This is a genomic window from Delftia acidovorans SPH-1 (assembly GCF_000018665.1).
In the GTDB taxonomy this organism is placed as follows: domain Bacteria; phylum Pseudomonadota; class Gammaproteobacteria; order Burkholderiales; family Burkholderiaceae_C; genus Comamonas; species Comamonas acidovorans.
Genome location: NC_010002.1, coordinates 4243337 through 4299811, shown reverse-complemented (window position 1 = coordinate 4299811; position 56475 = coordinate 4243337). Strand labels below are relative to the sequence as shown.

Genomic DNA, 56475 nt, shown 5'->3' with positions numbered 1-56475 from the left:
ATGCCATTTCATAAAACTCGATGAGATGAGTTATTTGGAAAGACGGGATTGCTCATTCACCCATTCCCGGCTTTTGCCACGCACACACCAGGCGGGATTCTTTACCCAGTCTGTAAAATAAATAGTGGGGTGGTCTTCCAGAATATTGCAGCGTGTATAGCCTAATTTTGGCATGGCATAGTATTGCAAAGGAGTTATTACAAGAAGACAAGTAATCATGATAACTACTCCCGTGATTGTGGTAATCGTGAAAATACGCTCTGAGATTTTCAGAATACTTGATTTGCAAGGAATTGATTTTTGTACAAGAAAAATAATTCCTGTGATTGACATTATTGGGAAATACGCCACAAGCAAACTGGATGGTGTAATTCTTACGGATGGAGCGGAATTTTTTAGATCAATTATTGTGTTTAGAAATGAATATTTTATGCTCCATATTGATAGTGCTGAAACCAATAGAAGGGAAGGAATGCCATGGATTAAAGATCTTCTGAATTCAGTCAAGCTATTTTTCTCCATCTTGGTATGTATTAGCATCTTCGATTTATGGGGCATAGTTGATTTTCAGATGCTTTAGATGGATTGGTGAATTCAATTTTTGTTTTTTCAAGTTTTTCACTGAATTCTTCCATGCTAACATTGACGCGATATAGTCCCGAAGGTGTACTATTTGTTAACATTTTTAATGCACTAATTACATTTCTCTTAATTTCAAAAAATTTATCGGTTTCATTTAAGACTATTCCGCTCACAAACACGGCTAACGCCATGAAAGTCAAAGGCAAAATAGCAAGAGTTGTTGCGCTGGCAGCAAACGCTCCTCCTATGCTGATACCGACCATCGTCGCCAACCCAGCCTTGACCGCCTCCACTCCAATCCCTCCAACCAGGTCATGCATGGTCTTCTCGTCGTTGAAGATGAAATCCAATGTCTCCACGCCGATACCCACGACCAAGCTCAAGATGAAGCCCCCTCTGGCCACGCCCTGAAGGCCGCGCATGCCCAGGCCCATCTGGACCATGCGGGGATTGGTGGTGAGAAAGCGCGTGCCCTGCAGCAGATTGCCGCGAAACCCGGCTCGGCCCGTGATGATGATATAGGTGCCCTTGGGAGTCGCCTTGACATAGGTGCGCGCACCGGCAAGGCGCAATGCAATCAGCGTTCTGGTGAGCAGGTACGCGTCATTGGCCAACATGGAGGCGGGGATGGTCCAGGGTTTGCCGGCATTGGGGCTGGCCGTCTGCGTCCAATACCGGCCCAGGGCGCTTTGGGCCAGGATGGCGCGCAGGTTGGCCTCCAGGCGCGGGTCATTGCGCGACCTGTCTTGCAGGACGCCTAGGAACTCTTGCGGCGTGAGCACCACCACGTCCACCTGCTGACTGTCCATGGCACGGGTGATCTGCCTGTTGAAGGCCTTTTCATAGCTGATATACGGGCGGGTGAGATCTGTGGATGTTGCCATGGCCTGCAAGCGAATGGTTAATGGAATGAATAAGGAAATGGCGGTTTGCCAAATGCCAGAAAAATCACGAACGCAGGCCTCCCATCAGGCCTGTGATGAATCAGGCCCGATCAGGTATCGGAGTGGGAATCACGCGTTCGTAATCATCCCCAAGGCCAATGTCAATCAGTGGCCCGGGTATTCCTTTGGGGTAGACCTGCTATTTGATTTCTTGGGTATCTGGAAGTCAAGCAGAAAGGCAGGGGATTGATTATTTTCAGATTATTCCGAGATGCATGCCTTGCGTGCAGGCGATATGGGTCTTGGAATGGGGAAGAGGGCGGTGATAAAGCCCTGCCAGTCAGGGCTGCCATTTGCCCCGGTGGACGCAGGCCAGCTGGCACCGTCGTGCTGCCGGCCTTTGCGGCCACAGGCACGGCGCCGTGGCGATACGGACATGAAGACCTGGTACAAGGAAACCGCGCGCAGCGGGCTGGCGGTCCCTATCATCGAGTGCTGCGCGGGCACGGCGGCGCGGCCCCACCGCAACGGCCAGGGGCCATGATCCAGCCCGTTCACAACCTTGTACATCCATGACAGCCGGTGAAAGATTGAAGGCCTGGGCACGACGCATCAAGCGCGATGGCGTCACCCTGTGGTTTGCCTGCAAGAGCCCCAAGACGCCCTGGTACGCCAAGGCCCTGGGCGCCTTTGTGGTCGCCTACGCCCTGAGCCCCATCGATCTGATCCCCGACTTCATCCCCGTGCTGGGCTATGTGGATGACGTCCTGCTGCTGCCCGCGCTGATCTGGCTCACCGTGCGGCTGCTTCCCCCGGCCGTGTTGGCCGACAGCCGCCAGCAGGCCGAGGCCTGGATGCAGACCCAAGGCTGCAAGCCCCGAAGCCGTGCTGGAGTCGCCCTGGTGGTAGGCGTCTGGCTATGCGTTTGCGTGGGGGCCTTCCTTGCGTTCCGAGGGCGCTGGGGTCTTTGAGCGCGGCGCTTCGCCGGGCTGAGCTGCGGCGGGTGGGCAATACAAGGATGCGGGAGCTGCGCCTGAGCGCTGTATCATCTCGCCCAGGTGCTGAACACACCTTCACAGGCGGTCACGCCACACTCCCGAAAGCAGTTGGACGTACTCACAGGAGGCCTTATGGCTGCTTTCCTTGCGGGCGTATCAATGCCCGAACCCTCTCCCCATCCATGGCATGGCTCCGTGCTTCTGGCGCATGAGCATTCCTTTGTTTCAGCCGCCAAGCGTGCTCATTGAGGAGTTGCCATGCTGTACTTTCAACTTTCCGAGCCGGAGTACAACAGCCTGCGGCGCGTGCAGGATCAGTTGGGGCTGATTTCCAGTTTGATCATTGGCGCCTACCCGGGGCATGCCTTGGAACCGGTGACTCCTGGGCAATTGCTGGCGTTTATTCAGGCGCAGGAAGAGGCGCTTGAGGGGGTGATGGGGGGAGTGAGTGAGCGCGGTGTAGTGCGGGGGATGGATTGACTGGGTGCTGTGCTGGGAGGCCATGCATGATATGCGTGGCCTTTCTGGGTGGTTTGGGGCTGCTAGCGGGGTTTGGAGCATGTGGACCGTCAGTCTCTTGAGGACTGCTCTCGGCCAAAAGGAGCCCGTCGAAGGCATCCTGGAAATCAGGGGCGATTCACTGACCGTTTTGAGGTGCTCAAGACGATCTGCCGGTTGTTTCCAGTACCCGCTCTCCCAGATCATCTTGTGAGCCCTATTAAGTCACTTCGATTTCTTGATCAAATAGCTGCTGACCGAGGCGCACAGGCCAACTACGAGCTCTGCCTCTTCGAAAGACGGCTCACGCCCTTCCTGGATGTGCCGCCCGAACTCCGAGGCATACGCCCAGGTTTTGATGACAGCCTGATCCAATGGCGCTGGAATCAGAGTTCGGGAATCATTCATTATCTTCCCGAGGGTCGCTTGTTGGTCGCCAGTGACCTGCCGCGCGACGCACTCAAGCGAAGCCATGGCATGCTGTATCGCCCCCGTCGGGTCTGGAGACGGTCGGCGTGAAAGATCAGCAATCGCTTGGTGTAATTCCTTGCTCGCCGTGACGTGCCCATGTTGATGCTCAGTTTCTTTCGCCGAGGTCAAAACCTGTTCAAAGGATTCAGAGCCACGGATTTCGATGCGACCACCCAGCAGCTTCCACCCTATGCCGTGCTCAATGAAGAACTCGTTCAGCTCTGTAGTGAAGTGCTCGTACACGCCAGAGTCATAGTTATGGTTGCCGAGGTAATCATCGAGCTGCTCAATGACGTCATACACCTTGAACCACTTGCACTGCCCAAGCCGCTGAACGTTTTCCTCGTGGATGTTCGGCCTCTCACTCCAGTTCTGCTTGTCGGGCAAGACCTTCAATGTCTGGCAGATGATTTTGCGCAGATCTGATGGCTTGAGACCACATTCATAGCTCAATTGAATCAGATACTCCTGCAGCGCTTGCGGTGCGTCTTCCCGGATAGTGATTTCGGCTTCATCGACCTGCGAGAAACCGTTACGCCGTGAAAATGAGTCTTTCATCCTTATCCTCCGTCTCACCTAGTCCACTGGTAAATCGCCATAGCAATGTGGCTCGATAATGCCTGAAAACCCGGGCTTGGGATAGGTGACGAGAACCGACGCTTGACCTGGCCTGAGACTGCGCACTCACCCGCAGCTGTCCATTCAAGCCGCGAGCTTTGAGAAGCGGCCTCAGTTCTTGCCCGAGCTACGAGTGAAGGGTGTCGCCAGGGTGTGTGATTCAAAGCCCCCACTGGCCGCTTTGGGTTGTGAATTCAATCGATCGATGCAACACAATGACTGCACCTAGCGCAAGGAGTTGCGGTCTCCTGTGAAGGTCTGCTTTCCGGACGCTTCTGCGAGCGGCGAACGACCGCAACGGGTCGAAAGCAGACCATCTAAAAAATCAATTCCCATCCCCAACCCCAGCCATCTCCCGAGTCCCCCGACACCCCGCACCAAACGCCGAGCATCCCCAAAATGCCTTCCCAGCCGCAGGCCCTCGCTTGGCAACCCGCTGAACCATGGCTTTTCCGCATTGAGGGCAGCCGGGTATTGGAGAAGCAGCCGGTTGCACTGTGTCAAAAGCAGGCTCCGTCTTGACGGGCTCGACCACAGGCACAGGGCTCGCCAAAGGTGCAGAAGTCCGAGTCTTGATGGCTGAAGCCGCTCCTGTCTGGGCCTTTGCTTCCTTCAGCAATTTCATGAGCGCGGCGCCGTCCATGAGGTGGATATTCCTCCCTGCAGCAAACGCCACAGCTTCCTGAGTGAACCGGCCAGAAGTCACCACAAAGCCGGCAGCGGCCCCATCGGCCGCCATGACGCCATATAGCTCGCGCACCGTGGAAACGCCCACCTTGAAGGCTTTCCACTGCTTGCATTGCACCAGTGTCTTTTCGCCATCCTTCGAGAGGACCAGGTCCACGCCACCATCGGGCCCGCCGCCACCGGTTTCCTTGACGCTGTAGCCGCGCCGCCGAAATCCCTCACCCACCAGCGTTTCGAACTCCCGCCATGACATGTTCTGCAGCGCATCCGCGCTGGAGCTGGCCGAGGTGGTTTCGAACAATTGGCTGCGGCGGCGCTTGCGCACGGCGGAAATGGCCGCGCCGGCCAAGCAGATGAGGGGCAGGATGTATTGGCCCCCGATAGCCAGGCCTTGCCAGATGGCGGTGGTGGCCAATTGGCCGATTTGCTGCGGGCTTTGTGCTGCAGGCAGGGGACGGATGGCAATGGAGTGCAGCATCATGTAACTGGTGAGTGCCAATGCAATGCCGGCCCACCAGGGCAGCATGGCGATCAGATCCATGAGGTCTTCTGCCGTGCTGGTCTTTCGTTTTCTTGCCACTCCCGCTCCTCCATCGTTCAAATTGCCAAACATTTTGCAACATTTATGGGCTAGGCGAATTCCTGTGCCAATGAGTGCGGTGAAATCAAGAGAAATTGACACTGGTGGTATCTTCTGGCTGGCGATGAATGTGTGCAATGCGCTATTGATTGCGTAGCAGGTTGCGTATGCCTGGTCTACGAAATTCCTTGCCTTGTCATTTGGGGCAATGGATTGATCGTGCTCATTGCCATGGGTCGCGCAGGGGACAGGCGCCATTGGGTGTGAGAGAGCAGTCCGGCGGCTGTCCTTATCCCCAGTGCTGTATGAATTTGTGTCACTTGTTTGGGGGACATACAGGGCCATGGTGGCTACCTAGCATCCGGTCGACTGGAGCGCAAAAGCAGGGCGGGCGATGACTGCAGTGCGGTCATTTCTTCAACGCCGCCGCTTGTTTGCACACCGATTCGAGGCCGAATCCGGCCTTTCACCATCAGGAGCCTTCGCCATGTCCGACCCTGCAAATTCAACGAATGCATTCACACCGTCTGCCGATATCTACAAGGGAATCTCGGTTCTCAGTTCAGAGGACTGGATCGGGCTGACGACGTTCTTCGAGTCTGCAGTCACCGACAACCCGACCACCACGGAGCTGATGCGCGCCATGCTGGGCATGCAGAAGCAGGATGCTTTCAGGCCGGAGTTTTCCGAAGCGGTGGAGCTGTTCGTCACGCTCAAGGGTGTCGGCCAGAAGTTCAAGGCCGATGTGCAGGACAAGATGCTGACCCTTGCCGACGATATCGTTCAGTACAACGATGTGGCGGCAACCACCTATGAACGGCTGATCGAGCTGGTGGACCGATTCGATCTGGAGGGGGCACCCACCCCATCGGCGGAGCCGGCGGTGGAAGCCAAGTGGAAGGCCCTGGTCAAGGTTTGGGAAAGCGATACGCCCAGCGGGCGGTCGGAGCAGATCAAGCGCAATTTCAGCAGCGCGCTGGAGCAGTTGATTGAAGACGCCAATGCGCGATCGGTGCGTGCCTTCGCGCTGCAGAACTCCATTCTTGACAACGGCAACGGAATACTGATGCGCCTGAATGCCTGCAAGACCGCATTCAATGGACAAAAGCAGAAGTTCACGACCACGCTGGGCGCCGAGGGTGCTGCCAACCAGAAGCTGAAGGCCGCAGTGGAGAAGCTGGAGAACGACTTGAAGGCCCTGCGCCGCAAGGAAAAGGATGAAGTCATCGTGCTGTCCACTTCTCCGGCCTATCTGGCCATTCCGCTTTTCGGGCCGCTGATTCTGGCGGGGGTGGATATCGGTGTGGGTGCGGACCTTGCGGTCACGCGAAGGAAGATTGCCGAGAAGGTGGATGAGGTGAGAACCATCCAGGCCACGATGGCTACGAACGAGCGCTTCATCGGCTACTACAACCGAAGCAATGATCGCTTTGACAGCATCAGCAAGAGCATCGAAGACCTGGGTCCCAAGCTCAAGACGCTGGGCGAGGCATGGCGTGCGATTTCTGCCGATCTGGGCAACATACACAAGGTCTTGAGCACCACCGGCCGCAAGTCCCTGCAAGGGGAAAACTGGTTCAGCCTGACGGTGGTGCTGGGCACGGCCAAGAAGGGCTGGGCGCGTGTCGCCGGGCAGGCAGACCATTTCCGCCGTTTCGGCGGCACGCCGAAGAAGGCACAGAGCGTGGACCAACTGGTGGAGCTTGCCAGCAAGAAGGCAGCCTGAGTGGTCTGCTCCGGCCTTTGTCCAATCGCTGCACAGGTGCAGTGCCTTACCTGGAATCACCCGCCATGACTTCAGCAATGACTCCCGCGCTCACTGCCGCGATGACTCCCGTTGAATTGCGAACCCTGATCGATCGCTACCGAGCCGAGGGCCTGGTGCCGCCAGGGCCGCTGGTCTGCAGCGGTGGCCGCGCGCCGGACGGCAGCTTCAATCCCTTCGGCACCGTGGCCGATCTGGTGGTGGACCTGAAGGTGTTGCTGGACGAGGCCGACGCGGCTGGCCTGCAGGCGCTGGACATCCATGCCGATACCGTGGTGGTGCCCGAGGGGTTCGACAGGCGGCTTGACGGTGCGGTGCGGCGGCTGACGGTGGTTGCCCGCCGCATTGTTTCCGAAGGCACGACGGTGCTGCGCATGCTGCATGACGAGGACAACGAGCTCAGCAGGGTGCGCATTTTCGTGGAAACCGTGGAGGGCCGGTTCACACTGTACGGCGGCCCCACGCGCGACACCCCTTATGCGCTGGAGGCGGCCTGGGACACGGTGGCGCGGCCGCAGTTCAGCAATTTCCTGTGGCAGGACAACCGGGCTGTGGTGAAGCACACCCCCGTGCCGCCCGGCCTGCTGGAGCATGGCGAGCCGATGCACAGGGTGCTGGCCGCGCTGTTTGCCTTGAGCGCCGGCATGGCGGGCAGGCCCGGCCACAGCGCGGCCGAACTGGCGTTGTGCCATGAGGCGCTGGGCTGGATCACGCGCTGGTCAGGGGTCGAGTCCGGGTTTGGCGAGTTGATCCAGGCGGCGGGTTCGCTGCAGCGTCTGCTGCCGGTCATGGGCGTTGACGGGCTGGCCAGGCCGATTCCTGATCTGAGCGCCGGCAGCTATCTGTCGCTGGCCAAGGCCCGGCAGGAGGTGATGGCAGCCATGGAGGCCCACCTGCGCAGCCTGCGCGCCAGCGGCGAGCTGGCAGGTGCCGTGGGCAGCGTCGCGCAGGCTTTTGCCGACCGGGATACCTTGGACCTCAAGACGCTGGAGGCACGTTGCACCGAGCTGGAGCAGCGGCTGATTCAGCAGATCGAGGCCCTTGACCGCGCCGCACGCACGGTGCGCCAGGAGGAGCTTGAAGCGGAACTTGCCGCCATGCGGCTCAAGCTTGAAAGCGACGTTGCCCAGATCGTGCGCACCGTGAAGATGAGCCTGGAAATCGCCTTTGGCGTCATTGCGGTCGCGGGCAGCGTGGCGGCCCTGTGCGTGGGCGTGCCGCCCGACCCGAAGGCGCTGACCGAGACCGGTCAGAAAGGCGTGCTCGGCCTGAAGGATTTGTACGGGCAGGCCAAGACGCTTGGCGGCAGCATAGACGGCCCGCTCAAGGCGCTGAAGGCCCTGGGCCAGTCGTTTGCCATTCCGCTGCAATGGGCCAGGCACAACTCCAGCACGCTCAAGAATCTGGTGGATCCCGCCAAGGGCGCATTGAATGCGGTGCTGCCGGTGATCCGTGGGCCGCTGGGCGGGCTGGATGTCGAGGGGATTTCCCGGGAGCTGGGCGACACCATGCGTGCACTTGCGCTCATGCCGGATGCCAATGAAGCCAAGGCCGCCTGGACGGTGCTGGAAAACGATGCGGTCAACCGGCTGGATCTGGTGCTTGCCACGGAAGGCACCGAGGCGGCCGTGCGCAACGCTGCCAACACCCTCAAGACACAGGTGCAGAAGGTGGCCGTCTATGGCCGCCTGCTGGCAGAGCAAAGCGCATCCAAGAATGCCATTGCCCGTGAGCTTGCCACGCTCAAGCTGGAGTACGTTGCGGTGATCGGCAAGCGCAAGCGCCTGCAGGCGCTGGAGCAGCAGGCGCTGACAGAGCTGGAGCGCAGCGCGCGGCTGCAGGGGGAAATCACCCTCAGGGCAGAAAGTGCGCGCCGCGGCTTCTTCGTGGACTGCTTCGGGGTCCGCGCGGCACAGGCCTACGAGACCGGCAAGCAGCCAGGCCACCGTCTTTCGATGCCGGGCACGGCCGCTGCCATGGCAGATGCACACGCCACCCTGCTGGCAGACCACGCCAGCGCGCAGGCCGCCAATGCGAGGACCAAAGGTGATCTGCGGCGGGAATTGCGGGTCACTGACACCGCGCTGCTGCAGCAGCTGGCGCATGGGCAGCCCATCAGCCTGTCCATTGCCACCAGCCATCCGGCACTGGCCAGCTACCGCCGCATCCGCCTTTCGTCGGTGCAGGCCTGGCTGGAGTTTGCCGATGCCTCGGCCCAGCGCATCAATATCGACATGGTGACCGGCAGCTACTTTCACGACAGCACGGGCAACGGGGACGAGAGGCTTTTCTGCTCGCCCCTGAAGATCAACTTCACGTACGCCGGCGACCAGATCGAGTTCTCGCAGCATCTGGGAGACGTCTGCCCGACGCCGTTCACGACGTGGCTGATCGAAGTGTTGGAGCCCCGACAGATGCCGGCAGCGCCTCGGGCCCTGCGCCTGTTGATGGCCGGCACTGCTGCCAAATGACCCGGCTTCTGTGGCTGCCCGCCGCTGCCACGGCGCTGTGCTGCGGTGGCGCTCTGGCATCAAGCTGCCGCGTCGAAGCCGAGCCCGCGCGTGAGCCAGTCGCACGGCAGGTATGGACCGATATCGCCGAGTTCTCGTTCCTGACCGGGCTGGATCTTGACGATGCCAGCGGCCGCATGACGCTGGTAAGGAGCCTGGAGAGCATGCAGTCGTTCCCTTCGCTGAAGGCGGCATCGGCCGCTTGGGGCACGCTGCGTGCCCGTATCGACGGGCTGGCCGATACGGTGCAAAAGCTGGGGCAGGCCGTGGGGCGTTTGCAGCAGCTGTGCGACCAGCTGGATGCCGTTTCGCTGGCCCCCGACGCACCGCTGGACGAGGCCCGATGGAATGCGGGTGTCGCAGCCGTCGAGACGGAGATGGATGCGGCCATTGCGGCGGCTGCACCCGTCGTGGCGCAGCTGGAAAGTCATGCCTCGCTGCTTCGCGTGGCCGCCGCGCACCATGCCAGGCAGCCGCCACCGGCAAACGCGGTGGTCCGCCTTGGGCCTGCGCCGCAGGCGATGGCAACGGAATTCAGCACCCTGGCATTGCGCTGGCGGGCCGTGGCCTCCGACCTTGCAAATGCTCGCCGCATCTTGCAGGTAAGGCCGGTGCGCGGCTCGTCTGCGCCCTTGATCGCCATGACGGCCGCCATGCGGGAACTGGCACGGATCTCCGCCGAGGCGCATGCACTCTCGGCCCAGCGGCTCAGCGATGCGGATTTTCGGCGCTACGAGACGGGCGACTACCTGTACGACCAATGCCCCATGCTCAAGGACCGCCAATGGGTCGGGCTGCAAAACCTGTATTGGAGCGAAAGGCGCAACGCGGTAGCGCTGCTGCAGGGCACGGGCCTTGTGTCGCCCCCGGGGCTGTACAACGTCAAGCCATTGCAGATTTCCGTCCCGGCCATGATTGGGGGCGCCGACAGATGGAGGTTCATGCGCACCGGCAAGGGCTACTGGCTTGTCCAGAATGCGGCGTTCGGACCGGGCACCATGGCGCTCGATGTCACCAGCGTGGCCGGGAAATCGCATCTTGAACTGAAGATGACGGCGTCAGCGGGAGACTCCCCACGCTTCAGCGGTCAGCAATGGCGCTGTGCGCCCAGTGACCTGCCGGGTCAGTTCCATCTCTACAACCGCTTCCTGTCGGATGCCATCGTGCTGGACACGGCCAATGACAATGGCATTGCCGTCATGCTGCCGGCCACCAGCCGCTTCTCCGGCCAGTATTGGCGTGTGATCGAGCGGTAAGAGGTACTTGGGGGCAGGGCCCCCTTGATCTCAACCGCACTTGAGGTTGCATGCTCCGGGCTTCTCGTCGCCATGGCACTGCGCCATGGCCGGCGCAGACCCTGCAACCAAGAAGCATCCATGCCCCATCAAGATTCCCTTACGCTGGACGATCAGGTCCGGCCGACGACCACCAAGAGCTGGTCCATCCTGTCCTCCCCCTACCGCCTGACGACGATCGGCATCGTCTCGCTGGTGGCCTTGATTGCCTTTGAGGCCCTGGCCGTGGCCACCGCCATGCCGGCCGTGGCCCGCGCGCTCGATGGGGTGCCGCTGTATGCGGTTGCGTTTGGCGTGACCCTGGCCACCAGCGTAGTGGGCATGACGGTGGCGGGCGGCTGGTGCGACGCGCGCGGGCCGGCGGCGCCGCTGTGGTCTGGCATGGCGTGTTTTGTGGCGGGGTTGCTGCTGGCGGGCTTTGCGCCTTCCATGCCGGTGTTTCTGGCGGGGCGGCTGGTTCAGGGGCTGGGGGCCGGTGGCATGTCGGTGGCGCTGTATGTGCTGGTGGGCCGGCGGTATCCCGAGGCACTGCGGCGGCGCATTTTTGCGGCGTTTGCCACGGCCTGGGTGGTGCCCGCGCTGGTGGGGCCGGCGTTGAGCGGCCTGGTGGTGGAGCACCTGGGCTGGCGCTGGGTGTTCCTGGGCGTGCCCCTGCTGGCCTTGCCGGCCGGGGCGATGCTGCGCCCGGCGCTCCAGGGCCTGGGCGGCCATGGCCAGGGCATGCAGGGCGGTGTGCGGCGCGGGCTGTGGGCCCTGGGCGCGGCCACGGGCATCTGCCTTCTGTATGTGGGCGGGCAGAGGCAATCGGCGGGCGCCTTGGGGGCGGTGGCTGTGGCCGCGGCCTTGTCGCTGGTCTGCACCTGGAAGCTCTTGCCGGCCGGCACGCTGCGCGCCGGGCGCGGGCTGCCCAGCGTGATCGCCTTGCGCGGGCTGGTGTTTGCAGCGTTCTTCGGGGCCGAGGCGTTCCTGCCGCTGGTGCTGGCGCGCGAGCACGGGCTGTCAGCGCCCATGGCGGGGCTGGTGCTGAGCGCGGGTGCGCTGGGCTGGTGTTCCGCCTCCTGGTACCAGGGACACAGCCGCAACGGCTGGAGCCGTCACCGCTTCCTGCGAGTGGGCACCAGCGCGGTGCTGGCGGGCGTGCTGCTGACGGCATCGGTGGCCTGGCCGGCCGTGCCCGTGTGGGTGTCGGTGGTGGGCTGGATCGTGTCGGGGCTGGGCATGGGCCTGCTGTCGGCAAGCCTGTCGGTGCTCACGCTGTCCATGTCCGCACCCGGCGAGCAGGGCGCCAACAGCTCGGCCCTGCAGCTGTGCGAGGCCATTGCCGTGGCGGCCACCCTGGCCATTGGCGGATCGCTGTTCGCGGCCTTGCTGGAGACTTCGGCCCAGGCGGCCTATCTGGCGAATTTTGGGGTTGCGGCCGGGGCGGCGGTGCTGGCGGCGGTGATCGTGGGGCGAACGGATACGCGGCAGGTGTTTGTGGGGTGAGCTTTGCCGTTGGCGGTGCCTATGATCGATGGTCGCCTGCGCAGCACAGGCCGTAGATTTATGCCCATAACTCGCTGTCATCATGAAACACGACAAGAACCTTTCCCCCGTCGGCTGGTATGTGGTGTCCTACCTGCTTCGATTCGTGGAGCTGAACGATGAGCGTCGGGACGACGAACAAGACCGCTTTGTGTCTTGGGAGAACACGGTGCTTGTGCGCGCCAGCACATTGGACGAGGCCTATGAAAAAGGCTTGGCGTTCGCCGGTGAAAATGCGAAGCCCTACAAGGGTGGCCCGGATGGCGTGCCTGTCCAATGGGAGTTGCTGGGTATTACCGAGGTCCTGCCCATTTACGAAGAGCTGGCGGACGGTGCGGAGATTATGTGGACTGAGCGCGCTCCGCGAAAACTCAAGAATCTCCGGCAGTTGGTCAAGCCCAAGGGGGCATTCCAGCAGTAACGGTGGGGCGTGCGGGCAGCCTGCTACAGGAACCACCGCCCCCGATTGCTTCGGTGTAGGACGTGCTCTCAGGGGCGCGCGGGCCCCGGGACCACGCCTTGCCCCGTGGCGCCTGTGCTGTGATGGCGGCTTGTCCAACCAACGCACAGGAGAAACACATGTCCGAGAAAACCGCTTCCGTCCATTGGGAAGGTGCAGGCAAGACCGGCCAGGGCCGCATCAGCACGGAGACCGGCGCGCTCAAGGACCATCCCTATGGCTTCGGCAGCCGCTTCGGGGATGACCGCAAGGGAACGAATCCCGAGGAGATCGTGGGCGCCGCGCATGCGGCGTGTTTCACGATGGCCTTTGCCTTTGCCTGCGAGAAGGCGGGCATTGCCACCGAGATGCTGGACACCACGGCCAAGGTCCGGCTTGCCAAGGATGGCGAGGGCTTCAAGATCGACCGCATTGCCCTCACGCTGCAGGCCAAGGTGCGCGGCATCGACGATGCGCAGTTCCAGAAAATCGCCCAGGAGGCCAAGTCCCAGTGCCCGCTGTCCAAGGCGCTGGCAGGCGTGCCCGAGGTGACCTTGGTGGCCACGCTGCTGCATTGAGTTCGCTCAGGCGCTTGTGCCGGGCGGTGGGGCAGGGCAGGTGCAGCACTCTGGCTTGCCGGGCACTCAATCCTGGGCCGTGAAGCCTTTGCCGCAATCGCCGCAGATCAGGTTCAGCCCAGGTTTGCCCCAGACATTGACGGGCGCCGCGCAACCGCCGCAGCGGTACTTGACGCGCAGGGACTTGTTGACGGGCTGCACCATGGTCTCGCCGGTGGTGGAGCCCGGCACCGCCACCGAGGTGCCCACGGGCCGCACGGCTTCGGCCAGGGCGGGCACGGAGGACATGGGCGGCTGGGTGCCCTGCATGCCCTGGATCTGCGTGGCCATGCTCCACTGGCCCGTGACCACATGCTCGATGGCCGGGAAGCGGTCGTACCAGCTCAGTTGGAAGCGCGTGGTCAGCAACTGCTCGCAGGCCGCGAGGAAGGGGCCGCCCGCCATGGCGTAGTCGGCCATCATGTCGCCCGTGCGCCGGCCGCCCGGCCGGCCCGTGGACGAGGGCATGAGGCCCAGCGATTCCAGCTTGTCCGCCCATTCCTCGTTGTGATACCGCGCGCGGCCCGGCTTGCCGAAGTGGTGCTGCCACAGGTGCGTCATCTCATGCACCAGGGTCTGCAGCGTCTCGATGATGGGCACGGCCGCGAAGTAGGCGGGATTGAGCGCAATCTCGTCCGTGGTGCTGCCATCCAGCGACGCAAAGCGCGCCGCAGAGAAATAGCCGCAGGTGCGCTTTTCGCGCTGCAGCGTGATCAGGCAATGGGGCAGGGCATCGTCGAACAGGCGCTGGTTGAAGTGCTCGTAGGCCTGCTGCAGTTCGGAATAGGTTTCGCGCGTGGGGACTGCGCGCGCAGAGGAAAGGGAAGAGGCAAGGGAGGAGGCAGTGGCCGAGAGCATGGCTGGATTGTGCAATACAGCCATGCAGCCATTGGCGAGTTTCAGGGCGATCCGTCCTGCACGTTCAATGCCTGCCCAATCGCATAGAACTGCCCACCCGCCACGTAGTGCAGGCTGCGCAGCGCGGGGTCGGCGTCCTCGAAGTGCCAGTGGCCGTCGCTGAACACGCGGGTGTCGGACCAGGCGCCCACGATCTCGCCGATGAATAGGTCGTAGGCCTGCTGGTTGTGGGGCTCGGGGATGAGTCGGCAGGCCAGCCAGCCGGCGCAGCCGTCCACAAAGGGCAGGTCGAACCCTTCCATGCCGAACAGCTGAACGCCGCTGGTGGCGAGCTTGCCGGCATCGGTGGAAAGGGTGTGCGTGCCGACCTGGTGCGTGAGCTGCAACTGGGCGGCCGTAGGCACCTGGATCACGAACATGCCGCTGTGCTCGACCAGGGCGCGCGTGGCCGTGGCCTTGTCCAGCACCACGGTGAGCTTCGGGGGCGCAAAGTCCAGCGCGCAGCACCAGGCTGCGGCCATGACGTTGTCCACGCCGCCATGGCGGGCCGAGACCAGGACGGTGGGGCCGTGGTTGATCAGCCGGTAGGACTTGGCGAGATCGACCGGGGCGATATGCGGGTTCATGCGAGCTTTCTGAGAGGTTCTTGACTGTGCATGGTGTTCACTCGGCCAGCGCCTCGGAACCCACGATATGCACGCCGGGTCTGGCGTTGACAGCAGCCTCTATCAAAGCCTGGGCAATGCGGTGCGCGGGGTTGAGCCGCCAGCGCCGGGGCAGCAGCGGGCCCAGGTCGCCAAGAACGCCGACCATGAAGCGCTCACCCGCGCGGTGCTCGGTGCGCGGGCCGCTGATCAGGCCGGGGCGCACGAAGGTGAGGGAGGCAAAGCCTTGCGCCTGCAGGTCGCGCTCGAGCTCACCCTTGACGCGGTTGTAGAAGATGCGCGAGCCGGCGTCGGCGCCCATGGCCGAGTTCAGCACATAGGTGGCTGTGCCATGGCGCCGCGCCAGCTGTGCGGCCAGCAGCGGATAGTCATGGTCCACACGCCGAAAAGCAGGCCGGCTGCCGGCTGTCTTGATGGTGGTGCCCAGGGTGCAGACCAGGGCATCGGCCCGCCACCAGTCGGCGTCTTCGGGCAGGTGCTCGAAATCGACGAGGGGGGCGAGCAGCCTGGGATGCGCCGGCAGCGCCCGGCGTACCGGGGCCACGACGCGGGTGATGCGGCTGTCGGCCAGGGCCTGTTGCAGCACCTGGCTGCCCACCAGCCCCGTGGCGCCCACGATCAGCAGTTGCATGGCTTGGTCTTTCGATGGGTCATTCGATGAGGACGCAGGTCAGCCAGTGTGCCGCAGATCGCGGGGCGCCAGTCCTGTGCTCAGGCTGCCACAGGCCAGTCGATGTAGCCCTTTGCGCCGCCGCCGTAGTAGGCCTCGTGCGGGGCCACGGCCAGTTCCTTGCCGTGGCGCAGGCGTGCCACCAGGTCGGGGTTGGCGATGAAGGGGCGGCCGATGGCCACGGTGTCGATCAGGCCCTTGGCGCGGCGGTCCATGGCCAGTTCCAGGTCATAGCCGTTGTTGCCCATGTAGGCGCCGTCAAAGAGCTTGCGCAGCGCGTCCAGGTCCACGCCGGGCGGCAGTTCGCGCGAGCCGCCGGTGGCGCCTTCCACGACGTGCAGGTAGGCCAGGCCGAAGCGGTTGAGCTGGGGGATGAGGTAGCCGTAGAGGGCCATCACATCGCTGTCCAGCGGCGTGTTGCCGGCGTTGGGTGTGACGGGCGACAGGCGGATGCCCACGCGGTCGGCTCCCCAGACCTTGGCCACGGTGTCGGTGACTTCCAGCGTCAGGCGGGCGCGGTTTTCGATGCTGCCGCCATAGGCGTCGCTGCGGTGGTTGGTGGAGTCGCGCAGGAACTGGTCGAGCAGGTAGCCGTTGGCCGAGTGCACTTCCACGCCGTCAAAGCCTGCACGCTTGGCGCATTCGGCCGCGTGGCGGTATTGCTCGACGATGCCGGGGATTTCGCTGGTTTCCAGGGCGCGGGGCATGGACACCTCGGCTACGCCGTTGGGCGTGAAGGTGACGCCTTCGGCCTTGATGGCAGAGGGGGCGACAGGGGCCACGCCACCGGGCTGCAGGTCCACGTGCGAGTAGCGGCCCACGTGCCACAGCTGGGCCACGATCTTGCCGCCGGCCGCGTGCACGGCGTCGGTGACCTTCTTCCAGCCGGCGACCTGTTGCTCGGTCCAGATGCCGGGCGTGAGGTTGTAGCCCCGGCCCTGTGCGGAGATGTTGACGGCTTCGCTGATCAACAGGCCCGCGCTGGCGCGCTGGGCGTAGTAGGCGGCGTGCAGTTCGGTGGGCACGCCGTCGTCACCGGCGCGGCTGCGGGTCAGCGGGGCCATGACGAAGCGGTTGGCGAGCGACAGGCCGCCCAGTTGGGTGGGGGAGAACAGATCGGTGTGAAGGCTGTGGTCGGTCATGGTGTGCAGTGGTGGTGGTTGAACAAAAGGAAGAGGGATAGGTAAGAGGTGAAGGGTTTGAAGTTGACCAGTCGTCTATAAACAAGGCAAATAAAAAGCGGCGGCCCGGCCTGCTCAGCCCAGCAGCCGCTTCGTGGACACAAGGGCTGCGGCAAATGGCTCCTCATGCCGGCCCAGCTTGGACAGCAGGGAGGCGCCCAGCCACAGCTGGTACAGCGATTCGGCCAGCGCAGGCGCGTCCAGGTCGGATGTGATGGAGCCATCGGCCTGGCCGGCGCGCACGCAGTCGGTCAGCCGGGTGATGATGGCGTCGGTGCCGGTGCGCAGCACCGAGCGCATGTCGTCGGACAGGTCGCAGACCTCGGGGCCCAGCTTGACCACGAGGCACTGGCCTCCTGCATGGGCCGAGCACTGGTTCTGCGTCCAATGGCGGAAGTAGGTCATCAGCCGGGAGATGGCCGGATCGGGCGTCTCCATGAGCGCATCGATCTTGGCCAGGTACTCGTCGAAGTACTCCTGCAGCAGGGCCTGGCCGAACTCTTCCTTGGACTTGAAGTAGTAGTAGAAGGAGCCCTTGGGCACGCCCGCAGCCGCGACGACCTCGGCCAGGCCGACGGCCGTGTAGCCTTTCTGGGTCATCAACGCCTTGGCCACATCAAGGATGTGCTGGCGTGTTTCCTGTGCGGGTTTCTTCATGGGATCGAAGTCTAACGTAAAAACCGACCAGTCGTCTACAAACTTTGTTCCCGCGTCATTCCGGCGGTCGCAAGGCCTGCGCCGTGTCGGGCAAGTCACCCGGCCGGATGATGCGCGCAAGACCCATCCTGTCGCTCAGAAAGTCGATCAAGGCCCGGGCGGCGCCGGACTGGAAGCGGTTGGGCATGTACAGCATGAACATGCGGCCCTGGTTGATGCTGAACTCATAGTCCTGCATGGCCAGCACGACGCGGCCATCTTCCACTTGGCTGCGCACCATGTAGTCGGGCACCAGCCCCACGCCCAGGCCGCCGGTGATGCAGTCGCACAGGAAAGGGTAGCTGCGCGACATCAGCGTGGGCGTGATGTCCAGCTCCTCCAGCGGCTGGCCGTTCCGCGCGATCTGCAGGCGCACCTTGCCGCTTTCTCCGCCCGATGTGATGAGCGGCGTGCGCGACAGCTCGGACGGGGTCTCCGGCAGGCGGTGGCTGCGCAGCCAGTCGCTGGATGCGCACAGGCTGTAGCGCACCGGCCCCATGTCGCGCGCCACCAGCATGGGTGGCGGGTCGGACATGACGCGGATCGCGATGTCCACGCTGTCCTTGAGCAGGTTGTCTATGAAGTTTTCCAGGCGGATGTCCAGCACCACCTGCGGATGGGCGCGCTTGAACTCGATCAGCCACGGCGCCATGACCAGGTGGCCGTAGCCGGTGGGCACGCTCAGCCCGATCTTTCCCGAGATGTCGTCCGTGCTGCTTTGGGCCAGCTCGCGCACCAGTTCGGTCTCGTTGAGGATGTTGCGCGCATGGCGGTAGATGCGCTGGCCGACCTCGGTGGCCTCCACGCCCTGGGGCGTTCTGCGCAGCAGCGATGCGCCAAGGGACTTCTCCAGCCGGGCCAGGTGGTAGCTCACGTTGGCCCGCGACATGTTCAAGAACTTTGCCGCCTGGCTCAGGTTTCCGTGTTCGATGATCTGGACAAGGATGTTGAATGCCAGGAAATCCATGCGCTGCAGTCCAAGGGGGTGTCAATATTGTTTGACATGATGTCAACCGCCGCCGCCATTGTCAAAGAGGGTGCGCTGGGCAGAATGGGCCAGCCAGAACACATAAACATTCAAGGAGACAAGATGGCAGGCATCACAAAAAGACAGGCGTTGGCCAAGGGCATGGCGCTGGGCGCCATCGGCGTGGCTGCGTTCGCATCGCTGTGCGGCGCGGCGCAGGCCAATACCGATACCGGCGCCTGGCCCGACAGGCCGATTCGCCTGGTCGTTCCCTTCCCGCCGGGTGGGCCCACCGATGGCGCGGCGCGCGTCTACGCCGAGGCGCTGGCGCGCCAGCTGGGCCAGCCCGTGGTGATAGAGAACAAGCCCGGCGCATCGGGCGCGGTGGCGGCGGGCCAGTTCCGCACGGCTGCGCCTGACGGCTACACGCTGATGATGATGGTCACGCCCACCATCATGGCGCCGCATTTCTTCAAGAACGTCAAGTTCCACACGGCCACGGATTTCGCCCCGGTCACCAAGATCTACGACCTGCCCAATGTGATTGCGGTCAATGCGCAGTCGCTGCCCAAGGTGACGGACCTCAAATCGCTGTTCCAGTACGCCAAGGCGCAGCCCGCCACGCTGGACTACACCAGCTCCGGCGCGGGCAGCTCGGGCCACCTGAGCATGGAGCTGATGAAATCCGCCAAGCTGCACACCATGCAGCACGTGGCCTACAAGGGCAGTGCGCCCGCCATGAACGACACGCTGGGTGGCGTGGTGCCGGTGATCTATGCGGACATGGTGTCTGCGCTGCCCCATATCCGCAGTGGCCGGCTGAGGGCGTTGGCGGTGGGCACGCCGCAGCGCGTGAAGGCGCTGGACGGCGTGCAGACCATGGCCGAGCAGGGCTTTGGCGGCTATGAGGCATCGTCCTGGGGCGGCCTGGTGGCACCCAGGGACACGCCGCGCGCCATCATCGACAAACTCAGCGCCACCTCGCGCCAACTGCTGGCCACCGACGAGGTGCGCGACCGCTTCGAGAAGATCGGCGTGACGGCCGCCTACCTCAACCCCCAGGATACCGAGGCCCTGATCCGCAGCGACTACACCCGCTGGGGCGAGGTGGTGCGCACCAACGGCCTGGGCGCGGAGTGAATCCATGGCCATGAGTCCTATGCCTGCGCAATCCATGTTCCGGCCTCTGCGGGCCGTTTGCAGCCTGGCCGATGTCGAAGCCATCGAAAGCCGGCCCATGGCGCAGCTGATCACCGCGGCTTCGGTCTACGACCTCTTTTGCAACTCCGCGCGTGAGCACGGCCAGGGCAGGGCGCTGAGCTTTCTGCCCCAGGCCGGCAGCGTTCATGACGCCCGGCACCTGAGCTATGCCGAACTGCTGGGCAAGATCCACCAGACGGCCAACGCCCTGCATGCGCTGGGCATGGGCGCCAGCGACACGGTGGCCATCCTGCTGCCCGGCTGCATGGAGTACCACTTTGCGCTGTGGGGCGGCGAGGCGGCGGGCATCGTGCAGCCCATCAATCCGCTGCTGAGTGCCGAGAAGATCTCTGCCCTGATGCGGACCACGGGCGCGCGCTTTCTGATCGCCTGGGCGGACGAGGACGATGCCGGAATCCGCGAGAAAGTCACGGCGCTGGATGCGGACCTGGCGCATGTGCTCTGGGTCTCGCATGAAGGCCGGGTTCCCCAGGGGGATGGACAGCGCTGGCCCGCCTGCGATCTGCATGCCGCCCTGGCCGCCCAGCCCTCCGACCGGCTGGTGAGCGGGCGCCAGCCCCAGGCCGGCGACGTGGCGGCCTATTTCCATACCGGGGGCACCACGGGCGCGCCCAAGATTGCCGTGCAGACGCATGGCGCCCAGGTCTACACCGCCTGGGCCAGCGTGCAGATGCAGGGCCTGAACACGGCCGACCGCACCATCAACGGCTACCCGCTGTTCCATGTGGCCGGAGTGCTGCCGGGCTCGCTGGCCTGCTTCTCGGCCGGAGCCCACGTCATCATTCCGACCACCGGTCTGTTTCGCAACAAGGCCGTGATTGCCGGCTTCTGGCGCATGGCGGCACAGTGGAAGCCCACGCTGATGTCGGCCGTGCCCACGGTGCTGGCCGCGCTGGTGGAGGTGCCGCTGCAGGGGGCTGATGTGTCCTCCATCCGCTACTTCCGCACGGGCGCCGCGCCGCTGTCGCCCGAGGTGGCGGCGCGCTTCAAGGCGCACAGCGGTTTCCATGTGCACGAGAGCCTGGGCATGACCGAGATGACGGGCATCTCCACCATCACGCCGCCCGGCCTGCACGCGGCGGCGGGCCATGTGGGCCTGCGCCTGCCGTTTGCGCGCCTGGCCGTGCGCTGCATGGGGCCGGACGGCAGGCCATCAGGGCAGGAAGCCGCGCCCGGCGAAACCGGCATGGTGGTGTTCCAGTCGCCCAACCTGTTTTCCGGGTACCTGGGTGGCATTGAGCCGTCCAGCTACCTCACCGATGACGGCTGGCTGATCACGGGGGACCTGGGCTCGGTCGGCGACGATGGCCTGCTGCGGCTGCGCGGGCGTTCCAAGGACGTCATCATCCGCAGCGGCCACAACATCGATCCGCAGGTGATAGAGCAGGCGCTGGAGCGCCATCCCGCCGTCAAGGCCTGCGCCGCCGTGGGCGCACCCGATGCCTATGCGGGCGAGGTGCCTGTGGCCTTTGTCGCGCTCCAGCCCGGCGCTCATGCCGATGAGACCGAACTGCTGGCCTTTGCCGCAGCCGGCGTGGACGAAGCGCCTGCGCGCCCGCGCTATGTGCGCATCATCGATGCGCTGCCCACCACCAACGTGGGCAAGGTCTACAAGCCGCGCCTGCGCAGCATGGCTGCGGAAATCTACGCTCGCACCCTGGTGGCCCAGGCGCATGAGCGCATGGGCCTGCCGCTGCCGCCCGCGGCCAGCACCACGCATGCGGAAGGCGAGGGCTTTGTGCTGCGCCCGGCCAGGGCGGCTGACCGGAGCCCTTGGGAGCAGGCTGCCGAGGCGCTGGCCTTCACGGGCGAGCCGGTGCGCATCGAGGATGCCGCCTGAACGCTGGGCCGGACCCCATTGCAGCTACCTGGTGAACTGCGCCGGAGCGGTGCGCAATGCGCATAGAATGCAAACCATTCGCATTCAATAATCAATGCGGCGACATGCGGCCGCACCCCACTCCCCAAGCACGTTCATGCCGTCGGCCCGTTGTGGCGCCGATGGCTGTTTTTTTTGTCCTTTGAGGAAGCTGCAATGAAGAAACACTGGATTCTTGTCTCCGCACTCCTGGCCGCCAGCGGCGCCAGCCAGGCCCACCAGATCTGGCTGGAACAGCCGGCCGGCGAAACCGCCGTGATCCGCTTTGGCGAGTTTGGCGACAACCTGCGCGAGACATCGCCGGGCCTGCTCGACAAGTTCGGCAAGCCCGTGGCCACCCTGGTGTCTGCCCAGGGCGAGAAGGCGGCCGATGGCCGCAAGACCGGCACCGGCTTTGCGCTGCCCTTCAAGGCCGGCCAGGGCGACAGCATCGTGGCCGAGGATGCCGGCTACCCGCTGTACACCAGCAAGAAGGGCGAGCAGGAACTGCGCAACTGGTACCACCCGGCCGCGCGCCTGATCACCGGCTTTGCTGCCCAGGCCTCGCGCCTCACGCTGGATGTCGTGCCCTCGGGCAAGGCCGGCGAGTTCAAGGTCATCTACAAGGGCCAGCCGCTGCCCAAGGCCAAGGTCGTGCTGACCGTGCAATCGGGCTGGAGCAAGGAAGCCCACGCTGACGAGCAGGGCCTGGTGCAGTTCGACATGCCCTGGAAGGGCACCTACGTGGCCGAAGCCACGCACGACGAGCGCAGCGGCGGTGAGCGCACCGGCCCGAACGGCGCAGAAAAATACGACGGCGTGCACTATGTGACCTCGGTCACCTACGTCAAGCCCGAAGGCGTGGCGCCCATCGCTGCCGGCCCTGCGGCCAAGCCCAACAAGTAAGCGCTGCGGCCAAACACCTTGGCCCGAGACGCAGGCAGCCATGCCTGCCGGCCTCCATGCCTCATGCATGGAGGCTTTTTTATGGGCGCTGCAGTAGGAACACATGGGTGGGTGCGGGATTCATCGTATACGATTGAATATTTCGTAAAGAGAGGGGCGTGGGCTTCAACGCCGCGTTCTAGAGGAGGAAATCCATGTTCAAACGCATACTGTCCCGCGGCCTGGCGCCGCTCCTGGCGCTGTTGTTGGCTGGCTCGGCCAGCCTGGCCCATGCCGATGAAGGCCTGCTGCTGGCCGCTGGCGCCGGCTACCGCAAGCCCGTGCTGGAACTGCTGCAGGCCTTCAGCCAGGCCACGGACATTCGCGCCGAGGCCAGCTTTGGCAACATGAAGCAGATCGAGACCCAGGCCCGCCAGAACCCCGAGATCGCCGTGCTGATTGGCGACCGCGCCTTTGTCGAGCCCATGCAACTGGCCGAGCGCTACATCACGCTGGGCCAGGGCCAGCTGGTGCTGGTGGCCGCGCGCGGCCAGCGCCTGGAAAGCGTGCAGGACCTGGCCAGGCCCGAATTCAAGCGCATTGCCATCGCCGACCGCAGCAAGGCCGTGTACGGCAACGCGGCGCGCATCTGCCTGGAGCGCCTGGGCCTGGCGCAGACGCTGGGCGAACGCCTGGTCGAAGTGGCCACGGTGCCCCAGGTCAGCGCCTATGTGACCACCGGCGAGGTGGACGCAGGCTTTGTCAACAAGACCGAGGCCCTGGTCCTGAAAGACCGCGTGGGCGCCAGCGTGCCGGTGGCGGCCAGCTGCCATCCGCCCATCGAACTGAGCCTGGCCGTGCTCAAGGGCCGCGCCTCATCGCCGCAACTGCAGGCGCTGCTGGACTTCATCGCCACGCCGCAGGCCCGCCAGGTACTGGAGCGGCACGGCCTTTGATGGGCCACCTAATCCCTGCTGGCAACTGACAGTCCATGACCGACTCCGTTTGCGCCCAGGCGCCGCTGGCCCTGACCGCGCATGTCATTGCCTGGAGCCTGATGCTGCAATTGCTGGTGGGCGCAGGCCTGGGCTGGCTGCTGGCACGGCGCCGGTTTGCGGGGCGCCAGCTGGTCGATGCACTGGTCAGCCTGCCGCTGGTGTTTCCGCCCATCGTGCTGGGCTATGGCCTGCTGGTGCTGCTGGGCCGGCAAGGGCTGCTCACCCAACTGCTGCCCGATGTGCTGCGGCCCGACATCGTGTTTTCGCAAACGGGCCTGGTCATTGCGGCCTTCATTGCCGGGTTGCCGCTCATGGTCAAGCCCACGCAGGCCGCCTTTGCAGGCACTTCGCCACGCCTGCTGGAGGCGGCGGCCATGCTGGGGCACCGCCCCTGGTCGGTGTTCTGGCGCATCGGGCTGCCGCTGGCCCGGCGTGGCATTGCGGCCGGCCTGATCCTGTCGGGGGGCCGTGCGCTGGGCGAGGTCGGCCTGTCGCTCATGCTGGGCGGCAACATCATCGGCCGGACGGAAACCCTGTCACTGGCCATCTACAACAACGTGCTGGACGGCAATCTGGCCTGCGCCAATCAGCTCTCTCTGATGCTGGGCGTGCTGGCCATGGCGGCCTTCATGGTGCTCAGGCGGTTTGGCGCGCTGTGAGCAGCGGGCAGGGCCGGGCAGGGCGCAAGCTGGAAAGGACTCAGGGCAGGAAAGGCGAAGACAGCAGGCGCAAGCCGATGGAAAACCACCGCTCCTGCGTGCTGCTGCCTGCGCGGTTGCCGTAGGTGGCATCGATCTGCACATGTCCAGGCACCAGCCAGTAGCGCAGGCCCATCTGGTAGAAGGGCTTGCCCTGGTTCTGGCCGAATGTCTCGGCAATCAGCCAGGTGCTCTGGCTCAATTGGGCCTCGGTTGCCAGGCCCCAGGTCATGAGGTTGCGATGCGTCTGCGCCGTGCGCAGCCAGCCCACGTTGGTGTGGAAGAACAGCCGGTCATCGCGCATCGAGAACGTGACGGGCACATAGGCGTACAAATCTCCCCGGCCCTGGCCCTCGTCATTCGGATGCCGGGCATTGCCCACGGCCAGGCCCCAGCCCCAGCCATTGGGCTGCAGTTCCTTGAACAGGGTCTTGCCCTGGATCACCACATCCGTGGTCCGGCTGCTGCCGTCCTCTCGCGTGCGTGCCGCGCCCAGCGTCAGCTCCAGATTGCCCGTGAAATTGCAGGCCGGCTGCGCCCAGAACTCCGTGCTGTCCTTTTTGGACTTGACCCAGCTTTCCAGCTGGCAGGACTTGGCATCGACGATGCGGGCATCGTCCGTGATCATGGGCCGGGCTGCATGGGCCGGGCTGGTGCCGAGACAGGCTGCCAGGCCCAGGGCTGCCGCCGCCCAAAGGGAGTGGGGATTGCGCATGGCCCGCCATCCTAAAGCCGAAAAATGACGCCACCAGAACATTGCTGTGCCAGGCGCGCCACAACAACGGCTGTGCACGGATTTGCCCCATATGGCCCTGTCCATCGCCAAACTGGGTCAGGCACACATCCCCGGACGGATCGCGCTGGGGAACTGCGTCCCCGCACACATACAGCCGCTCCGTGCCTGCCTTCGCAACGTACTCCCACTCATGGTCCCAAGGCAGGCGATAGCCCGTGGCGGCCAAAAAGCGCTGCGCTTCCTCTTGCGTGACATAGGCGGGGAACGGCCCGTCCTCGCTGGAGAAATCAGGCCGCTCCAGCCCATCGCACAAATCCACATGCTCTTCAATCACCCACTCGAACGTAGGAAAGCGGCCCATCAGAAACGCGGGCACATGCACGGGATCCGCCTCCTTCGCTGCATGGACCACCGGCGCAATCAAGGACCAGTCCTCAGCAGGGATCGAATCGCGCAGCTTGTCCAACCGCTGCGCCCTTGCCCCGTAGGTGAAATCGCCGCCCAGGACCAGGGTCAGCGTGGTCTCATGCTGCGCATCGTAAAAGCAGGGAACCTCCCATGCCGCGCCCTCAGCAGGTTCCGTAGAGACGAATGGTTTGGCGAACTCGAAGCCGCGCGGCAGCCCCTCCAGAATGGCTTGGGCAATCTCTGCGCGGCGGGAGGGCAGTGTGGATTGCCAGGATTGGGGGCTGGCGAGTTCAGGGATGGTGTGCATGGTCGGGACAAAAATCACATGACTTCAAACAGATGAAATTTGATGCTGTGCGGATTTTTGCCGAAATCTCCAGGCAGTTCGCCACGCATGGTCAGATCGCACCTCTTGTCTTGCCTGAAAACATCCATCTCGTAGCCCCAGCCTCCGTAATTCAATCGATAGACCCTGATTGAGGAATTTTCATCGTCGGCACAAATTTCATCTTTTTCCAGAACGAGCTGGCTACCTATTGGAGGAGGTGCAAGCGAGGTGAAATCGTCTTTGCCGAGATGATTTTCCAATGCTTCAAAAGCCTCATCCATTTGCAGTGGGCTGATACCGAAGTGGGCTTCAAGGGTTTTCAGATCTTGGTGAAAGAATGCGGTCGCCAGCAAGCGGATGGATTTCTCTGCGGTCTCCAGATTGAGTGTATGAAGATTTGGGTCGTATTCATATGAATGGGTAGATGCCATGTCTGGATGTTAAATAAAGATTGTAGGATTATTGGTGGTAATTATTTCAATATATGACCCTTGGCTACCAATATTTGTTTTATTTTTCTAAGCTTCCTGTTACTCCTTCTCGCCAGTACTGCAGATATTTCAGTGAAGTCATTTTCAACAGCCTTGGTGGAGATTTTTCTGTTTTTCATATCATCGATTATTGCGGCATTGGTCTCAAATGTAAGCGCTAGAGGGTTCTCCTTAGGATATGAAAATCTACAAACGCATAGATCATTAATGATGAGTGCGCCATCGGAGTTTTTTTTGTCAAGGAACAATCTCATGTTGGCTGGCTTATTAATCATCTTAAGGATGGTGGATAACCTGAATCCATGGAAATCAAGGCCGCTGCTCCATATTTTCCCTTTGAACGTGTATATCTTGAAGTTGATTCCCTGATTTTTATTAACTATGGAATAATATTTCTCGAATAATTCATGGTCATTCGGATCTCCCTCTCTGGAAAACCCCTTGGATGCCAGGTCTTCTATGCTTTCTGGCACCGTTGCTGATGTTTCAACATTCAGACATATTTCTCCAAATAAATATTTGTTTAAAATAATTCTTATCTTTTGGTAATCGATTGTCATAATGGAAGGGTTATGTATCCAACTGTATGGGCTTCAATAATACATTTGCCTTTTGCAAAGGTATCGTGTGGCAGCAAAGAAATTCAGGCAATCGGCTCTGATTCTTAAGATGTTCAGTCCCGCAGTGAGATGCCACGACCAGTAGTCCAAGAGTGGGCCGTGGTGCGGCCCAGGCCCCTTGGCCCTGTTCGTCGGTGATCCAGTGGCGACCGATCTGGTCGCACTGGTACCAGTAGGTGCTGTGCTCTTCGCCCGCTCCCTGAATGGTGGCCAGCGGCACAAAGCTCCCCGGCTCGTAAATATAGAGCGCCTGTCTTGTACCTCGCTGGCTGTGCACCGTGAGGTCGCCATCCCAAAGGTAGTGGATACTGCAGAAGGCATCGCTTTTGGCGACACATCGGCCCGTGGGGTCGTAGGCGTAGCGGGTGGCCTGGGTGACGCCGTGGCGCGTGGTGTTCGTAGCGGCCGCACAGGTAGTCGCCACGGGCCACAAGCTGGCCTGCCGCTGCCGGTCCGAGTTTGTAAGGATTAATTTGATTATTGGGGCAGGCCTAACGAATTTACACATTCACCAAAGTCTAAGAAGATATCCTTCATCGAAAAGATCCCGATTAAAATTATTTCTTGCATCCTCAATATTTATTGAAATCCATTTCGCATTTAAATTAACGGTAGATTGGTTGTTAAATATGAATTTTGCAATATTTGGAATAATGCAATCATTGGTTAATCTATTTTCAATAAAATTGAATAATATTTTTATATTATCTGCGCGTTCACTGTTTTCCTGAAAAAATCCGTTGCAACTTTGATGCGTCTTATCTGAAATAATTGCCGCATTAAAATTGCGGCCGTTAATGGTTGCGCGGATACTGCCGGAAAATATAGTTTCAGGTGTCTGAAATAATCCAACTTCAGCAAATCCTTTGTAATTTTTAGATTCTTGATTTATTTCTTCGAAATACAATAAGAAGGATGACATAATATTATTTATCGGTCGATCATGGATGTTGTATTTTTCAAGAAAATCTTCCAAACGCTGATCTTTTGAAGAACAACCGAGGAAATTAATTAGCACTGAAGAAAATATGGAAGATGGGGGTTTCGTGATCTGAAGCGGTTTATCTGATTTTTGGCGAGTCAGATGACTGGATATGGATGCATAAATATTCTGCTTAATTAGAGGCAAAGTCCATGTTTTCTTTTGCCATTTGTAGGAACGCCAAGCTGAAAGAACTCCAATTTATCCTCTTCGAAAGCGACTGTCCATACAACTCCGTCAAGAAAATAATTATCAATCTCCGGCATTCTGCGCTTAAGTTGTCCCAGTTTTTTTTCTACCGCATCCCTGCTGTCATTGGCACTCAAACCATAAGGTAAATGTCTGCTGTAAATTCCATTCCTTCCGTCATCTCCAGATATTCGAATTTCAAGTTGGCTAAATATGAATGCACCTTCGCTTTTGGGTGCTATCCCATTTCCTTTTGCATCGATTTCAAATGACATTGAAAGACCTTGTCCTTTTATAGGAATGAGCGTTTCCAATGATCGGCCTGTTTTCGGTCGACTCTTAATGCCATTTTTGGTTAAAAACTCGTCGAACGGTTCATGCGTGCTACTATGGCCTAAAAAAATCATCAGTTCTATTGCATTCATTTCTTTGCCTTTGTTTCGTTGGTGATGGCATCCTGAATATATTGATTCCAATCCATGTTTCTCAACTCTTGCGCAATTTTGTCATAGGCATCCTTGCATTCAAGATCCTTGTTTTTCATAGCCTTGGAGATGGCATCTGTATTTCTTTTTACAGCTTCATTGAGGTTTCCCGCGTCCTGAGAGATTCTTTCAGTAGTGTTTTATATCGCCAAGTTTGTCCTTCAGCATGAATATCTGGAGGAACAGCAATTGTGGGTGCATTGTTCCAGACAGATTTTCTGATTTCTGAGGCTTGAGCATCGCTAATTTTTACACCAGAAACCTTTAGTTCATTGAACTTGTCCGATAGCTGAGGGTGAGCGATGTTGATCTTGTGAAGGTGGCCCGAGCCATAGAACAGCCAGTGCAGGGTGCGGCCGTCAGGCATGCGGGTGTGGGTGCGGTCGGCCCCATCCAGGCAAGTTGCTTGGAGTCGCCCTTGGCGTCAATGACTTCCACGGTGCGTCCCCGGGCGTCATGGCGGTAGCGCGTGGTGCAGCCCAAGGGGTCGGTGGCCTGCACAAGGTGGCCGCGGCTGTCGTATTCCTGTTGCCACTCGTGACCGAGGGCGTCGCGCAGCGTGGTGACCAGGTCCAGCGGGTTGTATTGCAGCGTGGTGGCATGGCCCATGGCGCCGATGATCTGGACCAGGTTGCCGCGTGCATCGCGGCGCAGGGTGGTGCGGCGTCCCAGGGGGTCGATGCGGCCCGTGGAGGCGCCGGTGGCATCGGTGGGCGTCTGCTCGATGATTTGCTCGGGCGTGCCTTCCGCGATGACGGTAGCAATGATGTTGAAGCGCGCATCCCAGTGGTAGGCGGTGGTGCGGCCCAAGCCGTCGGTGTGGCGCGTTCGTTGCAGTAGCCTAGTAGCAATCCAGGCGCGGGCTGCCGCGTTGCTAGGGCCTGCAAGGTGTGTGCAGAATTTGTAGGCTGCTCGTATGTTTTTCGCCTACGTAGTCTGCCCACCAACGAGGAAAGGCAACGTAATTGGTCGTTTGCTCAGACCTTATCTTGCAAATGGTGCAAAAAACGTAATTCTATACAGCTGCCAGTCTATCAAGCTATAGACAATATGTACTCTATACGACGGAAGGTCCCAGATAAAATATCCAGTGTCTGAGGATGTGCCCTTTTTGTCAGGTGGTTGCCCCATGTGCTTCAAAATTTCCAACGGACTATCATGAAAGCTGAGACCAAAGGGCAGTTGTCCTTGGAATCCATCGCTTTCCATATCTCCCGCTCTATTGAGACGGTAACCAGCAAAAAATGTTCCGTACTTGGGGAGTGGATTCGATTCTCTCCGGAAGTCCTTACCTTCTCTGAAATACAGAGTGAGACCATAGTTCTTTATGTAGCGGAATACCTCCTCTGTATGATTGGCTTCATTTAGCGAGTCTTGATCCCAAATTATGGGTTTGAAGGCATCAGCCAATCTGAAATCATCAATTGAAAAACCCAGCGCTTGCGAAAGGTTGTGCGGACTGGGCATGCGATCTCTGATCGCAGAAGAAATATCCGGTGAATGATTGCCAATCATTCTCAGATCATAGATATTGGGTCTGCGGATATGAATTATGGCAATGGTTCCAGAGAGATGTACGTAGCTTATATTTATGTGCCAATCTGGGGTTACCCAAAGATCGGCGGATAGGTTATGAATAAACCTGGAGGCAATGGGTTGCCCTAGTTTTTGATGTACTAAGGTTTGGGTATCTGAAAAAACAAGGCCAAAAGGTAGAGTCCCCTGAAAACCACGATAGCTAGATACTCCTTGAGCATAGAACGCTACCTGTTTGAGAATAAAATCTCCGTCCATATGGATGGAGTTATCTTTGAAGATTCGATTATAGTTGTCTTGATTTTCATAGATCAACGCAATGCTATGCTTCTCGTTTTCTTCAATCTCGCTATTTCTTGCATTTATCGCTGCTGCTTCAGTATCCTCTTCGTATTCTTCGTCTTGCTCTGCAAGATGAGGTCGTTCAAAGATTCGATGCTCCTGAAGCCAAGCATCGAAAGAGGGATCATTGGGAGATTTTCCAATGAATGAAACGAGAATTTTTCCATCCATAGAATATGAGATCCTATTTAAGGTTGAGATTCTTTGCGTCGAATTTGTTAATCTTTCTTATTCTTATGGTTTCTATGCCTTTCCACTTGTTTTTATAGAATATGATAATTATGTGGTTGTCCTTTTGATACGCTTGAACAAGGTCTTCCTGATTCTTGCTGACTGATTTCCCCAATTTTTCTTCAACCTGTGATTTGTCCATTGCAAAAGCGAGGTTGAATGGATTTTCTTTTTCAAAGCCTTTATTTATGTCGAAGGATTCAAAAGTGAACCAGCCGTCCCCAATGGGTGGGGAAAGATATTTTTCCTTGTATGAATCTGTGGGGTCAAATTCCATGGAAATCAATTTGTCTTTGGTTTTTATTCTTGTTGTTGAATCTCCCTTTGGCATCTTTTTTATGTCATTCTCGAGAAGAAATGACTCAAAATCATCACTTGTCGAAGTATGACCTAGGAAGGATAGCAATCTTTCGGTATTCATCATATTTCCTTATGTTGATGGTAATTTTGGTTTCACGGCTTTATGAGATAAAGCCATGTCTTCGACATATTTATCAAAATCAAAATCCTTTAGCTCTTCCACTGATCGCATGTACTCTTCAAGGCATCCATGGTCTTTCCCTTCCATCGCTTTTCTAATGGCTTCTGTGTCACGTTTGAAAGCGTCCTTCAGTCCTTTCGAGTCCCCCTGAATCAAAGGCTTGTTCTTGCTGCCATATGTTCGGCCCTCTTTGTGAATATCTTCAGGGACAGTGATGGTCGGCGCATTATTGTAGACTCGGTTGAGAACTGATTTTTGCTGCTTTTCTGACAGGCTGTCCCATATGCCTTTTTCGACCAACAGATCTTTTGCCGCTTGCTTGAGAGCCCCTCCGGACGGCACATGATCCGCATTCAGTTCTCCAAGTTTTTTAGGTGCCTTGTTGTAGGTCGATCTTTTACCGCAAAGTTCGTGCTTCTTGGGCTTTCCTTTATCTTTTCCACCACCTTGCCCATCTGCTTTCTTTGCAGCAGCTTCTTCAGCCTCTTTGGTTGCTTTTTGTGATCCAGCTTCTGCCGCTTCGCGGCCGGCTTTCTTGCCTACAGCCTCTGTTGCCGCTGCTGCTGCCTTCTTCCCATACTTGGCCCCGGTGGCCGCCATCCCCGCGCCCGGGATCATGGCTGCCGCGCTCAAGGCAGCGTTAACTTTATCGCCCTCGGCAAGATAGATCAAAGCGTTGGCGCCGTCGGCAATTTCGCCTACGCCGGGGATGAGGCCCACGACATCCAGACCAGTGTGCACAACGTCGCTGCCCCAGCGCTGCCACCAGCTTTTTTCCTGGGCGACGGGCTTGATGGCGGGAGCCGTGGCTCCGTGGAGGTTGGGCGCCGTGTCGGGGATGACCAGTCCCGAGGTGTTGCCTATCGGCCCTGGAGAAGGGTAGGCGTTGGGCTTGACCTGTGCAGTTTGTGACTGCGCTGCAGGCAGTTGTTTTTTTCTGGTGGCCATGGCGCTTCAGGGCTTCTTCCAGTTCATCCACATCTTGTCGCCGGTGCGCACGATGGCCCGACCATTGACGTAGACGGTCTTGCTGTGGTCTATGTCGTGGCTGATGCGCATATTGGTCTGGCTGACCACGCCCTTGCCTTGTCCGGGTTCATCGCCCATGACGTTGTCGACATAGCTCTGGTTGTGCAGGTAGACAGGCTTGCCTTGCAGGAAGACGTTGGGAGAGCACTGCCTGCTCTGGTTCATCTGGTGCGTGATGGGGTAGGGCACCGGGACGCCGTTCTTGCTCGGTGTCAGGCATACGTCTGGGGTGAGCGAAACGATGCGAAACCGCCCGTCCTTGGATGCAATGTTTTCGTCAGCCACGGCGTGCCTCCTGAGGTTTCGCGCGTTCGCTGGCTGCGCGCTGCATTTCGGCATCCAGTTCCATGCCTGTGCCTTTGGGCCAGGTGCCCAATTCCAGCTGCCTGACATCTGTCTTGGCGCTGATGATTGCCCGCCTGACGGTAGTCACAGTGCCGGTCGCCAAATCCAGGATCACCGTGTCTATGTTCATGGGCGCAAACATCACCACGCCCACATTCAGGCGTACCAGCAGTTGCAGCTCCTGCGTGGGTAGCTTGAAGCGGAAAATGCCCTGGTATTTGTCGGCTGGAATGAGGTTCAGGAGCATGACCTCTTCGCCACCCTGCGGGTAGTCGATCTGCTGGTCTTCCGGCGCACAGTTCCAGTAGCGGTAGTCATGATCCAAAGGACTTTTGGGCCACTGGGATTGCTTCCATGCGTCGTCATGCGTCCCGGCTAGGGAAACCCGAGGACTCCACCAGCGTCCAATGGCGCCCACGCCTACGACCGGATAGTCCTGCTGTCCGTCATAAGGCTGGTTCAAGGCTTCAATCTGCGGCGCTGCGTAGTGCTGCGCGGACTGGGGCTGCCGCTGTGTGTGGGTTTCCAGTTTCGCAATGGCTTTGTCGGCGTCGTGGACCGCCTCGGGAAGCCTGCCGCAACCAATCGGATTGGGCGTGTAGAAGGCGGGGAGCGCGTGATGCGCCTGTTGGGCGATCTCGCGTTGGGACTTTGTGATCCTGACGTCGTCCCTGTCATCCAGAAACTCCTGCAGAAGTTGCTCCTGGCGAATGACATTGGGGCCCCCGAAGGCCAGCTCATAGCACAGCGGCACCTGAGTGACCGGTTTCGGGGCGCCGGGACGCAGCGCTCCGAGGCTGGTCAGAGAGCGCTCGAATTGCCGCGGTCCGGTGACCTGAAGCGTTTTGATGATGCTGTCTGCAAACCTGAAGCCGGCCGGCCACCGCTCATGAGGCTTGCCGTCTGGCGTATATGCAAAGGCATTGGTGAGGATGACATCGCACTTTGGCTTGTAAGGAGCAAGATCGCTTTCCTGCAGCACGCTGCTGATGTTCACGTTTGCGTAGAACTCGTCTGCGGTGCAAAGCGGTGTCTGTTGCTCGGGCGGCAGGACAGTGGGCTCTATGAGATCGCCATTTTTCTGTACCGCGCGCAGCGTGTAGGAGATGCGGCTGACCATGACGTGAAAGATCTCGCCATGTGGGTCCACATGCTGGAAGTACTGGCTGGGCCAGGGCGTGTGGTTGACCACCTCCGGCAAGGGGGCGGACTCCACCGGACTGGGCATTGCGTGGGAAGGGCGCTCCATTCGGGACTCCTCAGTTCAGGTCAATACGCTTGGAGTCGAGGCCGATGTGCTTGCTGCCGACCACGTCGATGTTCTTGCCATTGATGGTGATCGTGCCGTCGCTTTTCATTACCAAGCTGGCAGCGCCCACGGTGATTAAGAGCTCGTCGCCGGCCTGAATGGCGTAGCGCTTTCCTACCGTGGTCTGCTGGTTGCCCTGGACCCTGACGGAACGGTCCACCAGCACCGTCGTGCTCTGGCTCAGCCCCACATTCACCACCATGGCCGCGCCCACATTGACGTTGTAGGCGGCGCCGATGTTCACCATCTTGGCCAGGCCCACGTTCTGCATGTAGGCCAGTCCGATGGTCTCTGTCTTGAAGCTGCCCACCTTGATCGACCAGTTGTTGCCGATCTTGTCCTTCTCGTTGCGGCCTATGGTCTTGCTGCGGTTCTTGCCGATGGAGATGTTCTCGTCGATGCCAACGTCTTCGTTGCGGTTGTCGCCGATGCTGATCTTCTCGTTGTGGTCCACCCGCTCCGTGCGGTTGTTGTGCACGGTGATGGTTTCGTCGCGGTCCACGGTCTCCGTGCGGTCGCGGTGGATGACGTTAGTTTCATCCCGGTCGATGGTCTTGCGCCGGTCGTTGCCCACCCATTTGTCCTCGTCGTTCTCGACTTCGGTGAGCTGGTCCTTTTGCGCATGCAGCCACAGCTGTTCGGCGCCCGCCTTGTCCTCGAAGCGGATGGCGTTGGCGTCGCCCTGGCCGTTCTTCATGCCCGCGCCCGGTGCGCCGCCCTTGCTGGATCTGGTCTTGATGCCCGATTGCGTGGCGTTGGCCGGCAGCGCCCAGGGCGGCATGTTGGAGGCGTTGTAGACGCAGCCCATGACGATGGGGTAGTCCGGGTCGCCGTTGAGGAAGTCCACGATGACTTCCATGCCGATGCGCGGGATGTGCACCGCGCCAAAGCCCGGCCCGGCCCAGCTGGTGGCCACGCGCATCCAGCAGCTGGAGTTCTCGTTCATGCCGCCGATGCGGTCCCAGTGGAACTGCACCTTGACGCGGCCGTACTGGTCGCACCAGATCTCTTCGCCTGCGGGGCCCACGACGACGGCGGTCTGCGGGCCCGTGGTGCGTGGTTTGGCGGTAATGCGCTGGGGCTTGAAGGGCAGGCTGGTGGGCTGGGCCTGGAGCACGAATTTCTGTGTCGAGCCCTCGCCGCTGCCGCCGTCGCTGACGCGCGGGTTTTCTTCGAAGGCGTAGTCCACGGCCGTGACCAGGTAGGCCTGGTTCTGGTCGCCGCGCGGGTAGTTGTCCAGCGTGAAGGTGTAGCCCGGCGCCATGGCGCGGTGGTTGGAGCTGCCCTGCACCGTGCTCTGGCGCGTGAGGCTTTGCTGCAGGCGCACGCGGATGTAGTCCTCGCCGTCGCCGGTTTCGGTGTAGCCGCCCGGCCATTCGTAGATCTCGTAGGCGTCGTGCGCATGGCCGGGCGGGTTGCGGCGCATGTTGGACAGCTCGGCGCGGGGCTTCTTGAAGTCGTAGTCGTCGTTGTAGTGCCGGCCGGGCTTGACGCGCTGGTGCAGTTCCCAGGCGTGTATGCATTCCTCGCGCGCCACGGCTGCCTTGCCCGGCGGGTGGAAGGGGATGACGGCGCCGCCCTGCAGCGGGTCGTGCGAGGCGACGATGTCGTCGCCCAATGTCAGCACGTGCTGGCCCGCGCTGTGCTGGTGGTAGTAGCAGATGCCCTCGTGCTCCATGAGGCGCGAGACGAACTGGAAGTCCGTCTCGTTGTACTGCACGCAGTACTCCCAGGTGCGGTAGGAGCGCGTCAGGCGCTGCTGCATGGGGTGGCCGTAGATGCCCAGGACCTCGTTGATGATGTCCGGCACGGTCTTGTTCTGGAAGATGCGAAAGTCGCTGCGGCGCGTGGCCAGCCACAGCCAGGGCGACAGGCGCGCGCGGTACAGGAAGTTGCGGTGCTCGTCCTGGCCGCGCATGCCGAAGGCCGTGACCAGGCCATCGATGTAGCGTTTGCCGCCGTCCTGGGTCTCCACCACCACGGTGGCGCCCTTGCCCAGCAGGGCCTTGGGATCGATGCTGTCGCTTTCGCTGAGCAGGTCGATCTCCAGGGCGAACAGATGGCTGATTTCCTCGCGACCCTGCAGCCGGCGCAGCTGCAGCTGGTCTGCCAGGGGAGTGTTGATGGTGACTCTGCGTGTCATGGTGTCGGATCTCGCGGTGCTTGGATGTAGACAAGGGGCGGGGGCGTCAGGTCCGGGTGGGCGGACCTGCGTGCGCCGGCGGTGGATCGGGTGGAGAGGTGCCTTTGCTGCTATCGGGCTGCGTACACCAGCCCTGGACGGGCGCCGTCTGCGTCATCCAGGGCTGGATCGATGACGGGATCGGGGCGAAAGGTGTGCCCCAGCGCGATGAACTGGTAGTTGCCGCGTCGGTCGGTGAAAACAGCCAGGCCGCCAGGCGTCAAGGCCACGTTGAACCAGTCGTTGTCGGTGCGCGGTTGGTCCAGGTCCAGCTTGCCGGACTGGCTCAGTGCAAGCACGCTGCCTGCCAGGCTTTCCAGGTTCAGAACGCTGAGCTGGCGGCCGTCAGCGCCATACAGCCGTAGCTCTCCGGTGGCTTCGACCTTGCTGAGGCCCTCGCCAAGGCGGACGGATCGCTTCATGGTGGCCAGCACGAACTGGCCGCCCGGCGCCAAACGCAGGTCCGGGGGGATGTCGCCGGAGCCATGGCGGAATTCGGCCAGGCGCACGATGCGCGCACCCGTGCGCAGCGCCAGCGCTGCGCCCGTGCCGCGCTGATCGGGCAAGGCATAGGTCAACAGCACATTGCCTGCTGACCATTCGATGGCATTGGCCCAGGTCATCGCATCGGCTCCCGCCCAGGACTGAACCTGCGCGGCCATGGCTGCAGCCGGGTCCTCGTCCCGGGGCTGCACGGTCAGGCTTGCGTTGGCGGAGATGGCCAGACGGGGCGGTGCATCCAGGCTGCCCAGGTTGCGGGTCTGCTGCAGTGTCCATTGGGGCAGCTCGAATGTCAGCAACTGATACGGCTTGCGGCCATCGGCATCGGGATCCACATGGCTGCTGGCAACGATGTGGACCATTGCGGCAGTGCGATCCTGCGCATCGTCCGTGGCCACGGAGCGGGCCAGGCAACCGCCGGGGCGCACTCCCGGCTGTGCAAGCGCCGCAACGGCAGGGGGGCTGCCGCTGCGCTCGGACAGCTGGAAACTGCCCACTTTGGATCGTTGGACGAGGTCCAGGCGATCAACGGTGCCGTTGCAGTAAACGGTATAGAGATAGCGGTACGGGTCCTGGTCGTTCGACGAGGCGAAGCTGGCCGGCTTCGCCTGCCCGGACGAGACGGCAGGGCTGTCATCCGCATTGCGCGTGCATGCGGCCGACAGCAAAGCGCTGGCCAGCATTACGCCAATGGTCGCGAAGCGGCGGGAAGTAGCACTCCAGGGCATGGCTAGAAGTCCTCGCGGGCAAGCACGTTGTCGACATAGTTGCGATCGCCCACGGCGCCGCGCTCGGCGGCGGGAATCCTTTCCCATTCGGCGCGGGCCGTATTGCCGTCGGCGCTGACCGTCACCCACAGTTGATCGCCTTGCATGCGTATGCGGTACTCATGCAGATTGTTGGCATAGCCGTTGAAGCCGCGCAGGGTGTCGAGTTCGAGCTGCTCGGCCGTGTAGTCCGGCAGTTCCACGGGAATGGCTGGCAATCCTTGTGCGGTTCGGGCCTGGTTCCAGGCTCTGACCAGACCTTTGAACCGCTCGCCCTTGCGCTGCTTGCCAGGATATGCCCTTGCGAAGGCCTCCTTTTCCAGGAAGAGCTTCCAGCCGCCGCGCACGTTGTCCTTCCAGTTCCAGGTCTGATTGGCGGTCGGTGCCGGTCGGGTGAGTTGGCACAGGCCCACGCCACCCAGGCCATCGCTGCTGTATTTCGGCCAATTGCCGGGAGTGCGGAATTGTTGCAGCGAGCTTTCCTGCCGCATTTTTTTTCGAAACACGATCCTGTCGGCGCCAATGCTGTTGGCAAAGGCACGGATGGCGGTGTTCGTGGGATTGGTGCCGACGATGGTCCAGGTGGCGCGCGCCCGGCGCTCCACACCGGCCGCCCGCATCGTGACCTGCACGGTCAGCAGGCCTCCACGGACTTCGGTGAACGGGATGCGCCAGCTCGGGCTGGCGCTGGTCTGCGGTGGCAGAGGGCTGTGTGCAGTGCTTCGGCCACTTCCATACGCGGTGTTGGTAGGCGGTGTGCCGCCTTCGAACGTCAGCGTGGCCGACCATTCGAAGATGGGCGTGCTCCCCGCAGGCAGCGCTTCGTTCTGCAGGACGGCAGTCACCGTGATGGTGGGCATTTGGGCATCGGCCGTGATGGCGAACTGCGGTCCTGCGGGCTGGCTGGTAATGGCAAGTGGCATGTTCAGGGGTCTCCGTAAGACGATGGATGGCTGGTCCTAGCGCGATGCCTGCACAGCGCGGGCGCGATCCAGGTGCAGCACGGCGGCATCCAGCAGCGGGTCGCCGCCGGCCTGGACGGAGGCGGTGAAGGCCGCGTCCACGGGCACGCGCAGGCGCGGGGTCACGCCTTGGGCTTGTGCGGCGGTGTTGTTGCCGCCAGCGGGGCCGGTTTCTGCGAGCAGGGGGACTTGCACGATGAAGCCGGCCGGCAGGTGCACGCGCGTTGCCGGGCCGGTGGCGCCGGCCGTGGCACTGGTGGCGACGATGTCGGCACGCTGGCTGTGCTGCAGCCAGGCAGCGAACAGTTCGCAGGGGCCGGCGCAGCCGGGGCCGGTGAGCACGGCGACGGGGGCCGTGAAGGGCGTGCCCGAGGCGGCCAGCGGCAGCTGGGCCGGCAGGCCCAGGCCGCCGCGGCTGCGCCAGACGCGGGCGGCGGGGTCGAACAGGCGCTGGGCGGCGTCCTGCATGCGCAGCGGCTTGTCGCGCGTGTAGAGCGAGGCCAGCATGTGGGGCACCAGCTGGTAGGCGTCGTCGCCCCGGTGGGCGCGCAGGTCGATGACCAGGCCCGTGACCCTGGCCTGGGTGGCGGCGGCCAAGGCGCCCTCCCAGCGGTTGAGCTGGCCGGTGGCGCCGTCGGCAAAGCTGTCGAGGGCGATGTAGGCCAGGTTGCCGCCCTGGGCGCTGCGCAGCAGGAAGGAGGCGAGGGCGGGCTCGGCCGCAGGCAGGGCCGTGGTTGCGGCGGGGGCGGCGTCCAGGCGCAGGGTCTGTTCCTGGTTGCCGGATGCGCTGCTGGATGTGCTGTGGGGTGTGCCGGCTGCGGTGCGCAGGCTCAGCGTGGCGGGCGTGCCCAGGTCCAGCGCCAGCAGGTCGGCGCGGCGGGCGTCGGCACCGGCGCGCAGCGAGGCGGGGGCAATGCGGTCCAGGTAGCGGGCCGGGCTTTCCCCTTCGATGGCAAGGATGTCGCTGCCGGGCTGCAGGCCCGCCTTGGCGGCGGCTGAGACTGGCGCCACGCTGGTGATGGCGATGCGGCCGTCCTCGCGCAGCCAGGTGCGCGGCATGGGCAGGTTGACGCTGCCGCGTGCCAGCAGCTGCGGGGACAGGCCCCGGTCTGTGCGGGCAGGCCAGGCCTGGCCGCCGGGCAGCAGAACGCGGTACTGGCCATCGCCCAGGCGCTGGCCCATTTCTGCCAGGGCCTGGGCCTGCGCGGCGCTGTCGCCGCGCTCGGCGGCGGTCTGCAGGCGCTGGCCGTAGTCGGCACGCAGCTTGCCGGCATCAAAGCCGCTGGCAGCGGCCAGCGGGTGGCGCTCGGCAATGAGGCCGATGAGGGCCTGGGCCGCATCGCCTGCACCCAGGCGGGACAGGTCGATGTCCTGCGCGGGCTGGACGGCGTGGAAGGCCAGGGCGATTTCCCGGGCGCGGTCGAAGCGCAGGCCCTGAGGCTCCAGCGTGACCACGGTGTAGCCGCGCGGCAGGGTGACCATGGGGTCGTCGGCGGTGAACAGGCGCCCGTCGGCGCCAAAGCCGGAAGGGAAGCGCTGAGTGGCATCGCTGGCCCAGACCAGCAGCTTGCCGCCCGTGGGCTCCAGGATGTCGCCGCTTTGGCGCGGCCATTCGGTGCGCACCGAGCTGGCGCGCAGCATGGCGTGCTGCTCTATGGCGTCGAGGCTGCGCCGGCCCGCGCGCTGGGGCACGTCGGCGTGGACGGACAGGGCGAAGATGCGCACGCCCCGGCCACCGGGGCGCGCGCGGCCGGTGGACAGGTCATAGGTCGTGCCGTCGGGGTCGCTGGGCAGTTCGATGGCCACGCCGGTGCTGTCGCCGCGCGGCAGGGCCAGCCATTGCGACTTGGCCGGCGCCACATGGGCGGCCTGGCGCTGCACGAGGTAGGGGCCCTGGTCCATGAGCGCGACCACGGCCTGGCCGCGCCGGGCGCTGTCCGTCCAGGCGTCGCCCAGCACGGCCATGACGCGGCGTGGGCCGCCCTGGTCGTCCTGCACGGGGGCGGCGCCGGAGGGCGGCGACTGTGCCGCCTCGGGCTGGGCCTGGTTGCGATCCCACCAGGCACGGGCCTCGCTGGCGGCACCGGTGGCCGCGTTGGTGGCCGTGCTGGCTGCGCTGCGGCCGGCCTCCAGCGCCTGCTGGCCGGCCGTGGCGGCGCCCGAGGCCCGCTGCACGGTGTCGGCAGCCTGGCCGATGGCGCCCAGGTCCAGCGCCTGCGCGGCTGGGGCCGCCAGCAGCGCGGCTGCAATCACTGCCGTGGTGGCGCGTGGAAGACGGCGCCCGCTCATGCGGGCTCCGCAGCGCGGGTGCGCACGTCCAGCGTGAAGTCGTCGCCGCTGGCGCCGGCGTGCAGGCTTTGCAGTTCCTGGCCTTCCACGGTGGCCTGCAGGAAGTGGGTTGCCATGCGCGGCAGCAGGTTCTGGGTGAGGATGCCGTCCACCATGCGCGCGCCGGACTCGACCTCGCTGCAGCGGCGGCGCACCAGGTCCACGGCGGCTTCGTCGAAGCTGAACTGCGCGCCGTGGCGCTCCTCGATGCGCCGCTGTATGCGCAGCATCTGCAGCCGGATGATCTGCTCCAGCATGGCGTCGGAGATGGGGTAGTAGGGCACCACCGTCAGGCGGCCCAGCAGCGCGGCGGGGAAGGTCTGCAGCAGCGGCTGGCGCACGGCCTGGGCCAGGCCTTCCGGCGTGGGCGCCAGGTCCGGGTCGCGGCACATGTTGGCGATCAGGTCCGAGCCCACGTTGGAGGTCAGGATGATGACGGTGTTCTTGAAGTCGATGTAGCGGCCCTCGCCGTCTTCCATCCAGCCTTTGTCGAAGACCTGGAAGAACATCTCGTGCACGTCGGAGTGGGCCTTTTCGATTTCGTCGAGCAGGACCACGCTGTAGGGGCGGCGGCGCACGGCCTCGGTGAGCACGCCGCCTTCGCCGTAGCCCACGTAGCCCGGTGGCGCGCCCTTGAGGGTGGAGACGGTGTGCGCCTCCTGGAACTCGCTCATGTTGATGGTGATGAGGTTTTGCTCGCCGCCATACAGGGCTTCGGCCAGGGAGAGGGCGGTTTCTGTCTTGCCCACGCCCGAGGGGCCGGCGAGCAGGAACACGCCGATGGGCTTGCCCGGATCGTCCAGCCGCGCGCGCGAGGTCTGGATGCGGCGCGTGATGGCCTCCAGGCCGTGGCGCTGGCCGATGACGCGCTTCTCCAGCGTGTCGGCCAGCGAGAGCACGGACTGCACCTCGTCGCGCACCATGCGGCCCACGGGAATGCCGGTCCACTCGGCCACCACGGCGGCGACCACGCCGGCATCGACCACGGGCTGCAGCAGCGGGGCATCGCCCTGCAGCTCGGCGAGCTGGCGGCGCAGCGCTTCCAGCGTGGCCACGCTGGGGGGCTCGGCAGGTTCGGTTGCGGTGGCTTCGGCGGCCGTCTCCGGCGCCGCAGCGGACGGGTCTGTGGCGGCGCCGGTGGAGAAGACCGGTGGCTTCAGGCCCATGAGGGCGGCCTCGGTTTCCAGGATGCGGCGGGCCAGCGCGCTTTCCTGGCCGAAGCGCTCGGCCAGCGTGGCCTGGCGCTCGCGCAGGCTGGCCAGGTCGGTTTCCAGCGCCTGCAGGCGCTCGGCCGTGGGCAGGCCGAGGGCGGCCTCGCGCAGCAGCACTTCCTGCTCCACGCCCAGGGCCTCGATGCGGCGCTGCACGGCTTCAAGCTGGGCGGGCGTGGCATGCAGGGCCATGGCCACGCGCGAGCAGGCCGTGTCCAGCAGGCTGACGGCCTTGTCGGGCAACTGGCGCGAGGGAATGTAGCGGTGCGACAGGCTGACGGCCGCGGCCACCGCGTCGGCCGCAATGCGCACCTGGTGATGGTTTTCCAGCTTGGCGGCCACGCCGCGCAGCATGTCCACGGCGCGGGGCTCGTCGGGCTCGTGCACCTGAACGAGCTGGAAGCGGCGGGTCAGGGCCGGGTCTTTTTCGATGTATTTCTTGTACTCGGCCCAGGTGGTGGCGCCGATGGTGCGCAGCGTGCCGCGCGCCAGGGCAGGCTTGAGCAGGTTGGCGGCATCGCCCGTACCGGCCTGGCCGCCCGCGCCCACCAGGGTGTGGACTTCGTCGATGAAGAGCACGATGGGCGTGGTGCTGGACTGCACGGCGTCCAGCAGGCCGCGCAGGCGGTTCTCGAACTCGCCCTTCATGCTGGCGCCGGCCTGCAGCAGGCCCACGTCCAGCACGCGCAGCTCCACGCCCTGCAGCGGCGGCGGCACGTCGCCCTGGGCGATGCGCAGGGCCAGGCCTTCGACCACGGCGGTCTTGCCCACGCCGGCCTCACCCACCAGGATGGGGTTGTTCTGGCGGCGGCGCAGCAGGATGTCCACCATCTGGCGCACTTCGTCGTCGCGGCCCGTGACCGGGTCCAGCTCGCCGGCCTTGGCGCGGGCCGTCAGGTCCACCGTGTACTGCTGCAGCGCACCGCCCTGGCCGGGCGCGGCGCCCGTGGCCTGGCTGGCTTCGCCCGGCGTGCCTTCCAGCCCGCTGCCATCGGCCGCGCGCATGCGAGCCTCGGGCGAGTCGGGCAGCAGGCGGGCGAAGGCATCGCTGAGCGCGGGCTCGGAGATCTTGTCGAATTCGCGCGAGATGGAGCGCAGCTCATTGGCCAGCGAGCGCGTGCGCACCATGCCCGACAGCAGATAGGCGCTGCGGATCTGGCTGTCGTTGAACATCAGCGTGGCATAGACCCAGCCGCGCTCGATGGCGGTCTCTATGTGCTCGGAGAAGTCGCTGATCGAGGTGGCGCCGCGCGGCAACTGGTCCAGACGGCGCAGCACATCGGCGGCCAGGCGGTCGGAGGCGATGTCGAAGTGGCGCAGGATGCGGATCAGGTCGCAATCGTTTTCCTGCAGCAGCTGGTGCAGCCAGTGCACCAGCTCCACATAGGGATTGCCGCGCAGCTTGCAGAACACGGTGGCGCCTTCCAGCGACTTGAACAGCAGCGGGTTGAGCTTGCCGAAGAGGGATTGGCGGCTGATTTCTGTCATGGGTCTTGGGTGCGGAAAAAGAGTGGATGAATGGGGGCCGGGCATGCCGGCTAGCGGAGGGGGCGGACTTCGACCTTGCGGCCCTTGGCCTGGCACTGCGCCAGCAGCCGGTCGACCCAGGCGCGTTCGACGAGGAAGCTGCTGCCGGTGATTTCCTGCGCCGTTTCACGGACGTCGGTGGCGAGGTGGATGGTCTTGGCTTCAGACAAGGCATCGCCATCCCATTGCGCTTCATCCGGCGACGGTTTGGCGGTGAAGCGGCGCTGCCCCAGGTTGGCGATCTGGCCACCTTCGAGCCAGACCATCCAGACCGACGATCGCGCAGGGACTGCGCTGCGGTTGTGCTGTTGCACGAAGCAAAAGCGCTGGAGGGCTGCAGGCTTTCCGGGGCCAGTCGATGCCTGGCGGCTCTTCAAATGGATACGCAGGGCGGCTGGAGAAGGAACCAGGGATTGCGCCGGACGCGAGAAATCGGAGGCCCGCCCGCTTTCAGGCGCTGCCAGCAAAGGCAGGGCCGATCCCGCCAGGGTGGCCAGCAGACACCTTGCGAGCAGGCGACGGCCTTGCCTGACACGGCATGGCCCGGGAAAGCGGTTGCGTCCCATATGCGGCATGCGGCTATCGGGCAGGAGCCACTTTGATGGTGCGGCCCTTGGCCTTGCACTGCGCCAGCAGTCTGTTCACCCAGGCGCGTTCGACGAGGAAGCTGCTACCGTAGATTTCCTGGGCCGTTTCCCGCACGTCGGTCGCGAGCTTGATGGATTTCATTCTTGCCAGGCTTTCACCATCCGCTTTGGCGTCTTCTTTCGTCAGCGTTTTGGGCGAATAGAGATGCCAGCCCATATTGACGATCTCGCCGCCATTGAGCCAGACCATCCACACGTTCGGTTCGGGATCGGACGGATGGTCGGGACGCTGCTGCACGAAGCAAAAGGTATTGCTCTGGCGGGCTCTTTGGGTTTCCCAGACTTCATCCTTGAACTTCAGGTATTGCCGCAGCGCAGTCATGGACGCGACTCTTTCCTGCGCAGGCCGAGAGTAGTCGGCAGCCGTCGGCTGGGTTTGCTGGCTGCTGATTTCAGCCGGCGATGCTGGTGGCTGCGATGATTCGGAGGCTTGGGCACCCATCAAGCAGGCGCTCACTGCAATGGCAATGGCAAGGCTGGCCATTGGGAAATGGCGATACGGTTTTAACGTGCTTGATCCAGTATGGGTTGGTGACATGGAGTGGCCTCCTTGGTTTTCGATGTTTTTGGGGATCAGTCGCGTTTGCGCAGCCGGGCATGTGTGTAGAACATATTTCTAGCCAGCGCGGCGTGCTGAATGAAGTCGGCACCGGGAGAGCTGGATTTCGCAGTTCTCCAGGCGAACAGGCCTGTGGGGGTTGGGTCTGGCGGCACCGCGCCGGTGGCAACGTCCAGGGCCGCCTGCACAAAGTCCAGATAGGCCTTGCGTTTGGGATGCAGGCCGTTGTTGGCGTTGTCCACATAGTCGCGGAGGTTCTTGGCAATGTCGGGACCCAGCTTCGGATAGACGTTGAAGCCATGGAATTGGACCGATCCCCGGTCATCCGCCATGACGATGTCCTCGACGCTGGTGGCACCGCGGGCCATGAAGTCTTCAGGCTTTCCGCTTTTCAAGCGGTTCTCGATGACTCGGCGCATCCATTGCATTCCGGTTTTCACGTTGTCGAGATTCCAGGCCAGTGAGGTGTCGCCCGGCGAGACGCTTTCCGCCAGGAACAGCCTTGCCAGCATCCCCTCCGTCGTGCTCTCCGCAGGCAGCGAAATGCTTTTCTCCACCTGCACGGTGATGGCTGCGGGCATGACGCTGAGCCCGGTTCCCTGCACGGCCACGATGCTGAGCTTGGTGAGCCCGGGCTGCTGGGCCACGAAGTCGAATTGCCAGCTGTCGGCGCGGGCGTTGTGTACGGGGGGTTGGGCCGCAAGAATGCTGGGCGCATCGATCCTGGCGCCCAGCTTGTAGGTCTTTGCGACGGCCTCGATCTTGACGCGCAGGCGGTTGCCTTCGACCAGCGTCAGCGTGGAAGGGACCGGGGCGTTGTGCGGGAACTTGATCTGTACGGTGGGCATGTGTGCGAGCAGGGAAGTGGTGATTCAGTGGTTCGGTGATTCAGTGGTTCGGTGATTCAGTGGTTCGAGGGCTGGGGCCCGGGCGCCGGCCGCGCACGGGCTGGCGGCGCTGGCGCAGCCAGGCTTCGGGGTCCAGGCGGAAGTCGCGCGCGTCCTGGGCGGGCTCGGCGTGGGTGAGCCAGGTGGTCCAGCCCAGCTGGGTGCTGCTGCCCAGCCGGGCTGCAGGTACTTCCTGGCGGCGCAGCACCAGCACGTAGTCCCAGGCGAATTCGATGCCCAGGTAGTTGCGAACCCAGTCCACCAGGGTCTGGAACAGTGCGGCCTGGGGCAGCAGCTGCCGGTATTGCTCCAGACCCAGCGGGCCGAGCACCAGGCGGAACTTGCTTTGCGCATCGGGCACGCGCGAGCCCACGACGGCGTCCACGCCCAGACGCGAGTTGCAGGGGCGGCCCTGCAGCCGGGTCTGCTGCTCGGGCTCCAGCTCCAGGTGGTGCAGGCAGTTTTCTTCCAGCTTCACCGGAATCTGGAAGTAGTGCGACAGGGCCTGGCACAGTCCTTCGGGGTTGCGCGTCCAGCGGGTCAGATGGCCGGCCATGAAGCGCTTGGCGTGGTCTGGCACGTCGTCGCGCGCGCGCTGGCTGGGCAGGCCGGCGCCTATGAAACTGTCTATGTAGCGGCCAAAGGGGTCTTCGCCCGGGCGGTCCAGCGATGCGGTGGGCTGTGCGTCCGACCAGGCGCGGAACAGCAGCAGCAGCATGCGGTGGTGAAAGATGTCGGAAAAGCGTGCCAGCGTGGCGTCGTCATGCTGGCGCAGGCGCTCGCGCACGTATTCGGTGATGTGCGTGGGCAGCGGGCCGTTGGGGCCGTAGAGGCCGAAGTTCCAGACCGTCATGCGCTCGGGCTCGCCGGCGCGCGAGGGCAGGATTTCGGCAATGGTGGCGGGGGCGAAGGCCAGCGACGGGTCCTGGCCCAGGCGCAGCGGCTCGTCCTTGGGGCGCGTGGCCTGGCCCAGGCGCGGCAGCGCGGGATGGCGTGCCTGCAGGTAGCGCAGGCTGTGCATCAGGTCGAACTGGTAGGGCTTGGCGCTCAGGCGCTGCCAGAACAGGCGCGCCCGGGCGTCTTCGGGCCCGGTGGCCTGCACGGGCGCACGCGCGGGCGCCGGAGCCGGAGCCGGAGCCGCAGACTGGGGGTGTTCCGGTTCGGGCAGGGAGGCGTGGGCGGCGTTGCTCATATGCCGGGCCTTTGTCCGGGGCGCGGAGTCCAGCGCGCGACGGGACCGCGCTGGCGCGAGTGCAGCTGCAGCTCGGTGAAGCTGTTGACGCCCACATGGCGGGCGAAGAATCGCTCCAGCACATTGGACAGGGGCCAGGGGCTGACGCCAGCCATGGCCGGCTCGTCCACGCTCAGGTGTACGCCCACGCCGCGGCCGTAGACCAGCTGGCGGTGCTGGGGCAGGCGGCGCGTGATGGGTTCGATGCGCATGCCCTGGATGGCGGCGATCTGCCCGGCCAGCTGGTGGTTGCCCAGGTCCAGGTACAGGCGCAGCAGCTCCTGCAGCGTGGCCGCGCCTTCCTCGTCGGACAGATCGGTCATGGCCAGGTAGTTCAGGCTCAGGTGGGAGATCAATCGCCAGGTCAGGCCTCCGTCGGCCACGGCGGGGATGGGCGCGCTGGGGCCGGCGATGGCGCGGGCCCATTCCACGGGCGCCGATTCCTGCAGCGCAAAGTCGCCGCCCGGCTGGTTGACGCGCATGAGCAGGGGCAGGTCGCGGTTGGTGCACAGGGTGTGCATGGACAGCTGCTTGAGGTCGTCGGAGAACGGGGCCTCGCGCTGGTCCACCAGGGAGATGAAGACTTCCGAGCCCAGGTACTGCGTGCGCGGGCCGCTGCGCAGGCTGCGCTCGGAAAACAGCCGGGGCTCGCGCCGCGTGGTGAAGTAGGCCTGCTCGGTGGAGTGCAGGCCGTGCGTGGATGCGTACAGCGGCGCGAATTCGCGGTCCTGGGTCTTGCCTTCGTGGTGGCCGGTGACGGCCTGCACGCCGTAGACCTCGAAGTCCAGCGGCCGCGTGCGGTCGGGAATGACGTGGTACTCGTGCACGTTGGAGGCCACATGCAGGCGGTCCGCCGTGTACTCGAACAGGTTGATGGCCGGAATGCAGTGCATCAGCAGCTTGGCCGCGTCGATCTGCGGCTCCAGCGTGGGCGCGGCGCGGCGCAGCAGCACGGTGATGCCCACGCCGTCATGGGCAATGCGGCGCATGCTGCGCGACAGGCCGTTGATCGAGAAGAACCGCTGCCGTGCGGGAAACGCAAAGTACTCGTGCAGCAGACGGTGGCCCTGGAAGGCGCGGTGCGAATAGGGAATCAGCGCCTGCTCGCTGTCATGGCCTTCGGCGCGCAGTGCATCGGGCTGCAGCACGTCCCAGACCTGGCGCGGGTCCTGCGGGTGGTGGACAACGATGGCCAGCGTCTGCGTGTGGATGAGTTCCTGCAGGTGGGAGGCGACGACATCGCCCGCATGGATGTAGACCCACAGCTGGTCCATCGCCAGCTGCATGCACTGCGAGGCGTCCAGCGTGGCCAGCTGCAGGCGCAGGTGGCCGCCGGCCTCGCCCAGCTGGGGTACCAGGGCATGGGGCAGGTCCAGCGCCGGGCCGCCCAGGCGCGCCTGGCGTATCTCCAGCGGCCACAGCGTCAGCGGCCCGCCGGTGCGGAATTCGCAGATGGTCTGCTCTTCCTGTGACTTGTGGGTGCGCAGCACGCTGCCAGAGGGCAGGGTGAAGCCGTCCACGAGGTTGCCTTCCTTGGCGCTGGGCTTGAGCTGGACCACCACCATGGATGGCGTGGGCGCCAGGTAGTGGGGGCAGACCATCTCCATCATGCGCTGGGACAGGCGCGGAAACTCCGCATCCATCTTCAGCTGGATGCGCGCGCTCAGAAAGCTGAAGCCTTCCAGCAGGCGCTCCACATAGGGGTCGGCCACATCGGTGTCGTGCAGGGAAAGGCGGCCCGCCACCTTGGGGAAGGCGGCGGCGAACTCGGCGCCCAGCTCGCGCAGATAGGCCAGTTCGCGGTTGTAGTACTCGACGAGGCGGGGATTCATGGTGTGGGTGGCGGCGTCCGGGCTCAGGCCCTGAGGTTTTGCAGCGAGACCTGGCCGGTCTCCAGGTCCAGGCTGGTCTTGAGCAGCAGCTCCAGCGGATAGGGCATGGACCAGAACTGGCAGCGGATCTCGAACTGCAGCGTGTTGTGGTGGTTGAGCTGCTCGGTGGAGGCCAGCAGCGTCACGGCCAGCGTCTTGGGCAGGATGCGCGGCTCGAAGGCCAGGATGCTTTCGCGGATGCTGCGCTCCACATGGCTCCAGTCCAGCTCGGACAGCAGCTGGCCGGCCAGCGGCGGCATGCCGTAGTTGATGACCGAGCGCTGCACATGCTCCAGCCCCTCCATCTCCACGTGGTCCCAGGCATCGCGCGCATTGAGCAGCCAGCCCAGGTCGCGCAGCAGGGCCTCGCGCAGGCGGGATTCGTTCACGAAGACCGCGTCGGGCCGCTCGGTGCGCAGATGGGGCTCATGGTCGGTCAGCCGGTCCAGCAGGGCGGGCTGCAGCCGGTCCTTGGCTGCGGTCGCCTGGTTCTGGCGCGTGCGCAGCGTGGGCATGGGGTTGAGGGGACTGGGGCGCATGGCTTGTTTCTTCAGGAACCGGCCGGCCGGGCAGCCGCCAGGGGGGTCACGGGCTCCTTCGCCTTCAAAGCCGGGTCTTGGCGGCAGGCGGAAAGAGGGCGCGAACGGGCAGAGAAGATCTGAACGATCTGCTCCTTGTCATCGGTGGACACCTTCATGCAGGCGCAGCCATAGCCGTGGCTGCCATGGCCGGTACGCACCCAGTCACGGTCTGCAAAGCGGGGCCAGTCGCCCTGGGCCTGGTGGCCGCCCTGCACGCCAACGGTCCAGTCGGTATCGCGATCGGTCAGCGAGGCATTGGCGGGCGTGGGGTTGTCGAACCAGCCGCAGCGCTGGGCATTGGCCGGGCCGTGGCTGGAGGCCGATGCAGGCCACGGGCCCAGACACAGCAAGGCAGCCAGCAGCAAGAACGGGCAGCGCAGGGCTTGCGTGGATGCGGGGGCGACTGTTCCGTGCATGGCCTGCTCCGTCATCGCGTGGCGGTTTCCAGCGCCAGCTGGCGCACCTGCAGCATGGGAAAGTCCTCGGAGTCGGTGACCCAGGTGCGCTGGCCGTGGCCGGCCACGTGGCCCGAGGATTCGTCAGGATCGGAGGAGCCTGTGTCCAGCGGGCTCCACTGCGTGCGGCGCGACATGCGGACGGCGTCGTCATCGCCGGGCGCCAGCGGATAGCGCGCGGGCATGAAGCCCTGCAGCGCGCCGCCCTCGCGCAGCGTGACCTCGCAGGGCAGCCAGATCAGGTCGCGCAGGTCCTGCACGGGCTCGAAGCCGATCTGTGCAATGGCGTCGAAGGGCAGCCAGTAGTAGCTGCCGTGCGCCAGCAGCTCGCAGACGGGGCCCAGGCGGGTATCGCTGTCGGCCAGCCATTCGAAGCGGTGCTCGCCCATGTGGCCTGCGGTGGCGGGCGCCTCGTCCAGGGCGCGGGCGCGCAGGTCCTGGGCGGCCGCTCCTTCATGGGCTAGGGCGTCGATCAGGCAGGCCAGCCATTGCGCGGGCTCGCCCATGAGAAAGGGCTTTTTCTTGCCGGCGAAGACCTCGGCGCGCAGCACTTCGCAGCGGATGGCCTCGCGGTAGGCGCGCGCCATGGGCTCGCACGACGGGTCGAGCTGGGCGCACAGCTGCAGCTGCTCCAGTGCCTTTTGCCATTCGCCCAGCACGCACAGCAGCTGGAAGTAGTAGACGCGCAGTGGCACCGAGGCCGGGGCCTGGCGGATCTGGTCCTTCAGGGCCTTGAGTTGCTCGTCCAGGGAAAGCTGTGAGGTGAAACTGGGCAGGGGCATGGTGAAAACGCAGGAAAAGGAGAGGGGCGGGGTGCGGCTGCGCCCCGGTCAGTCGTCGTAGGAGCGGCAGCCCCAGCGCATGGCGTCGGGCGCCTCGCCGGCCACATGGCCGATGACGATGCGCGGTGGCGTCTCGTCCAGGCCCTTTCTGAGCGGCATGGCGCGCGTGTACTGGGCGGGCAGCTCGCCAAAGCCTTCAAGATCCCAGCGGCTGCGCGCCTGCGGCCGGGCCTTGGTGCGCTGGACCAGCGCCTGCAGGCTGCCCGTGGCGCGCGCCGCGACAATGCTGCCGCTGCCGCCGCGCACGGTGATGGAGGACACCTGCGTGCCATCGATCTCCAGCGGCGTGGCAAACAGGTAGAGCAGGTCCAGGCTTTCGCCGGGCGCGCGGTCCACCACGGTCACGCCCTGCGCGCGCAGGCGCTGGGCCAGCGCTTCGTCGCGGCCATCGGGAAACTCGATGCGGCAATGCAGGGCGTCGGTGAACAGGGTGGTGATGTCCGCTGCCGTGGCGGGGGCGGCCTGCACCGTGGCGCAGGCCGTGCCGGCCAGCAGCAGGGTGAAGAAAGCTTTGGAACAGGCGTTCATGGCGTGGCTCAATGGGCGCATCAGGCGCTTCAGGGATGGCGGTAGATCTTGAAAGCGGGCTTGTGGGTGCGGTAGCCGGGCCCTGCCCAGAAACCGTTCTGCTTGAAGTCCGAGATCCAGACGCTTCCGTCGAACATCTGCATGTGGCCGGCGGGCGATGAGGTGAAGCCCTCCATCACCGCCACATCGCCTTTCTTGTAGCCACCTTCTGGCATGGCGTCGTAGCGTGTGAAGCCGGCGGCCACCAGGCTGGTGCCGTAGTCCTTGGCATCGCGCGTGCGCTGCAGTGCGATGCCGCCAGCGCCGATCGCATCGCGCACATAGCGCGCGCAGTAGCCGGCCGAACTGGCGCGGGCATTGGTCTGCAGGGTGGCGACGGCGTTGTCTACATTCCAGGGCATATGAAAATATCCTTTTGATTTCTCTTGATTCTTGATTTGGAGATATTGCTGAAAAGCCTTGTTGGTGACACGCGTTTCACCATGAAAATTTCAGAGGAACCGGCAGGCGCATGCGGTGCACATCCGAAAGAACCATGAAGTCCCCACCATGGCCGTTCTTATCCCTCCATTCCAGGAAATGCTTGTTCTGTACTATGTATTTGCGCCTTTGCGCCTCGTCTGGAGGTACGTTTGCCGTCTCCTGGCCTATGTTGACGCCAGGACGTGCGCCACCCCAGCAATCCACACCCTGGAAACCCCAGCAGCCCAGAGGCTGCGAAACGAATGAGTCACTGTCATTGAAGTCATAGCAATCACGAAGGTAGAACCCAAGTTCATCAATTTCCACGGACATCTTGCCCGGCTCCTCTGTGGTGACCAAGCCAGATACAGCCAGGTTGAGTTGAGACTCGCCCATGGCACCGTAGAAATCGTCCATAGGATCCAGCATCTTGCCAAATACCAGGAAATTCACCTGGCAGGTGTCTTCGAGGATTTTTGCGGGATTGTTCAGGTTGCCAAAGCGCCAAATATTTTGTCCTGAATGTGCAGTTTCCTGGTTTTTAATTCGACGTTTCAGCTGCTCAATCCCGGCATGGCTGTTCCATTTGTTCTTTAAAGTTTCTTGGGCATTTTTTACTCGCTCGAATCCTAATGCCCATTTCATGGTGACACTGGTTTCATCCAGATGAACTGATGGCAATTGACTCAGGCGATAGGGATCCAGGCTTCTCTTTGCCAATGTCGGCATTTTGTAGGCCGCCCCATTGAACCATCGTTCCATTAGTTTTGCTGCCACAGGCCACCCCATGCGTGTACGCATCACGGCCGGTATATCCCGAATTTTGAATACCGGAGTCTGGTATTTTGGTGCGTTCAATGATTCCAAGTGACTTTGTAAGTCACGCTGAAATGATTCGGTATCTATCGAAAGAATGCTCCCCATGTTATCCCTTTAATTTTTGAGAAATATAAAATATCTCAGGTTAGGTTTGCTATTTTTGCGAAAGATGGCAGTTTCAAGGCATTATTTGTTTTTCGGTCAATGGAGGACAGTCCGTGCATTCAGGTGGAATACCTTCAAAAACCACATCTCTGCCAACCTGAATGGTACTGATGGGAGGATTGAGGTACCAATATAACTGTCCGTTGATCCATAGATCAACCACTTTGCTCTCTTCCATCAATGTCTCAGGATTGATTCGATACAGTCGAACGAATCCAGGTAGTTTCATATCCATGTGGAAAAGTCGTTGCAAAGGAGATGCATCGTAGTACTCCAGTCGATAGACTTGCCGCGGACTAATGGATGTTCCAATCAATTTTGGGGTCAGACCATATGGAACCCACAATGCCAGACTCACGGCAATCACCGCAAAAAATGCCCAGACCAAATATTTCAGCAATCTTTTCATGATTTTCTTAGGGCATGGAATGGCTTCTGGCGTACAACAAAATGCATCTTTCCTGTAATCAGGTACCGCTGACGCCGACCCGCCGCAGCCGGCCGGCGACATCGTCTTACTTCGCGCCCTGCTTGACCGAAGGCAGCTTGGACACCAGGCGCAGCGACACGGTCAGGCCTTCCAGCTGGTAGTGGGGGCGCAGGAAGAACTTGGAGGTGTAGTAGCCGGGGTTGCCCTCGACTTCCTGCACCTGCACCTCGGCGGCGGCCAGGGGCTTGCGGGCCTTGGTCTCCTGCGAGGAGTTGGCCGGGTCGCCGTCCACGTAGTTCATGATCCAGTCGTTGAGCCAGCGCTCCATGTCGGTGCGCTCGCGGAAGGAGCCGATCTTGTCGCGCACGATGCACTTGAGGTAGTGCGCGAAGCGGCAGCAGGCGAACATGTAGGGCAGGCGCGCCGACAGGTTGGCATTGGCCGTGGCGTCGGAGTCGTAGTACTCGGCGGGCTTGGCCAGCGACTGGGCGCCGATGAAGGCGGCCACGTCCGAGTTCTTGCGGTGCACCAGGGGCATGAAGCCGTTCTTGGCGAGCTCGGCCTCGCGGCGGTCGCTGATGGCGATTTCCGTGGGGCACTTCATGTCCACGCCGCCATCGTCGGTGGGGAAGGTGTGCGCCGGCAGGTTGTCCACCGCGCCGCCCGATTCCACGCCGCGGATGGAGGTGCACCAGCCGTAGTACTTGAACGAGCGGTTGATGTTGACCGCCATGGCGTAGGCCGAGTTGGCCCAGCAGTACTTGCCGTGGTCGCCGCTGTCGGTTTCTTCCTCGAAGTCGAATTCATCGACTGGGTTGGTGCGCGCGCCGTAGGGCAGGCGTGCCAGGAAGCGGGGCATGGCCAGGCCGATGTACTTGGCGTCGTCGGACTCGCGCAGGCTGCGCCAGGCGGCGTACTCGGTGTTGGTGAAGATCTTGGTCAGGTCGCGCGGGTTGGCCAGCTCCTGCCAGGATTCCATCTGCATGATGGCAGGCGCCGCGCCCGAGATGAAGGGGCAGTGGGCCGCGGCGGCCACCTTGGCCATTTCACCGAGCAGCTCCACGTCCGGCGGGCTGTGGTCGAAGTGGTAGTCGCCCACCAGGCAGCCGAAGGGCTCGCCGCCGAACTGGCCGTACTCCTCTTCGTACACCTTCTTGAAGACGGGGCTCTGGTCCCAGCCCACGCCCTTGAAGCGGCGCATGTTGCGGTGCAGCTCCTTCTTGGAGATGTTCATGACGCGGATCTTGAGCATCTCGTCCACCTCGGTGTTGGTCACCAGGTGGTGCAGGCCGCGCCAGGCGCCTTCGAGCTTCTGGTAGTCGTCGTGGTGGATGATGCGGTTGATCTGCTCGGACAGCTTGCGGTCGATCTCGGCAATGATGGCCTGCACCGTCTGGTAGGCATCGTTGGACAGCGTGATCGCCGAGCCCAGGGCCTGCTGGGCCAGCGTCTGCACGGCCGCTTCCACGGCTTCGCGGGCCTGGTCGGTCTTGGGCTTGAATTCCTTTTGCAGCAGGCTGCCGAATTCGCTGCCGGCCAGCGCCTGGGTCGATTGTTCGAGTTGGGTTGCGGTATTCATGACGTGCTTGCCTTCCTGATGTGCTGCCTCAAGCCTCGGATGCAGGGCCCGAGGCCTGCGGGGCAGTGATGTTGGGCGCGGCGGCCAGCGACTTGAGCAGCGCAGGGTCCTTGAGCACCTTGCCGATCAGCTCCTCGGCGCCCTGCTTGCCGTCCATGTAGGACAGCAGGTTGTGCAGCTGGGTGCGTGCCTCCAGCAGCGAGTTGAGCGCGCCCACGCGCCGCGCGATGGCGGCGGGGGAGAAGTCCTCCATGCTCTCGAAGCTCAGGTCGATGTTGAGCTTGCCCTCGCCCGTCAGCGTGTTGTCCACCTGGAAGGCGACGCGGGGCTTGATGGACTTCATGCGCGCATCGAAGTTGTCGATGTCGATTTCCAGGAACTTGCGGTCGGCGATTTCGGGCAGCGGATCGACGGGCTTGCCCGACAGATCGGCCAGCACACCCATCACGAAGGGGATCTGCACCTTCTTTTCCGAGCCGTAGATCTCGACGTCGTACTCGATCTGCACGCGCGGCGCACGGTTGCGCGCGATGAATTTCTGACCACTCTTGCCGGTTTTGGTGAGCGACATGCGGGTGTTCCTTTCAAGAAAAAAATGGGTCGCAGAAGTAAAAAGCCTGGAGTCCCGCCTTGCGGCGGACCGAAGGGCTGAGGGCGCAAGAGGCCGTGTGGAAACAGGTGGTTGGGGTGGGTGTCATGGGGCAGCCAGCTCCTTGAAAGCGAAGTCCGAGTCCAGCAGGTCCGTGCATTCCTCGCAGTAGAGGTAGGCGATGGAGCGCTTGTTCTCCGCCGTCCCCCAGCCCGTGCCGCCGTCGATGGTCAGGTTGACCTGGCGGCCTCCCTTGAAGCGCACGACGGCACTGGCACTGCAGCTACCGGTTTCATAGGCATGCGCGTAATTGAACTGGCTGCTGGGCCTGGCGTGGCGCAGGAAGTAGCGCGCGCGCTTTTCGTCAATGCGCAGTGAATTGCAATGGATGCTGGGGTCTTCGCTTTTGGCGGTGCCGTCGCGGATCGTGATGCGCTCGATGGCGTTTGCAGGCCGTGCACCGGCATCTGCGAAGGCTGGCGCCGAGAGACCCACGCCCAGGGCCATGAAACAGCATTTGGCCTTCATGTCTGCTGCTCCTGCAGGTGGGCGCCCGTGATCACTTCCACCTGGGCCAGGCTGTCGGGGGACAGTTCGCGCAGGATGTCCATGAAGCCCATGCGCATGAAGCGGGCGGCGCGGCGGATGAGCAGGGGGGCGGGGTTGGAGGGCTCGGTGCGCTCCACGAAGGCGGCGATTTCCAGCAACTGGGCAATCGCCTGTTCGCGGTTGCGCGCCGGGGCGGGTGCCGAACCTGACGCGGGGTGGGCCACCGTGCCGCCCTCTGTGTCGCCCTCTGCACCGGTTCGTGCGGCCGGATCGGTTTCAGCGTCCGTGTCGGCATCGCCTGTGGACTGGGGCTGCCATTGCTTGAGGGCCAGCAGCAGCTGGCGCAGGCCGTCGAGCTCGGGCTGCTGGTGGCTGGGCAGGTGCTGTTCGCAGCAGGCGCGGATCCGGTCGAGTTCCTGCAGCGCAGGGGTGACGGCCAGCAGGGTTTCGTGGCCCTCGGCATGCGCGCGTGCCGAGGCCATGCGCAATTCGTCGGTGGTCAGGTGCGGCAGGTCCTCGGGCACGTTGCCCTTGGCCATCAGTTCGGCGTCGCGCACGCTGATCTGGCCCAGCGCGCCGCGCAGGAAGTCGGCGTTGCGCAGGTCACGCACAAAGCCTGTCACATCGGACAGGGTGCCCAGGGCGTTCATGCGCATGAAGTAGTCGTCGCCATCCTCGGGCAGGGGGTGGACATGCTCCCAGTGGCGCTCCAGCAGGGCGCCGCACAGCTGCAGGCCCTGCAGCGTGCCGGGCAGGCCGTGCAGGATGGTCCAGGCACGGCACAGTAGCACGGCCACGCGCAGGTCCTTGGTGCGCTGCATCAGGGCCGAGGCCTGGCGCTCCACGTCGCGCCAATCCGGTGGCTCGGCGGGGATGACGGTGTCGCCGAACTGCTGTTCTACCTTGCCCTGGGCAGCGCTTTCCATGGCCTGGAAATCGTTGTCATAGGTAAGGTCCGGGCCGCAGGGCGGCTCGGCGGCGGTCTCGGTCAGCAGGTCCTGGATATTGGCCATGGGCGGGTCGGTGTTGCTTGGGTACGGTATTGGCTGGACGGTGCGATCTGGACGAACTCAGGCGCCCTTGAACAGCCGGGTGAACAGGCGGCGGTGCAGCACTTCGTGCTGGA

The 56475-nt window shown here is 62.8% G+C and carries 55 protein-coding genes (1 of these 55 running past the window's edge); 13 read left to right on the top strand and 42 right to left on the bottom strand.

Going from position 1 to position 56475, the window contains the following annotated elements; translation table 11 throughout:
• Nucleotides 1-533: 533 nt before the first annotated feature.
• Nucleotides 534-1466: a hypothetical protein gene (locus DACI_RS19585; RefSeq protein ID WP_012205727.1), complete on the bottom strand. Its 933-nt coding sequence runs from the start codon at nt 1464-1466 to the stop codon at nt 534-536.
• A gap of 572 nt (nt 1467-2038) precedes the next feature.
• Here DACI_RS19585 and DACI_RS19580 point away from each other — a divergent pair.
• Nucleotides 2039-2437, top strand: a complete 399-nt coding sequence (locus DACI_RS19580; protein WP_012205726.1) for a YkvA family protein — start codon at nt 2039-2041, stop codon at nt 2435-2437.
• Between the two features lie 285 nt (nt 2438-2722).
• Nucleotides 2723-2944, top strand: coding sequence for a hypothetical protein (locus DACI_RS19575; protein ID WP_043782013.1), 222 nt, complete (start codon nt 2723-2725; stop codon nt 2942-2944).
• A gap of 243 nt (nt 2945-3187) precedes the next feature.
• On the opposite strand, the gene DACI_RS19570 is transcribed toward DACI_RS19575, so the two are convergent.
• Both DACI_RS19570 and DACI_RS19565 read right to left on the bottom strand, forming a co-directional pair.
• Nucleotides 3188-3991: an AbiJ-NTD4 domain-containing protein gene (locus tag DACI_RS19570; RefSeq protein ID WP_012205725.1), complete on the bottom strand. Its 804-nt coding sequence runs from the start codon at nt 3989-3991 to the stop codon at nt 3188-3190.
• A gap of 385 nt (nt 3992-4376) precedes the next feature.
• A complete protein-coding gene (locus DACI_RS19565) occupies nt 4377-5318 on the bottom strand; it encodes a restriction endonuclease (protein ID WP_012205724.1) in 942 nt (313 codons plus the stop codon).
• Between the two features lie 394 nt (nt 5319-5712).
• Here DACI_RS19565 and DACI_RS19560 point away from each other — a divergent pair, with 394 nt between their 5' ends.
• From DACI_RS19560 to DACI_RS19535, 6 genes are all read left to right on the top strand, one after another.
• Complete coding sequence (locus DACI_RS19560) at nt 5713-7044, top strand: alpha-xenorhabdolysin family binary toxin subunit A (RefSeq protein ID WP_225970964.1); 1332 nt, start codon at nt 5713-5715, stop codon at nt 7042-7044.
• A 65-nt stretch (nt 7045-7109) separates the two neighbouring features.
• Complete coding sequence (locus DACI_RS19555; protein ID WP_012205722.1) at nt 7110-9554, top strand: hypothetical protein; 2445 nt, start codon at nt 7110-7112, stop codon at nt 9552-9554.
• Complete coding sequence (locus DACI_RS19550) at nt 9551-10849, top strand: RICIN domain-containing protein (protein WP_012205721.1); 1299 nt, start codon at nt 9551-9553, stop codon at nt 10847-10849. The genes DACI_RS19555 and DACI_RS19550 overlap by 4 nt, the downstream gene beginning before the upstream one ends.
• 120 nt (nt 10850-10969) lie before the next feature.
• Nucleotides 10970-12373 (top strand): MFS transporter, encoded by a 1404-nt coding sequence (locus tag DACI_RS19545; protein ID WP_192812293.1) that lies wholly within the window; start codon nt 10970-10972, stop codon nt 12371-12373.
• A gap of 82 nt (nt 12374-12455) precedes the next feature.
• Complete coding sequence (locus DACI_RS19540; protein WP_012205719.1) at nt 12456-12833, top strand: DUF4288 domain-containing protein; 378 nt, start codon at nt 12456-12458, stop codon at nt 12831-12833.
• A gap of 158 nt (nt 12834-12991) precedes the next feature.
• Complete coding sequence (locus tag DACI_RS19535) at nt 12992-13429, top strand: OsmC family protein (protein WP_043782011.1); 438 nt, start codon at nt 12992-12994, stop codon at nt 13427-13429.
• A gap of 66 nt (nt 13430-13495) precedes the next feature.
• On the opposite strand, the gene DACI_RS19530 is transcribed toward DACI_RS19535, so the two are convergent.
• The 6 genes from DACI_RS19530 to DACI_RS19505 all read right to left on the bottom strand — a co-directional run bounded on the left by DACI_RS19530 (nt 13496) and on the right by DACI_RS19505 (nt 18505).
• Nucleotides 13496-14326: a SprT-like domain-containing protein gene (locus DACI_RS19530; protein ID WP_050771860.1), complete on the bottom strand. Its 831-nt coding sequence runs from the start codon at nt 14324-14326 to the stop codon at nt 13496-13498.
• 41 nt (nt 14327-14367) lie between these two features.
• The gene (locus tag DACI_RS19525) at nt 14368-14952 is read right to left on the bottom strand and encodes a flavin reductase family protein (RefSeq protein WP_012205716.1); all 585 of its coding nucleotides are present in this window, start codon (nt 14950-14952) and stop codon (nt 14368-14370) included.
• A gap of 37 nt (nt 14953-14989) precedes the next feature.
• Nucleotides 14990-15622, bottom strand: coding sequence for a Rossmann-fold NAD(P)-binding domain-containing protein (locus tag DACI_RS19520; protein ID WP_012205715.1), 633 nt, complete (start codon nt 15620-15622; stop codon nt 14990-14992).
• An 80-nt stretch (nt 15623-15702) separates the two neighbouring features.
• Nucleotides 15703-16803: an alkene reductase gene (locus DACI_RS19515; protein WP_012205714.1), complete on the bottom strand. Its 1101-nt coding sequence runs from the start codon at nt 16801-16803 to the stop codon at nt 15703-15705.
• Between the two features lie 114 nt (nt 16804-16917).
• Nucleotides 16918-17499: a TetR/AcrR family transcriptional regulator gene (locus tag DACI_RS19510; RefSeq protein ID WP_012205713.1), complete on the bottom strand. Its 582-nt coding sequence runs from the start codon at nt 17497-17499 to the stop codon at nt 16918-16920.
• Nucleotides 17500-17554: 55 nt separating this feature from the next.
• Entirely contained in the window at nt 17555-18505 is a 951-nt protein-coding gene (locus tag DACI_RS19505) for a LysR family transcriptional regulator (protein ID WP_012205712.1), read from the bottom strand.
• Between the two features lie 123 nt (nt 18506-18628).
• Between DACI_RS19505 and DACI_RS19500 the strand changes: the two genes are divergently transcribed.
• The 5 genes from DACI_RS19500 to DACI_RS19480 all read left to right on the top strand — a co-directional run bounded on the left by DACI_RS19500 (nt 18629) and on the right by DACI_RS19480 (nt 24126).
• Nucleotides 18629-19645, top strand: a complete 1017-nt coding sequence (locus tag DACI_RS19500; protein ID WP_043782010.1) for a Bug family tripartite tricarboxylate transporter substrate binding protein — start codon at nt 18629-18631, stop codon at nt 19643-19645.
• A 4-nt stretch (nt 19646-19649) separates the two neighbouring features.
• Complete coding sequence (locus DACI_RS19495; RefSeq protein ID WP_012205710.1) at nt 19650-21566, top strand: AMP-binding protein; 1917 nt, start codon at nt 19650-19652, stop codon at nt 21564-21566.
• Between the two features lie 195 nt (nt 21567-21761).
• The gene (locus DACI_RS19490) at nt 21762-22490 is read left to right on the top strand and encodes a DUF4198 domain-containing protein (RefSeq protein WP_012205709.1); all 729 of its coding nucleotides are present in this window, start codon (nt 21762-21764) and stop codon (nt 22488-22490) included.
• Between the two features lie 194 nt (nt 22491-22684).
• The gene (gene modA / locus DACI_RS19485) at nt 22685-23425 is read left to right on the top strand and encodes a molybdate ABC transporter substrate-binding protein (RefSeq protein ID WP_012205708.1); all 741 of its coding nucleotides are present in this window, start codon (nt 22685-22687) and stop codon (nt 23423-23425) included.
• Between the two features lie 35 nt (nt 23426-23460).
• Nucleotides 23461-24126, top strand: coding sequence for a molybdate ABC transporter permease subunit (locus tag DACI_RS19480; protein WP_012205707.1), 666 nt, complete (start codon nt 23461-23463; stop codon nt 24124-24126).
• 40 nt (nt 24127-24166) lie between these two features.
• On the opposite strand, the gene DACI_RS19475 is transcribed toward DACI_RS19480, so the two are convergent.
• From DACI_RS19475 to tagF, 33 genes are all read right to left on the bottom strand, one after another.
• On the bottom strand, nt 24167-24880 hold the full coding sequence (locus DACI_RS19475) for a hypothetical protein (RefSeq protein ID WP_012205706.1): 714 nt from the start codon (nt 24878-24880) through the stop codon (nt 24167-24169).
• A 750-nt stretch (nt 24881-25630) separates the two neighbouring features.
• Nucleotides 25631-26068 carry a hypothetical protein gene (locus tag DACI_RS19470; protein WP_012205705.1) on the bottom strand — a complete coding sequence of 146 codons (438 nt, stop codon included), beginning with the start codon at nt 26066-26068 and terminating at the stop codon, nt 25631-25633.
• Nucleotides 26069-26109: 41 nt separating this feature from the next.
• Nucleotides 26110-26688 (bottom strand): hypothetical protein, encoded by a 579-nt coding sequence (locus DACI_RS32160; RefSeq protein ID WP_012205704.1) that lies wholly within the window; start codon nt 26686-26688, stop codon nt 26110-26112.
• 568 nt (nt 26689-27256) lie between these two features.
• Nucleotides 27257-27724 (bottom strand): hypothetical protein, encoded by a 468-nt coding sequence (locus DACI_RS32155; protein ID WP_012205702.1) that lies wholly within the window; start codon nt 27722-27724, stop codon nt 27257-27259.
• A 143-nt stretch (nt 27725-27867) separates the two neighbouring features.
• The gene (locus DACI_RS31520) at nt 27868-28344 is read right to left on the bottom strand and encodes a hypothetical protein (RefSeq protein WP_059369465.1); all 477 of its coding nucleotides are present in this window, start codon (nt 28342-28344) and stop codon (nt 27868-27870) included.
• Between the two features lie 324 nt (nt 28345-28668).
• Complete coding sequence (locus DACI_RS19455) at nt 28669-29214, bottom strand: RHS repeat domain-containing protein (RefSeq protein ID WP_012205699.1); 546 nt, start codon at nt 29212-29214, stop codon at nt 28669-28671.
• 174 nt (nt 29215-29388) lie between these two features.
• Nucleotides 29389-30453: a hypothetical protein gene (locus DACI_RS32150; RefSeq protein WP_012205698.1), complete on the bottom strand. Its 1065-nt coding sequence runs from the start codon at nt 30451-30453 to the stop codon at nt 29389-29391.
• Between the two features lie 13 nt (nt 30454-30466).
• Entirely contained in the window at nt 30467-30934 is a 468-nt protein-coding gene (locus DACI_RS32145) for a hypothetical protein (protein ID WP_139093507.1), read from the bottom strand.
• 9 nt (nt 30935-30943) lie between these two features.
• Complete coding sequence (locus tag DACI_RS31510; protein WP_012205696.1) at nt 30944-31942, bottom strand: hypothetical protein; 999 nt, start codon at nt 31940-31942, stop codon at nt 30944-30946.
• A gap of 6 nt (nt 31943-31948) precedes the next feature.
• A complete protein-coding gene (locus DACI_RS19435) occupies nt 31949-32308 on the bottom strand; it encodes a DUF4150 domain-containing protein (RefSeq protein ID WP_012205695.1) in 360 nt (119 codons plus the stop codon).
• Entirely contained in the window at nt 32301-33617 is a 1317-nt protein-coding gene (locus DACI_RS19430; protein ID WP_012205694.1) for a DUF2169 family type VI secretion system accessory protein, read from the bottom strand. The genes DACI_RS19435 and DACI_RS19430 overlap by 8 nt, the downstream gene beginning before the upstream one ends.
• 10 nt (nt 33618-33627) lie before the next feature.
• On the bottom strand, nt 33628-35820 hold the full coding sequence (locus DACI_RS19425; RefSeq protein WP_012205693.1) for a type VI secretion system Vgr family protein: 2193 nt from the start codon (nt 35818-35820) through the stop codon (nt 33628-33630).
• A gap of 110 nt (nt 35821-35930) precedes the next feature.
• Nucleotides 35931-37088 (bottom strand): hypothetical protein, encoded by a 1158-nt coding sequence (locus tag DACI_RS19420; RefSeq protein ID WP_012205692.1) that lies wholly within the window; start codon nt 37086-37088, stop codon nt 35931-35933.
• 2 nt (nt 37089-37090) lie between these two features.
• Nucleotides 37091-37987, bottom strand: a complete 897-nt coding sequence (locus tag DACI_RS19415) for a hypothetical protein (RefSeq protein WP_225970963.1) — start codon at nt 37985-37987, stop codon at nt 37091-37093.
• Nucleotides 37988-38086: 99 nt separating this feature from the next.
• On the bottom strand, nt 38087-40378 hold the full coding sequence (locus tag DACI_RS19410; protein WP_012205690.1) for a S41 family peptidase: 2292 nt from the start codon (nt 40376-40378) through the stop codon (nt 38087-38089).
• Nucleotides 40375-43116 carry a type VI secretion system ATPase TssH gene (gene tssH, locus DACI_RS19405; RefSeq protein WP_043781999.1) on the bottom strand — a complete coding sequence of 914 codons (2742 nt, stop codon included), beginning with the start codon at nt 43114-43116 and terminating at the stop codon, nt 40375-40377. Before tssH ends, DACI_RS19410 begins: the two co-directional genes overlap by 4 nt.
• Before the next feature lie 50 nt (nt 43117-43166).
• Nucleotides 43167-43721 carry a hypothetical protein gene (locus tag DACI_RS19400; RefSeq protein WP_225970962.1) on the bottom strand — a complete coding sequence of 185 codons (555 nt, stop codon included), beginning with the start codon at nt 43719-43721 and terminating at the stop codon, nt 43167-43169.
• A 13-nt stretch (nt 43722-43734) separates the two neighbouring features.
• The gene (locus tag DACI_RS19395) at nt 43735-44340 is read right to left on the bottom strand and encodes a hypothetical protein (protein WP_012205687.1); all 606 of its coding nucleotides are present in this window, start codon (nt 44338-44340) and stop codon (nt 43735-43737) included.
• A gap of 35 nt (nt 44341-44375) precedes the next feature.
• Nucleotides 44376-45209, bottom strand: coding sequence for a hypothetical protein (locus tag DACI_RS19390; RefSeq protein WP_012205686.1), 834 nt, complete (start codon nt 45207-45209; stop codon nt 44376-44378).
• A gap of 40 nt (nt 45210-45249) precedes the next feature.
• Nucleotides 45250-46440 carry a type VI secretion system baseplate subunit TssG gene (gene tssG / locus DACI_RS19385; protein ID WP_043781993.1) on the bottom strand — a complete coding sequence of 397 codons (1191 nt, stop codon included), beginning with the start codon at nt 46438-46440 and terminating at the stop codon, nt 45250-45252.
• Nucleotides 46437-48311 (bottom strand): type VI secretion system baseplate subunit TssF, encoded by a 1875-nt coding sequence (gene tssF, locus DACI_RS19380; RefSeq protein WP_012205684.1) that lies wholly within the window; start codon nt 48309-48311, stop codon nt 46437-46439. Before tssF ends, tssG begins: the two co-directional genes overlap by 4 nt.
• Before the next feature lie 23 nt (nt 48312-48334).
• Nucleotides 48335-48889, bottom strand: a complete 555-nt coding sequence (tssE, locus tag DACI_RS19375; RefSeq protein ID WP_012205683.1) for a type VI secretion system baseplate subunit TssE — start codon at nt 48887-48889, stop codon at nt 48335-48337.
• 11 nt (nt 48890-48900) lie between these two features.
• Nucleotides 48901-49347 carry a DUF4087 domain-containing protein gene (locus DACI_RS19370; protein WP_012205682.1) on the bottom strand — a complete coding sequence of 149 codons (447 nt, stop codon included), beginning with the start codon at nt 49345-49347 and terminating at the stop codon, nt 48901-48903.
• 11 nt (nt 49348-49358) lie between these two features.
• A complete protein-coding gene (locus DACI_RS19365; protein WP_012205681.1) occupies nt 49359-50168 on the bottom strand; it encodes a type VI secretion system accessory protein TagJ in 810 nt (269 codons plus the stop codon).
• A 48-nt stretch (nt 50169-50216) separates the two neighbouring features.
• Nucleotides 50217-50756 carry a hypothetical protein gene (locus DACI_RS19360; RefSeq protein ID WP_043781990.1) on the bottom strand — a complete coding sequence of 180 codons (540 nt, stop codon included), beginning with the start codon at nt 50754-50756 and terminating at the stop codon, nt 50217-50219.
• Nucleotides 50757-50785: 29 nt separating this feature from the next.
• Nucleotides 50786-51157, bottom strand: a complete 372-nt coding sequence (locus DACI_RS19355) for a hypothetical protein (protein WP_012205679.1) — start codon at nt 51155-51157, stop codon at nt 50786-50788.
• Between the two features lie 76 nt (nt 51158-51233).
• Nucleotides 51234-52142: a DUF6402 family protein gene (locus DACI_RS19350; protein ID WP_012205678.1), complete on the bottom strand. Its 909-nt coding sequence runs from the start codon at nt 52140-52142 to the stop codon at nt 51234-51236.
• 73 nt (nt 52143-52215) lie between these two features.
• Entirely contained in the window at nt 52216-52611 is a 396-nt protein-coding gene (locus DACI_RS31505) for a hypothetical protein (RefSeq protein ID WP_080518211.1), read from the bottom strand.
• 106 nt (nt 52612-52717) lie between these two features.
• Nucleotides 52718-54211, bottom strand: coding sequence for a type VI secretion system contractile sheath large subunit (gene tssC, locus DACI_RS19345; RefSeq protein WP_012205676.1), 1494 nt, complete (start codon nt 54209-54211; stop codon nt 52718-52720).
• Nucleotides 54212-54239: 28 nt separating this feature from the next.
• On the bottom strand, nt 54240-54782 hold the full coding sequence (gene tssB / locus DACI_RS19340) for a type VI secretion system contractile sheath small subunit (protein ID WP_012205675.1): 543 nt from the start codon (nt 54780-54782) through the stop codon (nt 54240-54242).
• Nucleotides 54783-54905: 123 nt separating this feature from the next.
• Complete coding sequence (locus DACI_RS19335) at nt 54906-55328, bottom strand: hypothetical protein (RefSeq protein WP_012205674.1); 423 nt, start codon at nt 55326-55328, stop codon at nt 54906-54908.
• Complete coding sequence (gene tssA, locus DACI_RS19330) at nt 55325-56362, bottom strand: type VI secretion system protein TssA (protein WP_012205673.1); 1038 nt, start codon at nt 56360-56362, stop codon at nt 55325-55327. The genes DACI_RS19335 and tssA overlap by 4 nt, the downstream gene beginning before the upstream one ends.
• Before the next feature lie 57 nt (nt 56363-56419).
• On the bottom strand, nt 56420-56475 hold the 3' portion of the coding sequence (gene tagF / locus DACI_RS19325; protein ID WP_012205672.1) for a type VI secretion system-associated protein TagF. It continues 649 nt past the right edge of the window; the window shows 56 of its 705 coding nt (coding positions 650-705); the start codon falls outside the window, past its right edge — the gene reads right to left on this strand; it ends in the stop codon at nt 56420-56422.

Coding starts and splice junctions, on each gene's coding strand:
- DACI_RS19410 (WP_012205690.1), bottom strand. CDS start 40,378: ATGAGCGGGCGCCGTCTTCCACGCGCCACCACGGCAGTGATTGCAGCC.
- tssG (WP_043781993.1), bottom strand. CDS start 46,440: ATGAGCAACGCCGCCCACGCCTCCCTGCCCGAACCGGAACACCCCCAG.
- DACI_RS19535 (WP_043782011.1), top strand. CDS start 12,992: ATGTCCGAGAAAACCGCTTCCGTCCATTGGGAAGGTGCAGGCAAGACC.
- DACI_RS19585 (WP_012205727.1), bottom strand. CDS start 1,466: ATGGCAACATCCACAGATCTCACCCGCCCGTATATCAGCTATGAAAAG.
- DACI_RS19390 (WP_012205686.1), bottom strand. CDS start 45,209: ATGCCCACCGTACAGATCAAGTTCCCGCACAACGCCCCGGTCCCTTCC.
- DACI_RS19495 (WP_012205710.1), top strand. CDS start 19,650: ATGGCCATGAGTCCTATGCCTGCGCAATCCATGTTCCGGCCTCTGCGG.
- DACI_RS32160 (WP_012205704.1), bottom strand. CDS start 26,688: ATGACAATCGATTACCAAAAGATAAGAATTATTTTAAACAAATATTTA.
- DACI_RS19560 (WP_225970964.1), top strand. CDS start 5,713: ATGACTGCAGTGCGGTCATTTCTTCAACGCCGCCGCTTGTTTGCACAC.
- DACI_RS19420 (WP_012205692.1), bottom strand. CDS start 37,088: ATGCCCTGGAGTGCTACTTCCCGCCGCTTCGCGACCATTGGCGTAATG.
- modA (WP_012205708.1), top strand. CDS start 22,685: ATGTTCAAACGCATACTGTCCCGCGGCCTGGCGCCGCTCCTGGCGCTG.
- tssH (WP_043781999.1), bottom strand. CDS start 43,116: ATGACAGAAATCAGCCGCCAATCCCTCTTCGGCAAGCTCAACCCGCTG.
- tssB (WP_012205675.1), bottom strand. CDS start 54,782: ATGTCGCTCACCAAAACCGGCAAGAGTGGTCAGAAATTCATCGCGCGC.
- DACI_RS19355 (WP_012205679.1), bottom strand. CDS start 51,157: ATGCCCTGGAATGTAGACAACGCCGTCGCCACCCTGCAGACCAATGCC.
- DACI_RS19555 (WP_012205722.1), top strand. CDS start 7,110: ATGACTTCAGCAATGACTCCCGCGCTCACTGCCGCGATGACTCCCGTT.
- tssA (WP_012205673.1), bottom strand. CDS start 56,362: ATGGCCAATATCCAGGACCTGCTGACCGAGACCGCCGCCGAGCCGCCC.
- tssE (WP_012205683.1), bottom strand. CDS start 48,889: ATGCGCCCCAGTCCCCTCAACCCCATGCCCACGCTGCGCACGCGCCAG.
- DACI_RS19425 (WP_012205693.1), bottom strand. CDS start 35,820: ATGACACGCAGAGTCACCATCAACACTCCCCTGGCAGACCAGCTGCAG.
- DACI_RS19525 (WP_012205716.1), bottom strand. CDS start 14,952: ATGAACCCGCATATCGCCCCGGTCGATCTCGCCAAGTCCTACCGGCTG.
- DACI_RS19370 (WP_012205682.1), bottom strand. CDS start 49,347: ATGCACGGAACAGTCGCCCCCGCATCCACGCAAGCCCTGCGCTGCCCG.
- DACI_RS19575 (WP_043782013.1), top strand. CDS start 2,723: ATGCTGTACTTTCAACTTTCCGAGCCGGAGTACAACAGCCTGCGGCGC.
- DACI_RS19550 (WP_012205721.1), top strand. CDS start 9,551: ATGACCCGGCTTCTGTGGCTGCCCGCCGCTGCCACGGCGCTGTGCTGC.
- DACI_RS19365 (WP_012205681.1), bottom strand. CDS start 50,168: ATGCCCCTGCCCAGTTTCACCTCACAGCTTTCCCTGGACGAGCAACTC.
- DACI_RS19520 (WP_012205715.1), bottom strand. CDS start 15,622: ATGCAACTGCTGATCGTGGGCGCCACGGGGCTGGTGGGCAGCCAGGTG.
- DACI_RS31510 (WP_012205696.1), bottom strand. CDS start 31,942: ATGGCCACCAGAAAAAAACAACTGCCTGCAGCGCAGTCACAAACTGCA.
- DACI_RS19470 (WP_012205705.1), bottom strand. CDS start 26,068: ATGGCATCTACCCATTCATATGAATACGACCCAAATCTTCATACACTC.
- DACI_RS19500 (WP_043782010.1), top strand. CDS start 18,629: ATGGCAGGCATCACAAAAAGACAGGCGTTGGCCAAGGGCATGGCGCTG.
- DACI_RS19400 (WP_225970962.1), bottom strand. CDS start 43,721: ATGGGACGCAACCGCTTTCCCGGGCCATGCCGTGTCAGGCAAGGCCGT.
- tssC (WP_012205676.1), bottom strand. CDS start 54,211: ATGAATACCGCAACCCAACTCGAACAATCGACCCAGGCGCTGGCCGGC.
- DACI_RS19540 (WP_012205719.1), top strand. CDS start 12,456: ATGAAACACGACAAGAACCTTTCCCCCGTCGGCTGGTATGTGGTGTCC.
- tssF (WP_012205684.1), bottom strand. CDS start 48,311: ATGAATCCCCGCCTCGTCGAGTACTACAACCGCGAACTGGCCTATCTG.
- DACI_RS19530 (WP_050771860.1), bottom strand. CDS start 14,326: ATGCTCTCGGCCACTGCCTCCTCCCTTGCCTCTTCCCTTTCCTCTGCG.
- DACI_RS19570 (WP_012205725.1), bottom strand. CDS start 3,991: ATGAAAGACTCATTTTCACGGCGTAACGGTTTCTCGCAGGTCGATGAA.
- DACI_RS19515 (WP_012205714.1), bottom strand. CDS start 16,803: ATGACCGACCACAGCCTTCACACCGATCTGTTCTCCCCCACCCAACTG.
- DACI_RS19480 (WP_012205707.1), top strand. CDS start 23,461: ATGACCGACTCCGTTTGCGCCCAGGCGCCGCTGGCCCTGACCGCGCAT.
- DACI_RS19360 (WP_043781990.1), bottom strand. CDS start 50,756: ATGAACGCCTGTTCCAAAGCTTTCTTCACCCTGCTGCTGGCCGGCACG.
- DACI_RS31520 (WP_059369465.1), bottom strand. CDS start 28,344: ATGAATGCAATAGAACTGATGATTTTTTTAGGCCATAGTAGCACGCAT.
- DACI_RS32150 (WP_012205698.1), bottom strand. CDS start 30,453: ATGGATGGAAAAATTCTCGTTTCATTCATTGGAAAATCTCCCAATGAT.
- DACI_RS19395 (WP_012205687.1), bottom strand. CDS start 44,340: ATGTCACCAACCCATACTGGATCAAGCACGTTAAAACCGTATCGCCAT.
- DACI_RS19545 (WP_192812293.1), top strand. CDS start 10,970: ATGCCCCATCAAGATTCCCTTACGCTGGACGATCAGGTCCGGCCGACG.
- DACI_RS19475 (WP_012205706.1), bottom strand. CDS start 24,880: ATGCGCAATCCCCACTCCCTTTGGGCGGCGGCAGCCCTGGGCCTGGCA.
- DACI_RS32145 (WP_139093507.1), bottom strand. CDS start 30,934: ATGAATACCGAAAGATTGCTATCCTTCCTAGGTCATACTTCGACAAGT.
- DACI_RS19350 (WP_012205678.1), bottom strand. CDS start 52,142: ATGGGGAGCATTCTTTCGATAGATACCGAATCATTTCAGCGTGACTTA.
- DACI_RS19580 (WP_012205726.1), top strand. CDS start 2,039: ATGACAGCCGGTGAAAGATTGAAGGCCTGGGCACGACGCATCAAGCGC.
- DACI_RS19490 (WP_012205709.1), top strand. CDS start 21,762: ATGAAGAAACACTGGATTCTTGTCTCCGCACTCCTGGCCGCCAGCGGC.
- DACI_RS19505 (WP_012205712.1), bottom strand. CDS start 18,505: ATGGATTTCCTGGCATTCAACATCCTTGTCCAGATCATCGAACACGGA.
- DACI_RS19415 (WP_225970963.1), bottom strand. CDS start 37,987: ATGCCCACCATCACGGTGACTGCCGTCCTGCAGAACGAAGCGCTGCCT.
- DACI_RS19430 (WP_012205694.1), bottom strand. CDS start 33,617: ATGGAGCGCCCTTCCCACGCAATGCCCAGTCCGGTGGAGTCCGCCCCC.
- DACI_RS31505 (WP_080518211.1), bottom strand. CDS start 52,611: ATGAAAAGATTGCTGAAATATTTGGTCTGGGCATTTTTTGCGGTGATT.
- DACI_RS19335 (WP_012205674.1), bottom strand. CDS start 55,328: ATGAAGGCCAAATGCTGTTTCATGGCCCTGGGCGTGGGTCTCTCGGCG.
- DACI_RS19510 (WP_012205713.1), bottom strand. CDS start 17,499: ATGAAGAAACCCGCACAGGAAACACGCCAGCACATCCTTGATGTGGCC.